Raw genomic sequence first — 55529 nt, 5'->3', positions numbered from 1 at the left:
TCCTCGCGGTCGGCGGGTACGATCCGAACACCGGCCGGAAGGGGGACAAACACCTGCAGGCACACGAGGCGCCCGTGGGGATCCGCCTGCTGGAGGAGTTCGGGAAGGGAATGGTGTTCGTCGAGGATGCCGTGGTCGAACACACCCTGTTCGAGTACCGCGGCGAATTCCCGTGGTTAGTGCAGCGATCGTTCTGGCAGGGCTACTCGAAGCGCGTGCTGGACCTGCTGTATCCGGATGCCCCCGACGACAAGGGTGACTACCTGCAGTGGCTGCTCACCGATCGCGTTCCGCGGCGGTTGGAGGGGCTCGTTCGATCGCCGTCCGTGGCAGCCGTCCTCCAGCTGGTAGCTATCGGCGTGTTTACCGGGGCCGTCGGGTTGGGATATTTATACGCGATCACAACGTCGGGAGTCGTGGAGAAGGCTAACGCGTAGGGGCCGGAATGTCGTCCCGCTTCTCGCCAAAGAGGAACTCGTAGTAGTAGCCGATCCCGCGGCACGCGAGCATCGCGATCGAGAGGAACAGAAAGGCGATGCGTGTACGTAGGGATTCGGAATCATCCACATTCTCGTTATCGCCCGAACCGCTCGGAGTCGGCGGGATACCGGGGCTTCCGTATCGCTCAGGGTAGTAGCGTTGTTTCTGACAGAACCCGCGGCCGACACGAACGTTCTTCTTTGCGAGTGATTCAAAGGACGTGCGAGCCGGATGGTAGACTGTCGCGTCCTCGGAGTACCCTTGGTCGTAGCCTGCCTCGTAGACTCGATCGCCGAACTCTCGATCGCCGCCGGAAATGAGTCTGGCGTCGAATAGGCCAACGTCCTCGAAGACTTCCCGGCGAACGAGGAGGGCACAGGTTGGGGCGTAATGTTCCTCTTCAAGATATTGTTTCACTGGGAAGCCAGTGTGTGTGTTGTACCTGCCAACAAGAGTGTCCTCGGAGAGCGTCAGTTCGACGTTGCAACCGAGATAGTCGACATCCTGCTCATCCATCACTTCCAGGGCTGTTTCGAGCCAGTCGTCATCAATGGTTTCGTCGGCATCAAGGAAGGCCACAACGTCGCCTTCTGCGTGTTGAATACCTTTGTTGCGGGCAGCGTAGGAGCCTTGGATATTGTCTTCGACAAGATGTTTTATGCTATTAAACTCGCTTGAAAGTGTTCGAATTACATCTGGAGTTTCGTCAGTTGACCCATTGTCGACAACATAGATCGTGGTTCCTACCATATCAATATCAAATATTAACTTTCTAACTGTTGTCTTGATTCCAGTAGGATCGTTGTACACAGGGATGATTACATCAAACATATTCGGAATCAATAATCCACCATTACGCATTAGATTTTTTATTTTTCTGGTTCTCCACTTTCCAGATCGAAATTTGGTATGTACCTTTCTCGTTTGTTCTATACGCGGATAGCGTATACACTAATTCTGTTCTGGCGGAATTATTGACTTTCCCGTAATCGTTGGAGTTCTCGCTTAATACAACATAGTCAATATGTTCTGTCTTGATCCGAGTAAGAAGATCAACATTCTTGGGTACCCCCAATAATTTGATACTACCATTTTCTGTATTGTAATCCCGAACTACTGATGCGTTCAGATAGCGGTAGTACTTCTCCGTGTACCTATCCCGTAAATACCACATCAGTTCGTGTCGACCATTCGCTACCACTACTATATCGCCCTCAGTTGAGGTCAGAAATCCTGCTATATCGTCGTATTGCGAATCCGCGGAAAGGGTTTGATCAACGAAAAGGAACGCGCTGGCTGGTGATATTGCTGCGACCAGTATCGCTACTGCAATTACCAGCTGAGGTACTCGATCAAACGGCAAGTCCTGTAAGATACGACAGCTGACCAAACTCGCGATAAGGACTGCTATCGGAAATATAGGAAGGGCGAAACGAGCGAATCCCTTTGGAAGTATGAGAGTGAAAATAAATATCGGCGGAAGAATCATAATTGCAGGTAACCACCACGGATCTAGACGCCAGCGTTCAGGGAGAATATAGGCTCCTATTGAAGCGATCACTCCAATTAATACAAACGGCCCACCATCAACAATCCACATAATAGTCGTGATTATCGAGGGGGAAGTACTCCCCTCGTGGCCTGCAAAGATATTAAAGTAAAACGATGAACCAAACGCGTAGGTCAATCCTCCGACGATTGGTAGGTCAAAAATGAAAGCGAGACCCATAGGTAATTCAACCCCACTGTAGTAATCTGGTGGAGTTGCAAGCATCAATGGAAGATAGACCAAAATAAATGAAATAGCCATAGAAATTCCAACTCTAATTAATGTATCTCCGATATTCCTGCTATTTTTACGCAAAAAAAGGTAGGATAGAGAAGGACCAAGAATATATATGAAACCATAGGACTTCGAAGCCGATGCTATGATAATTGAAAAACCAATAAGTACATCGCGCCACTTTGTCCCCGATACTTTCGCCTCTAATAGCGTAAGTCCACTAATTACGGTTACACCAGTGACGAGAGGGAGATCGAGCATTGCGGATGTTGCATGTGTTGCGAATAAAGGGATCGTGGAAAGTGAGATTACAGATAATATCCCTGCTTTCGGTCCTTGCAATTGTCTTGCTACGAAATAAAGTATAAAAAGGGATATAAGTGACATTAGAACAATGCCGGCTCTAGCACCAAATGATGTTGTTCCGAAAATCAACTGACTAATTCCAATTATGTACTTACCAAACGGCGCGAACATATGTACAATGTTCACGAAGGGATTTCCTGCAAGAATTGATGTGCCAGCCACAGCATATTGAGCTTCGTCTCCCCACAGAGCGCCTGTGCTAATGGACGAAGAGTACCATAGACAGATACCGGAAAGTAGAGGGATCATAAATAAATCCTCTAGTAAAAAAGCAGTTTTTAGACGTACTAAGATTGGTTCCCAAATTTGATTCCGGCTCATATAATCACTTTCCAGAACCCCCACTGTATAAACATTTATTAAGGGGCTTGGACGGTATTAGGAACGAGGCGGTTGAAGTTTCAAATCTCAGTACCTCACAAAGCATCGTCAACTAAACTGATCTGAGTCACCTGTTCCGGCGTAATGAGTTGTCGGTAGCGCTTAACCAAAGCTGATCGAACCCGGAGCCGTCGCTGTCGACGGCAGTCAGACGCCGACAGCGACAGCGTTGCCACTCACGAAACGGCGTACTCGGTCGGTGACCACCGGTAAAACCGGTCGTCTGTGGCTGAGTCGTGGGGACAGTCCGACGCACCACGAGGGCCGTCCACGCAGCCCGTCGAACCATATTGACGAATTCCTTATACGGCCACTACCAGAGGCGATGACCGCCTCGGCGGGGCGTCGCCACATATCGTAGTGGAGGTACCAACAGACGTTCTGTAACAGCAGACTCACCACGACGTACAGCATTCGTACCGTTGGATCTCGCGTTGTTGTCGTCGCCATTGCTTGCTGTAGTGGTATCGAGCGTCTCGCGGAGTCTCGATAACTGGCGCGTCAGCGGCGTAGCCGTGACGCGCCACGCCGTGGTCGTCATACTTCCCGTTCAGGTACGTACAGTCGAGTTTTCCCGTCAGATCATACTGAATGACGCGACTTTACCCTTCCGAGGGTTCTTGCTGAATCGTCTCAACCCACCGGATGATCGGAGTCACGTACGCGTAGTTATGCGCTTGAAGTAACGTGAAACACTTACTGTTGTAGAATCCGCGATCAAGATAGACGGCCTTGACCTCAGTGTCAAGGACGTCGAGCACTCCGGGGAACTCAGCGAGGACACTGCCGGCGGTATCGCCGTCTTCGAGACGGTGTACCGACAGCGTGTAGGGTTTGTTCTTCACACGCGCGTAGAGTGTCGCATAGGCGTGGAACGCGGTAGTTCCACGCTTTGCCACCGAGTGGATGAGTCCATTCGTGTCATCTTCATCACCGTAGTGGGGTCGCAGGGGAGGTCTGCACAGACCTCCACCTGCTCGGGAAGTAGTTCATCGAGATCCTTCCGAAGAAGCATGTTAGCAACTCGCTCGAGCCGTTCCGGCTCGAACTTCGTCCGCAGATGATAGAGGATCGTGTCGGCAGCGGGGCCGTTCTGACTCGACGCACAGAGCGTAGAGACAGAGGTTCTGTCGGCCCAAGCGCCGACGAAATACTCGTAGATGGCCTCAGTAGTGATTTGAGCATTGTTCGCTAAGGAGATCGGGACTCCCTCGTCAAGCTGGTTAACGAGAAATTCAAGAATCTGGTCTTCATAAATCTTACTGTCTGCTTGCTTGTTGGAGTGCACATCCTCACCAAGCAGACGTTCTAACTAACGAGCCTTGTGAAGTACTGAAATTTACTATATACTAATTGGAAAGGAATTGTTTCCATCGACCAAACTGCTGGAATAGTTTGAGTGTGTAATTAAACAAGTAGAAGCCGATCGATTCAATGAGAGAAGTGGTGTAACTGTTGCTCGTTAGTCGCGACTTCAATCGTTTTGGACTCGGTGGAGCATATGAGAGAGGCGAGAAGAGGCTCGGAAACGAATAACGGTCAGGGTATCGATTTCGGAGCTGTTCCATCCCAATTCCGATTCGGATCGCCTTCTGAATTTGTTCCCAGATTGTTGTTCGAGGAGGATGATAAACCTCGCAATCACTCACGGCTAGGTCGTAGCCCTTGTTATAAACCCGGTTCCCCAATTCCCGATCCTCACCAGACGTCAATTCCGGATCAAAATGATCGACCTCTCTAATTAATTCTCGAGTTAGTAATAATGCTGCAGTCGGAGCGAAATTGTAGTCCTCAACGTAGTGCTGTACCGGGATTGAAAGTGCTTGATCATAGCGTTCAACAAACCTTTCTCCGCCCTCATCTAAAGAGATCTTGACTTGACAAGCAAGATACTCAGCATCATTTTTCCGAAGATCGGTAACTGCACATTTCAACCAGTTCGGCTCCAACCAGATATCTGCGTCAACAAAGGCGATGATATCACCCCTTGTTTCAGCAATTCCTTCGTTCCTCGCCTTTGCCCGGCCAGTCTCAACAACTTTGACGATATGAACTATATCGGGGTATTTGGTCTTGAACTCTTCAGCTACCTCAAGAGTCTCTCCCGAAGTTGGAGTGATCGCTACAATTATTTCAAAATCGTTGTATGACTGGTCAATAGCACTTTTTAAAGTGGTTCGGAGACCCTCCGGATCCGAATAGGCTGGGATAACAATCGACACGAACTGATTAGAACATTCTTCACAACCAGTCATAGTTAGTGATTCACGGAAGGTCCATATCTGGGAGATCAGTGAGCACTGAAACTAGCGCAATCCGGGTGTTCTCGTCAACTCCTTCAATATCAAGAATATCAAAGACCGTGTCAGTTTCTAGACAGAGGTCGGACACTATTCGCTCCCGATGTTCCTCAATTGAAGTCCCCTCAAAGCGGTGCAGAATCTTCGCTATACTAATACCCTGTACTAAGCTTCCGTGTTTCGTATCGATACCCCTAATAAGGTCGTTCTCGTTGTCGCGAACAAAGTCAAGGGCTCGTGATAGTTTCTCACACCTCCAGAACTCGTGATTCGGAAAGATAGGTTTCAGCTTCGAAAGTGCATTTAGGTTCACCGTCTGATACCCTCGTTCTTTCTTCCGACGTTCATCAGAATACGAATAGTAGTGAAACGCGATCTCGTTGATGAGCATATCGTATCGACGCCGTGGCGCACAACTAATTGAACAGATTGTATCGATAAAACGGGGCCGAACGTAATGCTTTATGAGACCATTGGAGTGAAGCCGCATATTGGTTGAGAGATGATCTAAGAAATTCCCGATGCGTTCCTCAATAATGTTGACGGTGGGCGCGATCTCGGCGGCTGCCGCGGAGAATATAATCTGGTGGTTCAGCGTCCGATCGAACGACAGAGTACTCCCATCGGTTTCCACTCTCTCCCACAAGCCCAACTCTTCGCTGAATGGGTGTAATCGAAACACCTCTTCGGCTGTTTCCCTAGCATCTGATCGCTCAAAGACCTCACTCGTTCGTGCTAGCGCACGGATCGGCGCTGCTTGTCCTACCAGCCCGTTGCACTTGTCCTTCGATTCGACGTTCCGACAGTGGTATGTGAATCCTGATGGACGCACGTCGTCGGATAGAAGATAATCTATAGCGCTATTTGCTGCGTCTTCAAACACTGTCTCTCTGGATATTTTGTACGCCTTCGTTAGAACCAGCAACCAGTGGGAGGTTGTTCGCACCGGCGTTTCCGGCTCGTCGTAGGTGTAGTTCCGCCCTGGCGGGAATGACCCGTCATCACGTTGTAAATCCAGCCCATCCCTCGCACTTCGTTCAATAATATCATGTAACGTGACAATTCCGCTGTTCGATTCCATCTTTTTTCTCTCTAAGAAGGGGTACTAGTAAAAGTCTCTTGAAGAGATAGAGATGAAGTATTCTCCCGAATACGTGAGTATCTATCAGAACTAGGGTCCATAGATTCTACTTGCATCCACGTACGTAATTCGATGATTTCATACATATCCAAGGTCTTGGATTTTGGTTTTATTGTCTTCAACGTTCATATGATTTGTCGTCGGTTCGAACGCTTTCTTATCTACAGCATCGCTTTCCACCCAGGGAACCTTCTTCACGCACGGCAACAGCATCCCCTCGGGGTGTCCGTGAATCGTGTATTCGCCGAAAGGGTTACCGTGGTCTGCGGTGATGATGACGTCGGCGGCGTCGACGTTCTCCAAGAGTAGTTTAGTTTGGAGCATTGAGCCAGGAATCAAATGCTTGAAGCCAATTTTCGGCGGTTTGAGGCTCAACATGGCTGAAACAGTTTGGGAAGGACGACGTTCGGCGTTTGAGTTCTCGAAAGATTCGTTCGCTGGCATTCCGATTTCCATGGCGTTCTGTCTGAAATCAGAGCCCAGCTCTGGCAAGCGCAGTTTGGAGGTGTTGGGCGCCATCGGCGAGGAATACGGCGGATTCAATCTCGTGTTTCTGGCGAAGTTCTCGAAGAAAGATCTCGGTTACTGCGGTTGTTGTCGTGGAAAATAATCGGAAATGCAGCAGATCGTTCGTCTCAGGATCAGCTGCAGCGTACAGCCAGAATTGCTGATCATTGAGTCGAATCACGGTCTCGTCAATCGCAACGTGATTCGGGCTTCGACCGTCTGTGGGCTGTAGATCGGCCTTCTGTATCCAATCGTGGATTGCCTTGCGCGTCCGCCGACACCCTGATCCTCAAGAAGAGAGACGGTATTCGACAGCGAGAGCCCCGCTAACTGCAGTTGAATACCGATCTTCATCGCACGCTCGGGTGTCCGCTGTCGCTCCACAAAATCCAACTCAATCCAGTCCGTGCATCCGCTGAGGCGGGCGATTTCTGCCATAGACCAGCAAGAAATCACTCCCCTTCACTTCCGTAACTAAACACGACCGCACACGGACCCTACAAGGCGCCCGCGGAATATCAAACTGTCAATCCAACTGATATCCTACCAACTAATTGATAATATCCGATGAGGACCAAAAAGTCACCAGCGAGGACGTAATGTCAGCGTACGATGACTGTGTTCGATATTTATCTGATATCTACAGACAACAGCATGAGTTACTGACTGAGGATTTCGAGTGCGTTATAATACTAGCCGATCACTGGAAAGCATTCGGCGAGTACGGTATGTGGGGTCATACTGGTCTCGGTCCCGAAGTTACGAAGATCTCCCTCTCAATTCATACACCAAACGGAAGTAGTGAAATCGAAGCAACAGAACAACCAGTGAATCACACGACGTCTTTCATATATTATCTGTTCAATACTGTTCCACATCTATTACATTATGGGTGTTACCGTGAGTAATCCTGAAACTTTCTAAAGCTACAGACACCTCAACGATATCCGAGATCACGGAGATGTTCTTCGATATCAACACTAACTTCTTGATCCATCTCTAAATCTGGTTTCTGTGTTTGAAGATCTTCCGCCGTTGTTTCGACCCACGGGACTTTCTTCACGATCGGGTGTGGGAACCCTTCGGGATGACCATAGGCGTACATCTCCCCGAACGCCTCCCCGTGATCTGCAGTAATGGCAACCCGATCCGCATCCAGATTTTCGAGGAGAACTTCGACTTCGTCCAGTGCGAGTCTGAGAGTGTCCTTGTACAACTCGTATACGGCTTCTCGGGAGGCTTCACCCGATTCCAGTTTTTCGTACCCTTCCTGCTCGAACTCAGTCGGCGGTCGACCCTCCGGAAGCGACTGACCGATATACGGGAGGTGGGGCTGCATGTAGTGGACGATCATCCGATCGTCATCTCTCGCTCGCCCGGCATCGATCGCGTAATCAGTCATCGTACTCGGGAGAACAACGCGGTATGTTTCGTTATTGTAGTTCTCCCACACCGTATCGATGGATGCGAACGCATCGATATCGACGGTATCCCACTTGGAGAACTCGATCGGCGTCGTGTTGTGCATCGCCATCGGAGGCATTCTCCGCTCTTCGAGAACTCGAGTGGCGTGTGCATTTCCCGTAATGTACTGGGTTTGTTCGATCTCTGCCCGATACTCTTCGGAAAACGTCTGTGCGATCCACTCCGCGGAATGGCTTCCGATAGACCACACCTCATATACGCTCTCGATGAATTCGTATTCGTCTGAAACTTCTCGGAGAGTGTCTACTCGGCATGCATCAAGTACGATGAGTACGTCCCAGTCCCGCTCGTAGACGTTCGTTCCGATCGGGAATCGTGAAGTTATACCGAACCAGATTGCCAGATACCACGTAAAGACAACATATAGAGGCGCCCGAGTCGGAGTTTCGTGGAATCGCTCGCGCATCTCCGCGAGCCACGTCCGAATATTCGTCTCCATGTAGCTGTCGTAGGAAGGGCAGTAGTGATGAAACGACCGGTCTACTTCGGCGCGAAAAACGGAATCGGGAACGGCATGTTCTCACGCACCGTCGTTCGGAACTCCTGTGAGAGACCGAACAGCGCCACGAAGTAGACGCCTGCCCCGACTCCGACGAGAACGACGACGATCGGCAACGACTCACCGATCACGGCTCGTCCAAAGAAAACGATCCCGGCCATGGTCCCGGCAGCCAGACACTGCTTTCCGATCTCGGCGATTGGAACGACGACGTCGACGACGTGGTTTGCGTAGTAGTAGCCGAGAAGTAGCCCAATGCCGGCAGACGCGGTCGTCGCCGCCGCGGCACCGTACCAGCCGAACTGCCACGTGAGTAGAACGTTCAACACGAGATTTACTACAACGAAGACGGCGTTGATCCGAAAGGTCAGATCCGGCCGATCGATCGCGTCGATCGTGGTCAGGAACTGGCCCATGTATCCGTAGAGCAATCGCGCAAAGGTGAGAATTAGCAGGATATAGTATCCGGTTTCGAATCCGGATCCATAGACCGTCAGGACGACGTCCCCGACGATCGCCGCGCCGACGAGTCCCGGAATGATGAACAGACCGGCGTACGCGAGGCTCACACGCAGCAAACCGGCTATCTCACCGTCCGAACTTCCCTCCGAAGAGAGCTTGCTCATCTCCGGGAAGAGCGTCTGTCTGATCGAATTGCCGAAGATCGCGAACAGCGATGCGAGGTTCCAGGCCACCTCGTAGACCGCGATGAGGCTATTCGAGACGAACACCGCAAGGATGATCGTATCCATCGACATGAACGTCCGTCCCTTGATCGACCCGAGCCACGAGAACTGGGCGTACGATCTGAGTCGGAAGAAATCCCGACGCGACGGCTTCCTCCTCGGAATCTCCACGAAGTATGCGCCGATCGCGATCGCGACGATGGCACCCACGACGTATCCGGCGAACGCCCCGGCGATCCCGAACCCCGACAACACGAGAACGACCTGCACGATGCTTCGACTCGTCCACTCGACCGGAGAGAGGACGCTCGAAACGTGGACGAGAAGCTGTCCGTCAAGTATGGCACGGACGAAACCGATCCCGAGGCGGACGGAAAGCATCAGAATGAGGATCCACGTCGCCTCTATCTCCATGAACTCGTTCAGGTACGGTCGCGCGATCCAGAGGCAGACGGCCACGACCGCGAACAGCCCGAACTGCGCGAGAACGCCGGTGACGACGTAGTTCCCCTCGTCAGATTCGCTCACTCGTTTTCGGATCGCCTGCGGAAGCCCGAGCTCACCGGCGATCGCGACCCACGCCAGAACCGACAGGACGACGACGTAGGTCCCATATCGTTCCTGTCCGAGCGTCCGCGTGAGGGCGATCGTCGCGACGAAGCCCGAGACGGACATCACCACCCGCGACAGGAAGTTGATCATCGAGGTCCGACCGTATCTCATAGTTAGGGATCGCGATTACGGTCGAATTTCGACTGCCGACGTATCAATACCGTGCTTCTTCGATCGAGAGGGCGCCGTACGTCGCTCGACGGCCTAGCCTACATGTACCCCAGATCCCGCAGGCGCTCCATCAGGTCCTCTTTGTCCTGCGCCCGACCGGCACGCTCGGTCGTGTTTTCGAGGTCCTGCAGCCAGGCGGGTTCGGCGGTGGTCTTCTCGGTGGAGACCTCGCTGCCGAGCGACCGGAAGCCGGCGAAGTACTTCGGCGAGATCGGCACGTCGTCCTGGCTCACGCCCTCCGGGAGGTCCTCGGCCGACTCCGGCACGTAGCCGTCGTCGGGGAAGGCCGCGACGGTGTCGGGCACGACGTAGTACCAGAAGGCGTCCCAGACGTCGGCCTCTGCGAACTGGAGGATGGGCTGGATGCGGTCGTGGGGCGGGTAGATGTCGGGGTCGTGGCGCGGCGAGAAGAACGTCTCGTCGGCGCGCGCCTCCTGTTCGTCCCAGCGGACGCCGGAGATGACGCCGTCGATGCCGTGTTCCTCCAGGGCGTTGTTGAGCGCGACCGTCTTCAGCAGGTGGTTGCCGACGTAGGTGTCGAGCAGGAACGGGAAGGTGTCCTCCTGGTACTCGAGGATGTCGCGAACGTGATGCTGGTTCGGCTCGGAGAGCGCCTCGACGGGGACGTCGTCGCCGGGTTCGAGCCCGTGTTCGTCGACGTAGGCGCCGACGTCCTCGTTGCGGGCGTAGACGACGTCGATGTCCCACTCGTCGGCCCACCGCTCGACGAAGTCGGTGATCTCGTCGAAGTGCTGGTAGTGGTCGATGAAGACGGCGGTCGGCTTCTCGTAGCCGAACTGGTCGGCGACCTCGTTGATGAAGTAGAGCGTGAGCGTGGAGTCCTTCCCGCCGGTCCACATGACCGCGGGGTTGTCGTACTGTTCGAGCCCCCGCCGGGTCACCTCGATCGCCTTTTCGATCTTGTGTTGCAGCGACGGGTAGTCGTCGGGCGACTCGCCCTCGCCGTCGTCGTAGTCGACGTCGACGTACTCCGGGAACGCGCTCGACATACCGGATAGGTGCGAACGGGCACGTATGAGGCTTTCTACCTGATTCCCGCGGTCCGATATCCCAGACCATTTATACCGCGCTCGACGTCTGCCGGTATTTCGATCGCCCGAATACGGGCGCATTCTCGCCGGTTTGGGTCCGTTTCCGCCACGCTGGGGCATCGTGTCTGTTCAGTTCCGTCTCGATCCTAATACCGGCCGGCGAGAGCGTGATCGACGCGACCGCGGTCGGGGCAGTATTCGTCGGACATCCGAAGGGCTAACCGCGGCGAACACCGGATCCGGAACATGGGTCTGTTCGACAAGCTGCGCGGTGGCTCCGATGACCGGGTCGTCTTCTTGGGGATCGACGGCGTTCCCCACGACCTGGTCGAGGAGCATCCTGACGTCTTCGAGAACCTGCACGCGATCGCCGAGGAGGGAGCCGGCGGCCGGATCGAGAGCATCGTCCCGCCGGAATCGAGCGCGTGTTGGCCGGGACTCACCACCGGCCAGAATCCCGGAAAGACCGGCGTATACGGGTTTCAAGACCGCGAGAGCGACTCCTACGAGACGTACGTCCCGATGGGGAGCCACGTTCGAGCGACCAGGCTCTGGGACCTCGTCACCGAGGACGGCCGCGACGCGACCGTCCTCAACGTTCCCGTCACGTTCCCGCCCTCGAGCCGGATCCAGCGACAGGTCTCCGGATTCCTCTCGCCGTCGGTCGAGAAGGCCTCGAGCGACGACGAGGTGCGCCGGACGCTCGAGCGGTACGACTACGCGATCGACGCCGACGCGAAGCTCGGCCACGACGACGATAAGACCGACTTCATCGAGAACGCACACGATACCCTCGACGCGCGCACGGACGTCTTCCGTCACTACGTCGACGAGGACGACTGGGACCTGTTCTTCGGCGTGTACATGACCTCCGACCGCGTCAACCACTTCCTGTTCGGCGACTACGCGACGGACGGCGAGTACGCCGAGGAGTTCCTCGAGTTCTACCGCGAGCTCGACGCCGCGATCGGCGAGATCCGCGAGCGCCTGGACGACGACACCGAACTCGTGGTCGCCTCCGATCACGGCTTTACGCACCTCGAGTACGAGGTCGACCTCAACCGCTGGCTCGAGGAGGCGGGCTGGTTGACCTACGACGCGGCGGAATCGGGCGATGGCGGTGAGGACGGCGTCGCCGCCGCGGCCGACGACGACGGGAGTGACGACGACGCCCCCGACTCCCTCGAGGACATCGCCGACGACGCCCGGGCCTACTCGCTCATCCCCGGTCGTCTCTACCTCAACCTCGAGGGGCGCGAGCCCCGCGGCGGCGTCCCGGAGGACGACTACGAGTCGGTCCGCGAGGAGCTGATCGCCGACCTCGAGAGGCTCGAGGGCCCCGACGGCCGCTCCGTCTGCAAGCGGATCGTGAAGGGCGAGGACGCCTTCGCGGGCGACCACACGGAGATCGCTCCCGACCTCGTGGTCATCCCCGCCGACGGATTCGACCTGAAGGCCGGATTCGGCAGCGACAAGGACGTCTTCTCGGAGGGACCCCGAAACGGGATGCACAAGTTCGAGAACGCGTGTCTCTACACGACCGACTCCGACGTCGAGATCGGGGACGACGTGAACCTCTTCGACATCGCCCCGACGATCCTCGACCAGCTCGACGTCGATGCCGACCGGTCCGCGTTCGACGGCGACTCGCTCGTCGCCTCCGAGTGAAGACGACGGTGGGCGGACATCGAGCGCTCAACGAGCCGGTTTTCGACGCTTGACCGTCTACCAGGTGAGGCCCTCGTAGACGAGTCCCTCGCGGCGTTCGACGATCCGTCGACCGTCGATCACCACGGGCTCGGCCATCGCGTCGAACTCGGCGTCGAGCGCCGCGAACTCGTCCCAATCGGTCACGACGACCGCGGCCGCGGCTCCCTCGAGCGCCTCGGCGGCATCCGCGGCGTACTCGAGGTCGGGAAAGTGCTCGCGCATGGTCTCCGTCGCGACCGGGTCGTACCCGACGACATCGGCGCCGCGCTCGCGCAACCCCTCGATGACGGGGATCGCCCGGGAGTTGCGGACGTCGTCGGTGCCGGGCTTGAACGCGAGCCCGAGCACCGCGACGCGCTCGCCGTCGACGTCGACGTGTTCCTCGAGTAGCTCGAGCAGCCGCTCGGGTTGGCGGTCGTTGACCTCGACCGCGGCCTCGAGCAGCGCCGGATCGTAGCCCGCCTCGCGGGCCGCGGCGCGGATCGCATCGACGTCCTTGGGGAAGCAACTGCCACCCCATCCGACCCCCGATCGGAGGAAGCGTTCGGAGATGCGGTCGTCGAGTCCGATCGCGTCCATCACCTCGTAGGCGTCGAGGCCGAACTCCTTGCAGACGTTCCCGAGGTCGTTGACGAGGGAGATCTTCGCGGCGAGAAACGCGTTATTCGCGTACTTGATCATCATCGCGCTCTCCGGATCGGTTCGAACGACGGGGGCGTCGGTCTCCGCGATGAGGGGTTCATAGAGCTCCTCGAGGCGCTCGAGCGCCCGATCGGTCTCCGTGCCGAGGACGAGCTTGTCCGGATCGCGGAAGTCGGCGACGGCGGTCCCCTCCCGGAGGAACTCCGGGTTGGTCGCGAGCTCGACGCCCCACCGCGAGAGTACGTCCGCGCTCGAGTCGACTGCGTCCGTGTTCGCGTCCTCATCCGTGCCCGCACCCGTATCCAGATCCGTATCCGAATTCGCGTCCGCGTCCGGGCGCTCCCCGTCGAGACCTCTCGCGAGCGCCTCCCGAAGCTCCGCGAGCGCGGGGGGCGCGACCGTGCTCTTCACCACGACGAGGTGGCGATCCGGGCCGGAAGCTCCGTTCGTGGCGTCGCCGGACGTCTCACCTTCGGCGTCCGCAATCGCCCCGTCGTTGGCGTCGGCGATCGCCTCGCCGGTCATCTCCGTCGCGGCGGCGAGCGCCGTGAGATCGAGCGAGCCGTCCGGGTTCGACGGCGTGCCGATGGCCAGGACGGTGAGATCGGAGTCGGGTATCGCGGCGTAGGAGGTCGTGGCTGTCAGGCGGTCGCCGGCGTGTTCGGCGACGAGTTCGTCGAGGCCGGGCTCGTGGATGGGCGCCGAGCCGGCGTTCAGCCTCTCCACGATCGCCTCGTCGATGTCGATCGCCGTGACCCGGTGGCCCATGTCGGCCAGCGAGGCCGAAAGCGTCGTGCCGACGTAGCCGCTGCCGACGACGGTGACGTGCATACCGATTCTGGCGACCGTCGGCTCAAGAGTCTTCCGTCGGGAGGCTTCGTCGTGAGGGGTCGCGCCGGGAGGAGTCCGGAATCGTCCGACACAAGGGATTTGTAGGCTGCTGTGTGAGTGTCGGGTATGTCCCGGCTGCTGCCCTCCACCCCCGACGTCTCCCTCGGCGACCAGGAGCCGCGGGTCGTCGACGTCTCCGAGGAGGACGCCGACGAGCTCTTTGCCGCGCTCTCCTCGGAGACGGCCCGCTCCGTCCTCGCAACGCTCCACGAGGAGCCGGCGACGACGTCCGAACTCGCCGACGCGCTCGACACCTCGCTCCAGAACGTCCAGTACCACCTCTCGAACCTCCGGGAGGCCGACCTGGTCCGGGTCGCCGACACGGTTTACTCCGAGAAGGGTCGCGAGATGAACGTCTACGCGCCCGCGAGCGAGCCACTCGTGCTGTTCGCCGGCGAGTCGACCCGCGGCGACGGGATCAAGACCGCACTGAAACGGCTTCTCGGCGGCTACGGGATCCTCGCGCTCGCGGCGCTCGCGGTCCAGTCACTTCTGTCGGTCTCCGTCCCGGAGGGCGGGGCCGGCGCCGACGGCTACTCGGTCAGCTCGAACGGCGACGCCGGTGGCGTCGACGACGGCAACGGGGGCTCGGGCGACGCCGTCGACGTGGAGTCGATGGACGAACCGACCGCGACGGAGATGGCGGAGACGACCCCGGCGGCCGACTCGGCCGGGGCCGGCACGACGGAGACGCCCATCGTCGAGGTGACCTTCGACGGCGCGGCCGCGGAGCGCGCCGAGGCCGCCGCCGAACACGCCGTCTCGCTGCTCGAACCCGGCATCGTCTTCTTCCTCGGGGCGGCCATCGTCTTCACGCTCGCGTGGGTCTACTGGCACTACAACCTCGGCTACTTCGCCGAGTCGTGACCCGTCCGCTCTCGGGAACCACGCTCTCGGAATTCGGCTCCATCGACCGGTGAAGTATTTACCCGTCGGCGCCTACGACGGGTAGATACATGGAACCGGCTCCGTCCACGATACGGGACGACTTCCCGATACTCGAACAAACCGTCGGGGACGCTCCGCTCGTCTACCTCGACAACGGCGCGACCACGCAGACCCCGAGGCAGGTCTATGAGATCTTCGAGGAGTTCTACACGGAGTACAACGCGAACGTCCACCGCGGAATGCACGAGTTGAGCCACCGCGCGTCCGTGGCCTACGAGCAGGCCCACGATCGGTTGGCGGAGTTCGTCGGGGCGAGCGGCGGCAGAAAGGAGATGGTGTTCACGAAGAACTCCACGGAGAGCATCAACCTCGTGGCCTACGGGCTCGGCATGTCCGAGCTGGGCCCCGGCGACGAGATCGTCACCACCGAGATGGAACACCACGCGATGATGGTGACCTGGCAGCAGGTGGCCAAACGGACCGGGGCGGAGGTGAAACACGTCCGGGTGACCGACGAGGGACGACTCGATCTCGACCATGCCGCCGAACTGATCGGCGACGACACGGCGATCGTCGCCGTCACGCACGTCTCGAACGTCCTCGGAACGGTGAACCCGGTCGGGGAGCTCGCCGACATGGCTCACGACCACGACGCGTACATCCTCGTCGACGGGGCGCAGTCGGTTCCGACCCGACCCGTCGACGTCGAGGCGCTCGACGTCGACTTCCTCGCCTTTTCGGGCCACAAGATGGCCGGACCGACCGGGATCGGCGGGCTCTACGGGAAGCGCCACCTGCTCGAGGAGATGGACCCGTTCCTCTTCGGCGGCGAGATGATCCAACACGTCACGCTCACGGACGCCTCCTGGAACGAGCTCCCCTGGAAGTTCGAGGCCGGCACGCCGCCGATCTGTGAGGGGATCGCGCTCGCGGCCGCGGCCGACTACCTCGACGACATCGGAATGGACGCGATCCGGAGACACGAAAACGAGCTCGCCCAGTACGCGCTGGAGCGTCTCGAGGCGCGCGAGAGCGTCGAGACCTACGGCCCGCCGTCGGGCGAGGAGCGCACCGGGCTCGTCTCGTTCAACGTCGACGGCATCCACGGCCACGACATGTCCTCGCTGCTCGACGACCGGGGCATCGCCGTCCGCGCCGGCAACCACTGCACGCAGCCGCTTCACGACTGGCTCCGGATCCCCGGCTCCGTCCGCGCGTCGTTTTACGTCTACAACACCGAGGCGGAGGTCGACCGGCTCCTCGAGGCGGTCGACGCCGCCGCGGACGAACTCCCCCGCCATCTCGCCTCCGATCGATACCACGATCGGATCCTCGACCACCACCGGAACCCGAGAAACGCCGGCGGGCTCGCGGACCCGACGCTCGTCAAGTCCTCAAGGGAGACGACCTGTGGCGACGACGGCGAGTTCCACCTGGAGGTCGCCCCCGACGGCACGGTCGAGGCGATCGCCTTCGAGAGCGACAGCTGCGCCGTCAGCCAGGCCGTTGCGAGCATGCTCTCCGTCCACCTCGAGGGGCGACCGATCGAGGAGGTCGCGAACGTCGACGGGCTCGTCGTCGACCTCCTCGAGGACACCTTCCCCGAGCTCCGGCACGACTGCGTCGTCGGCCCGGAGATGGTCATCAAGGAGGCGGCGAGACAGTACCTCGAACGAACGGTCGAGTGAGGCCGGATTACAAAAACCGCGACGCGTTCCCGCGTCGCCGACGCTGTCGACGCTCCGCCGGAGCCGCCTCGGTTCCGACTACTCGACGTGTGAGACGCCGTACGAGCCCCGCCCGAGCGTCACGGACTTCGTCTCGCCGCGCTGTTCCTGTCGGACCTCCGCGTCCGCGACGGCGACGTTTCGCCCGACGCGGTCCACCTCGGCCTCGACGGTGAACGGCCCGCGTCGACCCGGTCGGAGATAGTCCGTCCGCAGGTCGATGGTCGGCACGCGGGCGTCGACGGACGAGAGTACGGCGTAGTGGCCCGCGATGTCGACGAGCGAGCTCAACACGCCGCCGTGGACGATCTCCTTGTCCTCGTTGACGAGAAACTCCTCGCGGAACGGACACTCGATGACGACGTGTCCCTCCTCGTACTCGGCGAAGGTGACGCCGAGGAACTGGTGAAACGGCGCGCTCTGTAGTATCGATTCTGCCTCCTCGCGGTCGATGTGGTCACTCATTGTGGTGTGGTCTGCTGGATCGGAGTTCGCCGCCCTCGATCCGCTCGCGGGCGGCGGCCTCCAGCGCGTCTCGGTCGATCTTCCCGGTGCTCGCAAGCGGCAGCTCGTCCTCGAGGAACACCCGCCTCGGGTGGGCGTACGCGGGCCCGTTCTCGAGGGTGTACTGCTTCAGCTCCTCCTCCGTGACGTCGTCGGCGACGACGAACGCGACCGGCGCCTCGCCCTTGACCGCGTGTGGAGCGCCGACGACCGCGACGTCTCGAACCCGCTCGTGTCGCTGGAGCAGGTTCTCGACCTCGGCCGGATAGACGTTCTCGCCGCCGACGATCAACATGTCGTCGAGCCGGCCGACGATGTAGTGGTACTCCTGTTCGTCCTGATAGGCCAGGTCGTCGGTGTGGAGGAAGCGTCGGCCGTCGCGTTCGAAGTACGCTTCCGCCTCCGTGTCCGGCCGTCGGTAGTACGACCCGTTGCTCGGGGCCGCGATCACGAGCTCGCCCGTCTCTCCGGCGGGCAACTCCTCGTTCGTCTCCGGGTCGACGATCCGGATGTCCGCGCCGGGCAACGCCAGCCCGGAGCTTCCGAGCTTGCGCGGCCCCCACCGCGGCGAGAGCGTGATCGGGCCGCCGGTCTCGGTCAGGCCGTAGGCCTCGCCCATGTCACAGGAGAAGACGTCGCGGACGTCCTCGATGAGCGAGTTGGGGAGGCTCGCGCTCCCGGAGACCGCCCAGTCGACGCTCTCGACGTCGTGGTCGGCGAGCGCCTCCGTGGCGTTCACGAGCATCTTGTACATCGCGGGAACGCCGCGGAGATACGTCACGTCGTGGGCGTCTATCGCCTCTATCACGTCGTGGGCGTCGAAGCCGTCCATGACGACCACGCTCCCGCCGATCGCGAGCATGGGCTTGATCGCGCCGACCATCGCGTTCTTGTGGTACAGCGGCCCGGCGACGATCGCCCGGTCGTCCTCGTCGAGGAAGTGCAGCCGATGGATGCAGGTGATCATCCACGCACAGCCGCCGTGGGTCAACACGACGCCCTTCGGGTCGCCGGTCGATCCGCTCGTGTACGGCTGCATCGCCGGATCGTCGGGGTCGACCGGTGCGGGCTCGAGGCTCGCGTCCGCCTCCGCGAGGAGCGTCGCGAAGTCGACGACGTCGACGCCGTCGATCCCCGGCGGCTCCGGCGCGGCGACCGCCACCGTCTCGATCGCGTCGATCGCGGTCGCCGCCGCACGTATCTCGGGGAGGATCGACTCGTCGTCGCTCGTGACGACGACCGCCGCGTCGCTGTCGTCGATCACGGAGCGCATCTTCGCCGAGGTCGCCTGAACGTTCACCGGCACCGGCACCGCGCCGAGGCGGGCCGCGCCGAAGAACGCGTAGACGAACGTGAGTTCGTTCGGGAACGAGAGCGCGACACGGTCGCCGCGCTCGACGCCGAGGTCGGCGAGCGCGTTGCCCGCCGCAGCGATGCGATCTTCGACCTCCCCGTAGGTCACCTCGTCGCCCGACTCCCCGTCGATGAGGGCGATGCGATCGGGATGGGCCGCGGCGGTCTCCTCGTGGAGCCGTCCGAGGTGGGGCTCGTCGTCCGGCCCCGGGGTGAAGTCCAGTCCGACGGTTCCGGCCATCTCACTGCGTGATGACGACCTTGCCGGTCAGATCGCGGTCCTCCATCGCCTCGACGCCCTCGATCGCCTCCTCGAGCGGGAGGGTTCGATCGATCGCGGGCTCGAACTCGCCGCGCCAGACGAGGTCGGCGACCGTCTCGAGCTCGTCGCGCTGCCAGCCGCGGCTCCCGAGGATCGTCTCCTCGCGGGTGAACAGATACCGGATGTCGGTCGTGGCCTTCGGCCCGGTCGTGGCGCCGCAGGTGACGATCCGGCCGCCGTTCGTGAGGCTCCGGATCGACCCCTCCCAGGTCGCCTCGCCGACGTGTTCGAAGACGATGTCGACGCCGCGTTTGTCCGTCGCGTTCCAGATCGCGCGGTCGAACTCCTCCTCCTCGTAGTTGATCACGTGGTCCGCGCCGCGCTCTCGGGCGCGTTCCGCCTTCTCCTCGGAGCTCGTGGCCGCGTACACCTCGGCTCCGAGATAATCGGCGATCTGCACGCCGGCCGTACCGAGGCCGCCGCTCGCGCCGAGCACGAGCGCCGTCTCGCCCGGATCGGCCTCCGCGCGCGAGACGAGCATCCGCCAGGCGGTCGCGTACGCGATGGGAAGCGCCGCGGTCTCGACGAAGCCGGCGCCGTCGGGCATGTGGATCGCGTTCCTCGCGGGGGCGGCGACGTACTCGGCCAATCCCCCCCAGTACTCCTCGCCGAGGTTGCCGTGAACGTCGTCCGAACAGCGGTTCGTCTCGCCCTTTCGACAGTACTCGCACTCGCCGCAGGTGATCCGCGGATCCACGAGCACGCGGTCGCCGGGCTCCACGTTGTCCACGCGGTCGCCGACCGCCTCGACGACGCCGGCGATGTCCCCTCCGGAGACGTGGGGCAACTCCAGGTGGGCGCCCGGGATTCCCTCTCGAACGAAGATGTCGAGGCGATTGAGCGCGCACGCCTTGACGTCGACTAGCATCTCCTCGGGTCCGATCTCCGGCACGTCGACGGTCGTGTGCTCGAGAACGTCCAACCCACCGTGCTCCTCGAAGACGACGGCGTCCATTTCGTCGGCCATGGACGATGGTCGTACTCCAGGGATACGGACCTTCCGCTTCTTGCAACTTCGGCCGGCTGTTTCCGGTCGGTGTGAGTCGCCGAGGGCTCAAAACACCGCGGCGCGCACCGGCGCGGCCTCGAGTCCCGGCAGCCGCAACGGGAGACAGCGGAACTCGACGGTCGTCTCCGCGAGGACGTCCTCGACGTTACAGAGGTACTCGACGATCGGAACCCCCTCGCCGAGGAGGGCGTGGTGGACCGGGCGCTCCTCGACCCGAATGGACTCCGTGAGGAAGTCGTTTCCGACGAGCTTCACGTCGCGCTCGAGGAGCCAGCGTGCGGCGTCGACGGTCAACACCGCGGCCTCCTCGAAGAAGTCGGGATCGTAAAATCGTGCGTCGACGTCGCCGGTCAAAAGCAGGACCCGATCGGCCGCGAGGTCGGGCGCCGCGGACTCGAGGACGTCCGCGGTGATCTCCTCGCCGCGGTGGGCCCGAAGGTCCACGACCCGCGCGGGTCCACACAGCAGTTCAAGCGACAGCTCGTCCACGGTGGCGCCGCCCTCGATGAAGTGGGCCGGGGCGTCGATGTGAGTCCCCTGGTGGGTGTTCATCGAGACGTGATGGGAGACCTTGCCGTCGGGATCGTAGTCCTGTAGCTGTGACGTCTCGTAGCCGGGATAGCCGGGGAAGCCGGGCATTCCCTCCTCGAGCGGAAGCGAGAGATCGATCGCCATGATGCGGGTCCGGGTCGGAGACGTATCAAGCGTTCCCCTGTCAGCGAATATCGCCTGAAGGTGGGACGGTCGAATTGAACCTCATCGCAGGGAGTCGAGAATGCGGGTCCGATACTCGTGGTGGCGCTCGGGATCCTCGTGGAGCCCCTCGGGAACGTCGATCCGGTCGATGATCTTCCCCGGGGACCGAGAGACCAGCACCCGGTCGCCGATCATGAGCGCCTCGTCGATGTCGTGGGTGATGAACATCGTCGTGGTTCGGCCCTCGCCGCCGTCGATGAGCGAGAGGAAGTCCTCTCTGAGCTTCGTCGCGGTCACCTCGTCGAGATGGCCGAACGCCTCGTCCAAAAGCAGGATCTCCGGGTCCGTCACGTAGGCGCGCGTGAGTCCGACCCGCTGTCGCATCCCGCCCGACAGCTCCTGGGGGTAGGCGTTCTCGTAGCCCGACAGCCCGAGCGTGTCGAACCACTCCTCGACGCGTCGCCGCCGTTCGTCCTCCGGCACGCCGAGCGCCTCGAGGCCGAACCCGGCGTTCTCGGCCGCGGTCCGCCACGGGAGGAGCCGGTCCTCCTGGAACACCGCCGCGATCTCGCCGCGGAAGGAGTAGAAGTCGTCGTAGGGCCGTCGGCCGTCCACGACGACCTCGCCGGAGGTGGGCGAGAGCACGCCGAGGATGATGCTCAGGATCGTCGACTTCCCACAGCCGGTCGGCCCGACCAGGGTGACGACCTCGCCGGCCTCGATGTCGAAGTCGAACTCCTCGATCGCGGTGACGGTTCCGTCGTCGGTCCGGAACTCCTTCGTGACCTCCTCGACGGCGATCGGAAGCCCCACGCTCACTCACCTCCCGCCTTGCGCCAGTTGAGTTGGGTGCGTTCGACGACGAGCAGGACCCCCTGTAGGGAGAGCATGATGGTGACCAGTACGAACGTCCACGCAAAGATGTCGACGATGTCGAACTGGCTCTGGGCGACGAGCAGCTCCCGGCCGATCCCGGCCGAGGCGCCGACCAGCTCCGCGACGACGACGACGCGTGCCGCGTAGCCGATGTTCGATTTCGAGATCGAGACGACGTCGGGGAGGATGTACGGAACGACGAGCTTGCGCGTGTACTCGCGCGTCGAGAACCGGAACGACCGGACCATGTCCTGGTAGTCGCGGGGGATCCCGCGAACCGCGTCCATCGTGCTCAAGGTGTACCACGGGAAGAGCACCATGAACAACACGAAGACGATCCGGACCTGCACGTTGCTGAACCACAGGACCGCGATCAACACCCACGACAGCCCCGGAATCCCGGTGAGGAACTTGACGAACGTCTCGCCGTACTCCCGTGCGGTCGTGTTGAGCCCCATCGCGACCCCCCCGGAGACGCCGACGACGAACGCCAAGGCGAGTCCCGCGATGATCCGGAGGAACGTCGAGGCGACGGCCCCGGGAGCCGACACCCACAACAGGGCGTACCGGGAGGCGATCTCGAGGACCGACGGCATGATGTACGGCGGAGTGACGAACGAGAACGCCTGCAGAACGACGAAGAAACCGAGTATGGGAACGATCGTCCGCACTATCGGCGGCAGATGCGACGCTCCGCGGGGACCGAACAGCCCCATCGTCGACCGGTCTACCATGCGGGGTTAGACCTCGTGGAAGAGCTCGTCGTCGGGGATCTCCTCGATGAGTCCGAGGTCGGCGAACGTCTCGAGTTGCGTGTTGATGTCGCTTTGGAGGTCGCCGAGCGGCTCCATCGCGAACTCGAGTCGACCGCTGTCGAATGCCTCGAGCAGCGGCTCGGGCTCGTTTTCGGTCTCCTCGGTGAGGATGTCGATCGTTCCCTCGAGGTCGTTCGCGTACATCTCCGCGACGTCCTGGCTCGCCTGGAACAGCCCGGAGACCGCGTCGGGATCGTTTTCGAGCAGCTCGTCTTTGACGGCCCAAAGCAGGTGGAACGAGTCGGCGTCGAACAGCTCCCGGTACTCGCCGCGAACGTCGATGATCGCCTCCAGCTCGTTGTCCTGGACGAGGAAGTTGCTGAGCGCCGGCTCCCACGAGAGGCCGATCGACGCGTTTCCGGTCACCACCTCGGGCGGCGAGCCGCCCGGTCCGGGCGCGTTGATCACGTTGTTCGCGAGCTCCTCTACTGACTGGCCGGTCTGCTCGCGAACCACGGCGTCGGCGACCGCGAACGAGCCGGAGCCGAGCGGGACGGCGATCGTCTCGCCCTCGAAGTCCTCGACGGACTCGATGTCGGGATCGTTCGTCACCCACGACATGCTCGAGTAGGTGAACCCGCCGATCACGCTGAGATCGACGCCCTCGTTGTACCGCGCCGCGGCCGACTCCACGCCGAACGGGAGCGTGTTGTACGTCCCGCCGACGAAGTCGCCGTAGTACGCCGAGATGGAGTCGCGAACCACGACCTCGAGCTCGAAGCCGTATTCCGCGTCGAGCTCCTCCGCGACGATCACCGGAGCGATGAGCGACGTCGCGCCGGTGGAGAGGCGCGCCGTCCCGATGGAGCCGCCGCCGTCGTCCCCTCCGAGACAGCCGGCCACCGAGAGGGCGCCGATCGATCCGATACCCGCGAGCGCGTCACGACGAGAATATTCTTGTGAAGTCATCTGGTGAACCCGGCAGTTGGTCCATGTTTTCCCCAGAAGCGTATTATCTGTTTGGAACGGGCGATTCTTAGCGGTGGCCCGGGCCACGAGAGGATTTTGCCGGCACCTATGACGCGATGCAATCCACGACTCGTCGGCCGTCGTCGGATCCGCGGGGAGTAGCTACAAGCCACCGGAGCGTGTACTGCCGGTATGGACCATCAGGCGGAGGTCGTCGCGATCGGCGCCGGACGCGGGCTCGACGGCGAGGAGGTACCGGCCGTCGTCCTCGCGGTTCGCGGCGAGGTGTTGCCCATCTTCGTCACCCCCGAGCAGGCGCGGTCGATCGGGATGACCCTCGAGGGCGAGCCCTTCGAGCGGCCGCTCACCCACGACCTGCTCGTCGGCGTGCTCACCGAGTTCGGCGGCGCCGTGGACCGCGTGCGCATCGACGACCTCAGCGACGGCACCTACTACGCGAAGGTCGACGTCGAGCGCTACGACGAGGGCGAGCCCGAGCGGTTCGTCTTCGACGCCCGGCCCTCGGACGCGCTCGCGCTCGCCGTGCGGGTGGAGTGTCCGATCGTGGTCTCGGACCCCGTGATCGACGAGGGGGGTCGCCCGCCGGAGTCGGTCGGGTTCGACGTCGAGGACGACCCCAACCCCGAGGACCTCCCGGAGCGATGGTCCGAGGGTCCCGACGACGAGTTCGAGGGGCGGGACGACGAGTTCGAGGGGCGGGACGACGAGTTCGAGGGGATCTAAGCCGCGGTCGATCCGAACGTTCATCCCGGCCGGTCGAGTTGACCGAAGCATGGCGGATCTGATGGACACCTACCTCGAGAATCGCTGGTTCGTCCAGCCGAACCAGGCGAACAACCTCGGTACCGCACACGGCGGAAACGTCCTCAAGTGGATGGACGAACTCGGCGCGATGTGTGCGATGCGGTTCTGCGGCGACACGTGCGTGACCGCCCACCTCGACGAGGTGAACTTTCGACGTCCCGTTCCGGTCGGCGGGATCGCCCTCGTGAAGGCGTACGTCTACGACACCGGCGAGACGAGCATTCGCATTCGAACGCGGGTGTTCCGCGAGGACCCCGAATCGGGCGACCAGGAACTCACCACGGAGTCCTACATGGTCTTCGTCGCGATCGACGACGACCGCAACCCGATCCCGGTCCCCGACCTCACCGTCTCGAGCGACGAGGGCGAGAAACTGCTCGAAGCCGCCCTTCGCGACGAGTCGTGACCAGCGCCGTCAGGGCTCCGTTTCCACCTCCGTAGCCTCGGCGTGTGCGTCCTCGACGTCGGCACGTATCGCCTCGACCGACTCCCGGCGGGCGAGGTGGCTCGAACACCCGCAGTCGGACGCGCCGAATCCGGGCGCGGGGCCGTCACCGAGCCGATTCGCGACGGCGCACTCGACGTCGCGACCGGCGGTCCGGACCACGTCCTCGATCGCGGTCGCGTGGTGGCCGAGGAGGTAGTCGACGTGCCAGTGGCGGGTCTCCCGCTCGCCGGCGGCCAGCTCGCGGTGTCTGTCCACCCTGGCGAACCCGCCGCTGCCGAGTGCGCTCCCGGTGTAGGCGTAGCCGCCGGCCGGAAACGCGACGTCGCCGAGCGCGCCGACCGCGATCGTCGTCGCCTCCGGCAGCGAGACGACGAGGGTGTAGGTCCCGCCGGCCGAAACACGATCAGTCATCGTCGCCGTTCTTCGAGGGCCGCGAGCCTAAACCCACGGCATTCGGAGACTGAGTGTTTCGACGAGCAATTCCTCGGTCACTCGATCTCCCACTCGCTTGCCACACTCCCACTCGCTCACCACTCCATCACACTCCCTCGCCCACTCCGTCATCCGTCGTGTGACTCGTCCGGGTTCGGCCGGCCCGCCGGCGGTTCCGGGATCAGCCACGCCGGAACCGCTCGAACGAGGACGACCATCCCGATCAGCTCGACGAGCGTCTGGGTCACGACGACGGCGGGCGCCAGCTCGTAGCCCGCCGGCAGCGCCAGCGCGAGCGGGAGCACGACGAGTGAGTTCCGGGTGACCGAAGTGAACACGAGCGCGCGCCCCTCGCCGGCGTCCATCCCGAACACCCCCGCCGCGAGCCGAGCGATCACGGGCATGACGAGGAGGAACGCGAGGTAGACCGGGACGACGGCGACGATCCGGCCGATGGACTCCTGCACGCGAGGGAGCTGGGAGGCGATGACGACGAACAGCGTCGCCCCCATCATCGGCACCGGCAGCCACCCCATCGCGGCCTGCCACGATCGCCCCCTCGACGACCGCGTCGCCCACGCCTCCGTGACCCACGCGAGCGCCAGCGGGAGCGCGATGAGGGTGAGGAACGCCTCGACGAACGGCTCGGCCTCGATGACCGCGGCGACGTCCGCGCCCATGAAGAGCCAGAGGTAGGCCGGCAACAACAGCAGCTGGAGGAGCATCAACGCGGGCGTCGTCGCGACGATCCGCTCGGAGTCGCCGCCCGCCAGTTCGGCGAAGGTGATGACGTAGTCGATACACGGCGTCAAAAGCACCATGAGGGCGCCGACGAGCACGACCGACTCCCGGGGGAGCACCCGGGTCAGCGTCCAGACGACGACGGGGACGACGAGGAAGTTCATCCCGAGCGCGGCCGCCACGAACCGGCCGCTCGTGAACGCCCGGCGGAGCCGAACGAACGGGATCTCCAGAAACGTCACGTACAGCAACACAGCCAGCACGGGCTCGATCAGCCGCTGGACGAATCCGGCCCTCTCCGGACGACCGACCCCGACGCCGACGGCCAGCCCGACCGCGACCGCGTAGGTCGCGACCTGGTGGCGTTGCAGCCAGCTTCGTGTCCCCATTCACACGCCGGTTCGAGACCGGGAGAGAAACCGTCTTTGGGTGAGAACCGCCACACCGAAACCGAACGGTCGTCGTCGCCAACACACATATGGTTCCGATGGTCATTGGCCCGAATTAACTCGAGTCGCTTAACGACGACTCGGAGAGTTCCGCCCCGATCGCTTCGCGAACGCATATACGGGGTCGACCACAAGACGGCGTATGACCAGCCACGATCCCGATGGAGCGGGATGGTTCACGGGGATCGATCCGGGTGACGTCGAGTCCGGGGCGACGGCGATCGCCGAGGGATCGGCCGAAGCACCTCGAGATTGGCCAACCAACGCGATCGACTCCGGCTTCGCGGACGACGAGGACGACTACTACGATCGACTCCACGGGGCCACGCTGCACGCCGCGCGCTCGGCCGTCGAGGAGCGGGAACGCGCCGACGACCAGCAGTTGAAACACGCCGTTCGCGCCATGGACGACTGCGAGCGGACCGCGAACGAGCTGTCCGAGCGCGCCGTCGAGTGGGGCGGCGGCCTGTTCGCGGACGTCGACGCCGGAATCGACGGGGCCCGTGAGGTCGCGACGCGCGACCCGGAGATCGAGGCCGAGCGGCGAGCGATCTCGCTCGCCGAGCGGGTGGTCGAGCTCGCCGACGAGGCCGAGGCGATCCGCGGGTTCATCGAGCGGACCGCCCCGAGCGTGGCGCCGAACCTCTCGGCGATGGCGGGGCCGGTGCTCGCGAGCCGGCTGATCGCCCTCGCGGGGGGACTCGAGCCGCTCGCGAAGAAGCCCTCGGGGACGGTCCAGGTGCTCGGCGCCGAGGACGCGCTGTTCGCCCACCTCGAGGGACACGCCCCCTCGCCGAAACACGGGATCATCTTCACCCACGAGTACGTCCGCGAGACGCGACCCGAGGACCGCGGGTCCGCCGCGCGGGCGTTCGCGGGGAAGCTGACCATCGCCGCGCGGATCGACCACTACGCGGGCGACTACCGCGAGGAGATCCACGAGGACCTGCGCGAGCGCATGGCGACGATCCGGGCTCGCGCGGACGAGGACGGTGCCGACACGAACGCCGTCGAAAACCCCGCGGAGGCCGACCGATGAGCGACGAACCGCTTCCGGCGGGCGTCGAGCGCCGGACGATCGGCGGCAGGGAGCGGCTGGCGACGCGCGGCGAGCCCGTCTACGGGGAGCCCACGGACGGCGAGTGGCGCGCGTGGGATCCCTCGCGATCGAAGCTCGGAGCGATGATCGACCTCGGGATGGACGTCGGCCTCGAGGGCGGCGAGCGCACGCTCTATCTCGGCGCGGCCGCGGGGACGACCGTCGGTCACGTCGCCGACTTCGCGGGTCCGACCTACGCGGTCGAGTTCGCGCCGCGCCCGATGCGGGAGCTCCTCGGGGTCGCCGCCGACCGCGACCGGCTCTTCCCGCTTTTGAAGGACGCGCGGCGTCCCGAGACGTACGCCCACGTGGTCGAATCGGACCTCGACCTCCTCGTCCAGGACGTCGCCACCCGCGGGCAGGCCGCGGTCGCGGTTCGGAACGCGCGGTTTCTCGGCGACGACGGTCGACTCCTGCTCGCGATCAAGGCCCGAAGCGAGGACGTGACGGCCGACCCCGAGGCCGTCTTCTCGGACGTCCGCTCGCGGCTGTCGGACGCCTACCGGATCCTCGAGGACCGCCGGCTCGAGCCGCATCACGACGATCACCTCGGGATCGTCGCGACGCCGCGGTAGCCGCTGCGAGCGATCGGCCGGCTTCCGACCATATATGGTCCCCCGCGAACAAGGGGGTCGTGATGGACCTCGGCTCGCGCGACGCCTTCGACCGGATGGGAACGCTCGGCATCGAGGAGGAGTTCTTCATCGTCGACGAGTCGGGGCGTCCCACCTCCGGTATCTCGGATCTCGTCTACGGGCCGGAACCGCCGGAGGCGATCGCGGGCGGGGTCGACCACGAACTGTTCGCGTGTACGATCGAGGTGCAGACGCCGGTCATCGAGGAGCCCTCGCGAGCGCGCGAGTATCTCCGGGAGGTTCGGAACGCCCTCGTCGACCACGCCGAGGACGGCGGCTACCGGATCGCCGGCGCCGGGCTGCACCCGGCGGCGCGGTGGCGCGAGCTCGATCACGCACGCAAGCCGCGGTATCGCTCCCAGCTCGAGCGCATCCAGTATCCCCAACACCGGAACACGACCTCCGGCGTCCACGTCCACGTCGGCGTCGACGACGCGGACAAGGCGGTGTGGATCGCGAACGAGCTACGGTGGTACGCGCCGGTCCTGCTCGCGCTGTCGGCAAACTCGCCGTTCTGGAACGGGTTCGACACGGGCCTCGCCTCCGCCCGGGCGAAGATCTTCGAGAACCTGCCCAACACGGGGATCCCCTCCCGATTCGAGGACTTCGAGGCGTTCCAGCGATACGAACGCCGGATGGTGGAGTACGGCTCGATCGAGGACCGCGGCGAGCTGTGGTTCGACGTCCGCCCGCACACCGGCCACGGCAGCGTCGAGGTGCGCGCTCCGGACGGCCAACGCGATCCCGAGGTGACGCTGGCCGTGGTCGAGTACGTCCACGCGCTCGTCGAGGACCTCGCCGAGCGATACGATCGGGCGGACCGCGGCGAGGGAACCAACGGCCCGGTCGACGCCGGAAACGAGACGCGACTGCGCCGGGAGCTGCTCGACGAGAACAAGTGGCGGGCGATGCGCCACGGGCACGACGCCTCGTTCATCGCCCGCGACGGCGGGGGTACGATCGCGCTCGAGGACGTCGTCGAACGCGAATGCGACCGGCTCGACGTCTCCGGGATCCGCGAGGTGCTCGACCGCGAGAGCGGCGCCGAGCGTCAACGTCGCCTCCTCCGGAACGAGGGCGTCGAGGCCCTCCGGCGGGACCTCCTGCTTCGCCGCTGGTGAGTCCCCGGCGGGACGCGACGGCTCGGGATCGATCCCCGAGGAATTCCGTCGGATGCGAGGCCACGAGAAACCCTTTTCCCCGCAGAGCGGTGAGTGATCGGTATCCATGAGCGACCACGACGATGACGGGCCCGACGAGGAGCCGAGTGGCGGACCGGACGAGAGAGCGGGAACGGATGAGGGAATAGGAACGGACGAGACGACGGCGGACGGTCCCCGCGAGGGGATCAGAAAGACCCGCGAGAAGCTCGGCGAGGAGGCTGACAAGGCGGTTCGAGAGTTCGACGAGGGCGTCGTCGACCTGTTGTCGTGGCTACTGGAGACGGAGACGCGCGCGCGTATCTACGTCTACCTGCGCGAGAACTCCCACAGCACGAGCGAGGAGATCGCCGACGGTACCGGCCTCTATCCGAGCACGGTCCGCGAGGCGCTCGCGGAGCTTCACGAGGAGGGGACCGTCGAGCGCGGGAAACGCCAGAGCGACGGCGCGGGCAACAACCCCTACGAGTACGAGGCGATCGCGCCGAGCGAGCTGGTCCGCGGCGTCGTCGGACAGGTCCAATCGGAGCTGAACACGGTGTTCAACCTCGACGAGCGGCTGGGCGGCGGACCGGGAGCCGACGCGGGGTCGACCTCCGAGCCGGTCCAGATATCCGTCGAGAGCGCCGATTCGGAGGACTCCGACGACGAGAGCGTGAGCGTCGGAGACGGGACGGACGAGACGGACGAGACGGACGAGTAGACGAGACGGACGACGAACGAGGCGGACGAGTAGACGAACTCCGGCGCGGTCGGTTCGCGACCTTTTAAGGTTCGCCCCCACGAGTGGCGGATATGGACGTCGCGTTAGGTGGCACCTTCGATCCGATCCACGACGGCCACCGCAAGCTGTTCGAGCGCGCCTTCGAGCTCGGGGACGTCACGGTCGGGTTGACCTCCGACGAGCTCGCCCCGCGAACCCGACACGTCGAGCGGTACGTCCGGGACTACGAGGAACGGAAACGGGACCTGGAGTCGGAACTGGAGCCGCTGGCGGCCGAACACGGTCGGGAGTTCGAGGTTCGAGAACTCACGGAGCCGACGGGCATCGCCACCGAGCCGCAGTTCGACGCGCTCGTGGTCTCCCCGGAGACGAAGGACGGCGGCGAGCGCATCAACGAGATCCGCCGCGAGCGCGGCCACGACCCCCTCGAGGTCGTGGTCGTCGACCACGTCCCGGCAGAGGACGGCGAGTGGATCTCCTCGACGCGGATCGTCCGCGGCGAGATCGACGAACACGGCAACCTCACCCCCGACCGCGAGGGCCGTGAGGCCACCCGGCCGCGATGACGGCGACCGGGTCGATTCGACGGCTCGCGATCGGCAGCGAGTCGCTCGAACGTCCCGTGTGGTGGGGCGTCGTCGGCGCGTTGATCGTCGGCTACGGTGCGGTCCCGATCGTGGGCGGCGGATTCGCGACCCCGCGGACCTACGTGCTGGCGATCGGCGTCCTCTCGGCGCTGGCCGCGATCGCACGTGGAGTCACAGCGGGCGGATTCCTGGCGTGCGTGGCGCTCGCGTTTGGCCCGCTCGGGGGCGCGCTGGTGGGAGTGAACGAGTGCGCGCCGGGACCGCAATCGGACGTTCTGGGCAGGGCGGTCCCGGTCGAGGCTCTCGGCGGGTCGATCCCGGCATCCATCGGAGTCGCGCTCGCTGCCGCGCTCGCGATCGGCGTCGCCGCGGTTCTTCTCGGCGAGTTGGGTCGGCTCCTTCGCGGCGATCGGTGAGTTCGCACGGCGTCGCCCTCACCAGGTCGGCGGTCGGAACCCGGCCTCGTCCATGACCGACTTCCAGTGGTTGTGGACGCTGAGTCGGGTGACGTCCATGGCGTCGGCGACGGCGGACTGGGACCGCTCGTCGCCCCGGATGAGCGCGGCGGCATAGAGGCTCGCGGCGGCGATCGTCCGCTTCGAGCGGTCTGACTCCGGGACGTTCGAGAGGAACAGGTCCGCGGCCGTGGTCGCGACCGAATCGCCGAGATCCAGGCGGTCGCAGGCCGTCTCGATCCGGTCGATCCAGGTCTCGTTCGCGACCCGATCGCTCGCCCGGTACATGGTTCCCGTATGCCGCGGACGTATATAAACGATCGTCGACGAGCGTGCGGAAGGTCGACCGGCGAAGGGTGGGGTGGCGGCCGTCGAAGGAGTGATCGTCCGGCGATCGCGAACCGGTCCGACAGGTTCTTTGGCGACCTTCGAGTACGTCCGCCCGCGCGTGGGTAGCCAAGCACGGAAACGGCGTAGCGCTTAGGACGCTATCCCGTAGGGGTCCGCCGGTTCAAATCCGGTCCCACGCACTGAGCGAACGAAGTGAGCGAGGGAGTCGGACCGGATTTGAGCCCAGAGGACGAGCAAAGCGAGTCCTCGCGGTTCAAATCCGGTCCCACGCTCCTGCTGCTCGCGGCGATGCTCGCAGCAACTGACTGTTGAGGATCTGAACCCGACGAGTCGCAACAGCCGAGCGGAGCGAGGCTGACCGTCTCGGCTCGGTTCAAATCCGGTCCCACGATCGATCGAATCCGGTCCCACGCTCCTGCTGCTCGCGCCGATACTCGCAGCAGGTGGTTGCGAAGTACTTTCGCCCCATCGCGAGCGTGAACCATCACCGACCGCCGGATCAGTCCTCGCCGCGGGCGGCCTCGAAGGCGGCGAGAGCCGTCTCGCGGCGCTCGGAATGGTCGACGATCGGCGCGGGGTACTCCGGGGCGACCTCCCGTCTTCGATCGTCGTCGAGCTCGTGCCATTCGTGGACCAGATCGGGGTCGACGCCCCGGAGTTCGGGGACGTACTCCGCGATGTACTCGGCGTCGGGATCGTAGCGTTCGCCCTGGGTCATCGGGTTGAAGATGCGGAAGTAGGGCTGTGCGTCGGTGCCCGTCGAGGCGGCCCACTGCCAGCCGCCGACGTCGTTCGCGGTGTCGTGGTCACACAGCCGCTCGCGGAAGTGGGCGTACCCCTCGCGCCAGTCGACGAGGAGGTCCTTCGTGAGGAACGAGGCGACGATCATCCGCACGCGGTTGTGCATGTACGCCTCCGCGCGGAGCTGGCGCATCCCGGCGTCGACGATGGGGTAGCCGGTCTCGCCGCGCTTCCAGGCCGCGAGCCCCTCGGGGTCATCGCGCCACTCGATCGGGTTCTCGTAGGTCTTGTAGTTCGCGGAGACGGTGTCGGGGTTGTACCGGAGGACCTGCATGTAGAACTCCCGCCAGGCGAGCTGGCGTTGGAACTCCTCGACGCTCGATTCCGGGTCGGCCTCCGCCGGCAGGTCGACCTCGTCGAGATCGCTCTCGCGTGCGCGGGCCATCGCGTCCTCGGTCGCGGCGTACGCCTCTCGGATCCCGATCGTGCCGAACGAGAGGTCCTGGGAGAGCTTCGATGTGGCTGCCTCGGCGGGGAGGTCCCGCTTCTCCTCGTACCGGAACACGTCGCCCTCACAGAACCCCTCCAGCCGGGATCGGGCCGCCTCGGTGCCCGCGGGCGGAAGCTCGGCGTCGGGCTCCTCGAACCCGAGGGCCGAGATGGCGGGAAGCGTTCCAACCGTGATCGACTCACCGGTTCCGAATTCGGCGGATTCGACGCTGTCGGTCACGGATCCGGATACGCCGGACTCGAGCCGCGATCGGATCCGATCGGCGTCGACGAGATCGTCCGGCTCCGGCGTGCGAGCGGGCGAATCGACCGCCCGGTCGTGCCACTTCCGCCAGTAGTAGGTGAACACGGAGTATGGCTCGCCGTCGTTCGTCCGGATCGATCCCGGTTTCTGGAGGACGGCGTCGTGGTGGGTCTCGTGGTCGATCGCCACCTCGGCGTCATCGAGGGCGGTCTCGACGCGGGCGTCGCGCTCCCTCGAGAGCCCCGAGTAGCCCTCGTTCCAGATGACGCGATCGGCGCCGAGCGCGTCGGCGACCTCCGGAATGACGCTCGCGGGGTCGCCGTGGGCGATCACGAGATCGCTTCCTCGGTCGCGGTAGTCTTCACGAAGCGCCGACAGGGAGTCGATCAGGTATCGAACGCGCGGCGCGCCGGCGTGTTCGAGGACGTCGTCGTCGAACACGAAACAGGGGACGACCGGACCGCGGTCCGCGGCGGCCGCGAGCCCGACGTTGTCCGAGAGCCGGACGTCACGGCGGTGCCAGAACAGCTCCATGGGCCCTGGTCGGACGGGGAGTCCCTGAAGGTGTCGGGCGGGACGCGACCGCTCTCGACCGACCGTTTCCGAGACCGGATCCGAGATGCGTCGATTTTAGTGGATCGGCCGCGCTTTTCCGGACGACTTCGATCCGGCGGCCGTCCACGACCGCCCGGTCGAGCCCGACACCCATGCAACAGTACCTCGATCTCGTCGACGAGACCCTCTCTCAGGGGGTCTACAAGCCGAACCGCACGGGCGTGGACACGATCGCGAGCTTCAGCGGCCAGTACACGGTCGACCTCTCCGAGGGGTTCCCGCTCTTGACGACGAAGCGGATGGACGGCTTCCGATGGAACTCGCTCATCCACGAGGTGCTGTGGTACCTCTCGGGTGAAGAACACGTTCGAACCCTCTCGGAACACACCGGCATCTGGGACGCCTGGGCCGACGAGGAGGGTCGCCTCGACACGGCTTACGGCCGGTTCTGGCGGCGCTACCCGATCCCGGAGGAGGGGCTCCCCGGCGAGAGCTGGCCGGACGACGCGCATCGATGGGTGACCGTCGAGACCGACGCGGACGGGACCGAGCGGCGGACCTTCGATCAGATCCGGTACGTCCTCGACACGCTGCGTGAGAGCCCGAACTCGCGGCGCATGGTCGTGAACGCCTGGCACCCCGCGAACGCCGCCGTCTCGACGCTGCCGCCGTGCCACTACACCTTCGTCGTGAACGTCCAGGGCGGCCGGTTGAACCTCCATCTCACCCAGCGCTCCGGCGACATCGCGCTCGGCGTTCCGTTCAACGTCGCGGCCTACTCGCTGCTCGCGACCGCCATCGCACAGCGGACGGACTTCGAACTCGGGCAGTTCGGACACACGATCGTCGACGCCCACGTCTACTGCGGGCAGGGCGACCGCGGCGAGTGGTACGGCGAGAACCTCGAACGCCTCCAGAACCGACTCAGCGACGTCGAACGCGCGGGGGACTACCGAGACGTTCGAGCCTGGCTCGAGGACGCGGCGCCGGCCGAGCGGGACGGCGAGGAGGGCTACGACCACGTACCGGGGCTGCTCGAGCAGCTCTCGCGGGAGCCGCGCGACCGCCCGAGGATCGAGATCGCCGACAAGCCCCTCGACGAGTTGACCTTCGAGGACGTCGAGCTTCGCGAGTACGACTCCGCGGACGGGATCGCCTTTTCGGTGGCGGAATGAACGGATCGGACGAGAGCGGACCGAACCGACCGGACGAGCGGGACCCGCCGGTTCCGGAGGACCTCACGATCTCGATGATCGCCGCGATCGCAGAGAACGGCGTGATCGGCGACTCCGGGGGGATGCCCTGGCACCATCCGGCGGACCTGCGACGGTTCAAGGAGACGACGACCGGCCATCCCGTGATCCTCGGCCGTCGGACCCACGAGAGCATCGTTTCGGACCTCGGCGAGCCGCTTCCGGGTCGGATCTCGATCGTGCTCTCGCGGTCGGATCTCGACCTCGCGGAGGGGGCCGTTCCGGCCGGCGGCGTCGACGAGGCCATCGATCGGGCGACGGAGGCGGCCGAGGAGCTCGGCGTCGACGTGGTCTACGTCGCCGGCGGAGCGACCGTCTACGAGGCGTTCCTGCCGATCGCGGACGAGCTCCTGATCACGGAGATCCACGAGCGCCACGAGGGGGACACGTCCTTCCCGTCGTGGGACCGCGACGAGTGGGAGCTTCTCGACCGCGAGGACCGCGAGGAGCTGTCCTTCTCGAGATATCGGCGTCGATCGCGGTGAGGGCCCGTGGGGGACGATCGCCTCCGCGACGAGCGCCCCGATAGGGAGGGTTTTTCCCGGACGAGCCGCTATCGACGGGTAATGACGCAGGACGCGACGGACACGTTCGGAGGGCCGCGACGATGAACAACGACCAGCAGGCCTACGACCGGGGAACCTCGCTTTTCTCCCCGGACGGACGCATCTATCAGGTCGAGTACGCCCGGGAGGCCGTCTCCCGCGGCGCGCCGAGCGTGGGGATCCGAACGGCGGACGGGATCGTCTTCGCGGCGATGAGCCGCGCCTCGTCACCGTTGATGGAGGCCGAAAGCATCGAGAAGCTCCACAAGCTCGACGACCACGTCGGAACCGCCTCGGCCGGCCACGTCGCCGACGCGCGCAAGCTCATCGACTTCGCGCGCCGGCGCGCGCAGATGAACCGCCTGCGCTACGGCGAGGCGATCGGCGTCGAGGCGTTGACGAAGGACGTGACGGACCACGTCCAGGAGAACACCCAGCTCGGCGGGACCCGACCCTACGGTGCCGCGTTGTTGCTCGGCGGCTTCGAGGACGGCGAGCCCCGGCTGTTCGGCGCCGACCCCTCCGGGACGCCCCACGAGTGGAAGGCGACGGTCATCGGAAACGGCAGGGAGGAGATCCAGGCGTTCCTCGAGGAGGAGTGGGAGCCCGACGCCACGGTCGAGGAGGGCGTCGAACTGGCCGTGCGGGCGCTCGCCGAGTACGAGGAGGACCTCGTGGCCGAGGACCTCTCGATCGCGACGATAACCGAGGCGGACGGGTACCACGTGTCCTCCGACGACGAGATCGCCGCGGCCTTCGAGGCGCTCGAGGACGACGCGGGGGCCGCCGACGAGGACGAAAACGGGGACGAGGAGACGTCCACGGACGGGTCCGACGAGGAGTGACGCCCTCGGGCAACCCGAGAGAGTGACGGTGCGCAAGCGCTTTTACGCGGCGGCGAGCGCGATCGAACGGATGAGGAGCACCTCCGTCCTCCGTGTTGCCATCTGCGTGCTCCTCGTCGGGGCGACGATGGCCGGCACCGCCGGCGTCGCGATCGCGGTCGAGAGCACTGACCCCGCGGAGGTCGCCACCCCAACGGGCGGCGTGTCCCCCGGTGAGGCCGCCGTATCCGTCGGGGACGTCTCCCCTGCCGCGGCGGTCCGGGCGCCGAACCGGGATTCGGATCCCGACGCCCGTCAGGTCGATTTCGCGGGGTTCGACCGGAGCGCGATCGAGATCACCGTCGACGAATCGGGGCGGGGGGACTGGACGTTACGGTACGAACGAACCCTCCGAAACGAGTCCGAACGCGACGACTTCCAGGCCTTCGCCGACCGGTTCAACGATGAGGAGACGGAGCTCTACCGGAACTTCCAGGCCGACGCGACGGGGCTCGCGGAGGAGGGCGAGAACGTGACCGACCGCGAGATGGCCGCTGCAAACTTCTCCCGTGAGGCGTTCGTCGACTCGGGGTTCGGATCCGACGTGGGAGTCATCGAGCTCTCGTTCGCCTGGCGGGGATTCGCCGCCGTGGACGGGGACGTCGTCACCGTCGGCGACGTCTTCGAGGGGGGATTCTACCTCGGACCCGACCAGGAGCTCGTCGTCCGTCCCGGCGGGGACCTCTCGTTCGTCTCGCGCGACCCCGAGGGGACCCCGTCGAACCCCGAGTCGCTCGCGGAGAGCGCATCGATCACCTGGCAGGGCGAACGACGGTTCACCGATCGACGCCCGCGGGTCGTGTTCGCGAGGAACGCGACGAACGGGACGGCCTCCGGATCGACGAGCGGGGGCGCAACCGACGCGGCGACGGCGCTTCAAACGGGAGCGGCCGACGACGCGAACACGTCGGGTTCGCCGACCGAGGCCTCCGGAACGGGCGGGAACGGCAGCGACCCGCTCTTGTGGGGCGTGTTGGGGGCCGCCGTGATTCTCGCCGCGGCGATCGCGATCCGGACGAGGTCGGGGACACGGCCCGCGTCTCGAAACGGCGATCGGTCCGATCCGGTTGGCGGAGGGTCGACGAACACGGTCGAGGAGACCTCTACCGGCGGATCCGGCGTCGACGAAACCACGGGCGGAGAAGACGCCGACGCCGCGACCGCGACCGCGATCACGGAGGCGGAGATGCTGTCGGACGAGGACCGGATCGAGTCGATCCTCCGCGAGCACGGCGGCCGGGTGAAACAGACACGGATCGTCGAGGAGACCGACTGGTCGAAATCCAAGGTGAGCGTGGTCCTCTCGAGGATGGCCGATGACGGAACCGTCTCGAAGCTTCGGATCGGCCGTGAGAACGTCATCACGCTCGAAGGGCCCGATGCCGACGACGTCGAGGGAACCGATACCGACGACGCCGACGGGACCGATTCCGGCGACGAGGGATCGACCCCGGAGAGGTGATGCCGGCGGGAACCGAGCCGAACCGAACCGAACGGAATCGAACGGAAGCGAACCGAAGCGAAGCGGTCGGCGTGCGGGGTTCGAGCCGGTCACCGACGCACGAAGTCCGAGAGCCGATCTCGAAGCGAGTCGCCTCCGAGCTTCAGGTAATAGGCGTCCCCGCCGTCCTCGTAGTAGCCGTCGATCCGCCGCTCGACGTCGAAGCCGAGGTGGCGATAGAATCCGAGCGCGTTCTCGTTGGTCGCACGGGCGTGGCAGGTCACGGAGCGGTTGTTTTCGGCGATCTCAGCGATGAGCCGCTCCCCGTAGCCGCGATCGCGCGCCTCGGGGGCGACCGCGAGGAACAGGACGTATCCGTCGCGTCGCACCGAGGCGAACGCGACAAGCTGATCGTCCTCGAAGAGGAGGTGCGTCCTCGACCGTCGGTACGCGTCGACGAAGAACCCTCGTCGCTGCCGGAGCACGCCGTCCCGCGAGCGGATCCGCTCTTTGAGCTCCCACGCCTCCTCGACGTGGTCCGCGTCCCCCGGACGATCGACCCGTTTCTCGACGGTAACGCTCACTGACGGGGAGTAACGCGCGGGCTCAATATAACTCCTCCGTCCGTCCGGACGATGATTCTCCTCCGTCCGGACGATGATTCACCCGTCCGAGCGAACCCCCGAAGCGTTTTGGTTCCCTCCGTCGTGGATCGGCGTGATGGAGTTATCGGACGCTCGGCCGGCGGCGATCCTGAAGAACGCCTTTCTGACCGGCGTCGCGGTCATCGTGCCGCTTTTGATCACGCTCATCGTCCTCGCGATCGCCTTCAACTACGTCTACGTCTACTTGGACCTCCTCTCCGATGCGGTGTTGCCGTTCTCGCCGCGAATCTCGATACCCGGATACGGCGTTCTCGGCCGCGAGCTCCTCGTCGAGGTCGCGACGCCGATCGTGTTGTTCGCGTTGATCCTCCTCGTCGGGTTGACCGCGAACTCCTCGCGATACGGGGAGTTGGCCGTCAGCTACTTCGATCGCGTCATCGAGCGCGTCCCGGGCGTCGGAGCCGTCTACGAGAGCTTCCGTCGGATGTCCGACGTGATGTTGGACTCCGACGGCGAACACTTCCAGGAGGTCGTCCTCGTCGAGTTCCCGACGGAGGGGGTCTACGCGCTCGCGTTCGTCACGAGCCGAACGCCGTCGTCGATCGCGGACCCGATAGAGGAGAGCGACCACCGTGAGGACGCGGGCGAGACGCGTACACTGTTTTTGCCCATGGCGCCAAACCCGGTCATGGGCGGTCACGTCGTCTTCGTGCCCGGCTCGCGGGTCGTCGAGGTCGACATGACCGTAGAGGAGGGGATCCGGGCGCTCGTGACGAGCGGGGTGGCGATCGAGGAGTCGATCGGCGAGGAGGGCGGCGTCTCACCGGCCGTCTCGCCCAACCCGCTTCGCGAGTTCTCGATGGTCGACCGGCTCGAGGAACGGCTCGATCGCGATGACCACCGTTCCCGCGACCGGGGGAACGTGGTGAACGCGGTTCTCGATCCCGACTCGGCGGTCGACGCGGACGACGGGGACGAAAGCGAGGATCGAACCGACACCGATAGGACGGAGCCGGACGAACCGTCGGAAACGTGACGTTCGAACTCCGCGATCACACCGCCGACGTCGCGGTCGAGGCGACCGCGGGCACGCTCGCCGACGTCCTCGCGGACGTGGCGAACGGGCTCGCCGCGGCGATGTGTGACGAGTGGCCGGAGACCGGCGACCGCTTCGCGATCGAGGTGACGGCGGAGTCCCGCGAGGCGCTCCTGTTCGATTACCTCGATCGCCTCATCTACGAGCGCGACGTTCGCGGCGTGCTCCCGGTCGACCATCGGTGTGAACTCGAGGGGTCGAACGATGAAACCGACCGGTCGAACGATGAAACCGACCGGTCAAACGATGAAACCGACCGGTCGAACGACGAAACCGACCGGTCGAACGACGAAACCGAATGGACCCTGGTCGCGAGCGCGCGCGGCGTCCCACTGGAGTCCGTCTCGGCCCGCGACGTCAAGGCCGTGACCTACTCGCAGATGCGCCTGGAACCCCGCGGCGACGGGTGGTACGCCTACGTCGTCTTCGACGTCTGAGTGTCTCCGCCGCCCGTTCAACCCACTTTGACCGTAGACTTTCGTCCACCTCGCGAGCCGAACGGGGGAAGATTCTTTGTCCGGGAGGTGTTTGGTAACGTATGTCACAGATGGATCGAACGCGAGCCTGGACGTCCGGAGCGATCGCGGGGCTCGTCGGCGGGGTCGGAATGGGTGTCGTCCTCCAGTTCGGCACCGACGTGATGGCGATCATCGGCGCGCTGGTCGGCGTCGAGAGCGCCCCCGCGGGATGGGCCGTCCACCTGGCCATCGCGACGGCCTTCGGCGTGTTGTTCGTCGCGGCCTTCGATCGGCCGTTCTTCGACGAGCTACGAACCACCGTCAGCGGGTGTCTATCGCTCGGGGTCGCACACTCCGCCGCGCTCGGGCTGCTCACCGGCGGTGTCGTGTTGCCGGCGTCGATCGCGTTCAGCGACGGCTCCTCGCTGCCGATCGCCGCCCTTCCGCTTCCCGGCGTCACCGCCGGCATCGAGGTCGGCGTCGTCATCGCCGTCTCACACCTCGTGTACGGGCTGGTTCTGGGCGGAACGTTCGCCCATCGCGTCGGCGCCACGGTCGACGTACGGTGGTGGCCGGCGGGGGCGGCCGAGGAGCCGGGGTCGTAACGCTATTTCCCCGGCGGCGCGTTGTTCCGGTATGACCACCCGCGAGTTCGACGGCGTCCGGCTGCGGAAGGTTCGAGAGCACGTCTGGGAGATCCCGAAGGAGGGCGAGATGAACGTCCCCGCCCGCGTGCTCGCCTCGGAGGACCTCCTGGAGGAGATCTCCGGGGACGACACGCTCACCCAGCTTCGAAACGCCACGCATCTCCCCGGCATCGCGGGACACGCGCTCTGCATGCCCGACGGTCACCAGGGATACGGCTTCCCGGTCGGCGGCGTGGGCGCGATCGACGCCGAGAGCGGCTGTATCTCGCCCGGAGCGATCGGGTATGACATCAACTGCCTGCCGGGGGATACCGACGTTCTGCTCTCGTTCGGTCGTCGCCGCCGGATCGAGGAGCTTCAGGATCGCTTCGAGGACGAGAAGGCGGTCGTCGCGGCCGACGACGGGCCCGTCGACTCGGACGTTCGACTGTTCACGCGTTCGAAGCCACGGACGGTGTACGAACTGGAGACGGACACCGGCGATACCGTGGCTGCGACGAGCGATCATCCGTTCCGAACGACGGACGGGATGTCCGAACTCGGCGACATCGACGTCGGCGACGAGGTGTTCGTACACCCGTTCGAGGGGCTCCCGGACGAGACCCCGCCGGAGTTCGTCGTCCTGGACGAATCGGACTTCGCGGACGAGGATCCACAGCTCGTTCGCGTGCTGAAAGAGCGGGACCTGCTCCCGCTGTACTCGACCGACGAGGCGTTCCATCGATTGCTCAAGCTGGCCGGATATCACACCGGGGACGGATCGTTCAGCGGTTCGCTGTCGTGGTTCTACGGGGATCCGGAGGATCTCGAGGCGATCCAGGAGGACATCGAGGCGCTCGGGTTCACTCCGTCCCGGATCTACGAACGCGAGCGTGACCACGAGATCGACGGACGGGAGTTCACCCGAACGGAGTACAGCGTTCGGTCGAACTCGAACGCGTTCACACAGCTCCTCGTTCGCCTCGGCGTTCCGGAGGGGCGCAAGGTCGAATCCGACTTCACCGTACCGGCGTATCTCGATCGCCTCGCGGACTGGCAGCGAGCGCTGTACCTGTCGGCGTTCTTCGGCGCCGAGATGAGTGCGCCCGACACGGTCTCACGGAAGAACTTCTATGCGCCGTCGGTCTCGCACAACCGCACCGTCGAAGTTCGTGAGGCTGGAGAACAGTTCCTCCGGGATCTCATGCGCCATCTCAACGAACTCGGAATCAGGACGAACGCGCTCGAGGAGGTCGAACGTACCGAGACGACCGTCGGAGAAACGGTCCGGTTCCGGTTCGGCGTCAGCTCCGAGGCCGAAAACCTGATCCGGTTTTTCACCCGGGTTGGATACAGATATGCCGAACGGAAGCGGCGCGACGCGCTCGTTGCTGCACAGTACCTCAAGCACAAGAAGCGAGTCATCGACGAGCGTGCGCGCATCGCGGCCGAGGCCAGCGCGCTCGCCGACGGGGGCGTGGAGATCGGCGAGATCAAATCACGCTTCGGCGAGGTCAACGGCCGGTTCATCGAGCGAAGCGTGTACGACGGGCGGAAGGGTCGTCCCCGCCCGCCCGCGGATTTCCCTGACTTCGCGGAGTTCCGCGAATCGATCACCGTTCGAGCGAACGGGACGATCGCGGCTGAGGTGGTCTCGATCGCCGAACGCGGACGCAGGGAGGTGTTCGACATCGGCGTCGACCACGACGCACACAACTTCCTGGCGAACGGGTTCGTCGTGTCGAACTGCGGCGTCCGGATGGTCCGGACGAGCCTCACCTACGACGACGTCCGCGGACGCGAGGAGGAGCTCGTCGACGTCCTCTTCGACCGGATCCCCTCCGGGCTCGGCGGCGGCGGGATCGTCGAGGGCGACCGCGACACGGTCGAGGCGGTCCTCGAGCGCGGCGTCGAGTGGGCGGTAGAGGAGGGGTACGGCGTCCCCGAGGACCTCGACCGCTGTGAGGACGAGGGGCGCAGGCCCGACGCACGCCCCGAATACGTTCCGAAGAAGGCCAAGGACCGGGGACGCAACCAGATCGGCTCGCTCGGCTCCGGAAACCACTTCCTCGAGGTACAGCGGGTCACGGACGTCTTCCGCGGGGACGTCGCCGACGTCTACGGGCTGCGGCCGGATCAGATCGTCGTGCTCATCCACTGCGGCTCGCGGGGGCTCGGCCACCAGACGTGCTCGGAGTACCTCAGGCGGATCGAGAAACGACACGGCGACCTCCTCGAGGCGCTCCCGGACAAGGAGCTCGCGGCCGCGCCCGCGGGCTCCGAACTCGCCCACGAGTACTACGGCGCGATGTGTGCCGCGATCAACTACGCCTGGGTCAACCGCCAGCTGATCACCCACCGGACTCGAAAGGTGTTCGGACACGTCTTCGAGGCCGACCCGATCGACGACCTCGGGATGGAGTTGCTCTACGACGTCGCCCACAACATCGCCAAACGCGAGACCCACGTGGTCGACGGCGAGGAACGCGATCTGTACGTCCACCGCAAGGGCGCAACGAGGGCGTTCCCGGCCGGTCGCGAGGAAGTCCCCGCGGCCTACCGCGAGGTCGGCCAGCCCGTCATCATTCCCGGAAGCATGGGCACGGGCTCGTACGTCCTGCGTGGCGGGGAGAACTCCCTCGAGGTCTCCTTCGGGTCGACCGCCCACGGCGCGGGCCGGCTCATGAGTCGGACGCAGGCCAAACAGGAGTTCTGGGGCGGCGACGTCCGCGACGACCTCGCCGAACAGGACCACGTCTACGTGAAGGCCCAAAGCGGGGCCACGATCGCCGAGGAGGCGCCCGGCGTCTACAAGGACGTCGACGAGGTCGTCCGCGTCAGCGACGAGCTCGGGATCGGCGACAAGGTCGCCCGAACGTTCCCGGTGTGCAACATCAAGGGGTGAGTTTTCGGCCCGGACCGAACCGGGGTCATCCCCGAAACCCGTCCCCGTCGGGCCCGCCCGGCCCGGACGGGCCACGCGGACTCGCCGGCTCCCGGCCGAGGGCGAGCCGGACGCGCTCTCCGGTCGAGTCGGAGCGGGGATCGACCTCGCGTCCGTTCTCGAACCGGACAAACGAGAGGTAGAAGGGCTCGCCACAGCCGATCTCACCGGGTTCATCGCGTCTCTCGCCCCCCGGTTCGTCCTCTTCATCGGCGGTTCCTGGAGAGGGGTCCCAGTCGACGCCGTCGCTCTTCCCGCAGACGAAGCGCACGCCGTCGGGAGCGTTCTCCGTCTCGGCGTCACCTCCCTCCCGATGAACGTCGAACTCCGCGGTCGGCTCGACGTAGGTCCACCCCTCGAGCGGATACGGGGTGACCGCCTTGTCGGCGAGGTAGCCCTCCCGCTCGATCGCGGCGAGCGTCCCACAGCGCGGACAGCGGTAGGTGACCGGATGACCCATGTTCGGTCCGACGGCGTCGAGGACCAAGTCGTCATCGCCGACTTCGGCATCGCTCCCGAACGCTATTGGACAGATCGCTCCCGAACGATACGGGATGGATCGATACCGAACGATACGGGACGGATCGGTCCGGTATATAGGTCTCTTAGCAACCTACTTTCGGCCTCCCGAGAGCGGATCGATCGATGGCCGCAGATTCCGACTCGCGGTTCGACGACCGGATCGTCTCGCGGACCGAGGACTATCTCGATCGGATCTCGGAATGCGTCGGGCTCCTGCCGCGGCTGCTCGAGACGTACCTCGCGGAGGGGACGGACGAGACCACGGCCGGAACCGACTCCGTCGCCGCCTCGATCGTGAACCTGGAGAGCGACTGTGACCGGCTCAAACGCGACATCTCCGGCCAGATAACGAACGCCGACGCCGCCGACGTCGGGCTGTTGAACGCCCGTATCCACCGCAACTCCTCGCAGGTGCTGGACCTCTATCAGCGGCTGGACGTGATCGCGAACGTGGCGGAACGGATCGCGGAGGAGCTCGTCACCGTTCGCCCCCCGCGGGATGCGGACTGCTTCGACCGCTACGTGGAGATGGCCGGCTTTGCGATCCGGGGGATGGACGCCCTTTCGGCGGCCGTCTCGCGATACGTCCGGCTGCTTCGGTCCCCCTCACGGTCAGGCACCATCGCGGACGAGATCGCGAGCGTTCGCGGGATCGAAAGCGCGGTCGACGAGCTCCGCAACGAGGTCGTCGAGACGGCCTTCGCGGACGACGGCGTCGATCGGCCGCTCGTCCACCGCGAGTTCGCGCTCCTGTTCGACGCGCTCTGTGACGCAATGGAGGACGTGACAGACACCCTGGTGCTCGTCTCGAGCACCGAGGCGTGGATCACGACCGAGTTCGACGATCGGGGGAGCGACCTCGAGTGAGCGGCACGCGGGCACAACCCTTATGGTCCGGATCCACGAGTGATCGTACCATGGAGTACACGACGCTCGGCGACACGGGCATGGAGGTCAGCCGGATCTGTCTCGGCTGTATGAGCTTCGGATCGAACGACTGGCGCGATTGGGTCCTCGAGGAGGAGGAGAGCCGGCCGATCATCGAGCGGGCGATCGACCTCGGAATCAACTTCTTCGATACGGCGAACGTCTACTCGAACGGCGAGTCGGAACGCGTCCTCGGGAACGCCCTCGAGGGGTACGACCGCGATCGACAGGTGGTGGCCACGAAGGTCTACGGCGAGATGGACGAGACGAACCCCAACGCCGCCGGACTCTCGCGCAAGGCGATCGAACAGGAGCTGTCGAACAGCCTCGACCGCCTCGGGATGGACACGATCGACCTCTATCAGACGCATCGGTGGGACTACGACGCGCCGATCGACGAGACTCTCCGGGCGCTCGACGACGCCGTCCGCCGGAATCAGGTCCGATATATCGGCACCTCCTCGCAGTGGGCCCACCAGTTCTCGGAGGCCTTACACACGAGCGACGACCTCGGGCTGGAGCGATTCCAGACGATGCAGAACCACTACAACCTCGCCTACCGCGAGGAGGAACGAGAGATGCTCCCGCTTTGTGATCGCGAGGGGATCGGGGTCGTTCCGTGGAGCCCGCTCGCGCGGGGGTACCTCACCCGTCCCCACGAGGAGTTCCTCGATACGGTTCGCGGCGAGTACATGAACGACAGCGAGTTCGCCGAACGGATCGCCACCTACCGCGCCAACGGCGGCGACGAGATCAACGAACGCGTCGCGGAACTCGCCGCGGACAAGGGCGTCACGATGGCGCAGATCGCGCTCGCGTGGCTCCTCCACCAGGAGACGGTTGACGCGCCCATCATCGGGACGACGAGCGTCGAACACCTGGAGGACGCGGTCGAGGCGCTCGACATCGATCTCTCGGAGAGCGACCTCGCGTACCTCGAGGAGCCGTACGGACCGGTCGGGGTGAACGGACACGAGTGACGTCCCAGTCCTGATCGCCGTCCCGGACGACACCGGTCCACCGCTCGAACGACACCGTCCACTGCCCGAACGAGGCTATCACACGAGCGCGAGTATCACCGACGCCACCGTCTCGACGACGGTGTCCCAGACGGAGACCCCCGTCAGCATGGCCTGAAGGGTGTCGACGCCGAAGAAGCCGAAGGCGGCGGCCGCGACGAAGTGCGCCTTTCGGAGGTCGAAACGGTGTGCGAACCGGAAGAAGACGAAGGCGTTGAGCAGGCTCACCGGGATGATCGCGGCCATCTCGCCCGCCCAGATGGCGGTCGGGAACGCCGGGTACTGCGCGGCGAGGCCGATCGTCACGAGCTGGGTCTTGTCGCCGAACTCGCCGAAGGCCATCAGCGCGAAGATGGGCAAAAAGCCGCCCATGACGTTCGGCACCCGCCAGCCGAGATACGGCACGCGAACGTCGAGATCGCCGTCGAGAACCGCGGCCAGCCCGCCGTCGGGCTGTGCGTCGACGTCGCCGCTCGAGGGCGCAGAACGGAACAACGCGACCGCGAAGAACAGGAACAGGATCCCGGTCAACAGATCGAGGTAGACGCCGGGGAGCACCGTCTGGAGGTAGCTTCCGAAGCGGATCTCGAGCACCGTCCATCCGGCGAAGGCGCTCCCGGCCGCGGCGACGACCACGAGCGGATTGTATCGCGTCGAGAGCGCCGCGATGATGAACTGAACCTTCTCGCCCGGCAACACCGCGAGCTGGGCGAGAAACGCGATCGTCGCGACCTCGATCCAGGTCGTCATCAGTGATCGCCCGGCGATCGGCGGCTCGTTCGACGTCCGCTTCGGCTGCCCGGGGGCTCGGTCGAGAGGGCATCCACGGCAGCGCATCGACGAGTGCTGGCTCGTCGAGTGGTTCGGTCGATAGTCATCGGTCCGGCTGGATTAGACGTGTCTAACTGTGGAGTCGTCCTCACCAATACGATCTTCGATCGCATCGAACGGAAGACGTCGAACAATGCCGGGAGGGACGGACGACGCCGGAATCGAGCGAGCGACGCCGGTATCCGTCGAACGATGCGAAAAACGGACCGACGAGGCTGAAGAGCGGCTCGTTTGCGCCTACTGGAAGGCGCCGCCGGGGACGGCCTCGGCGTCCGTCTCGACCTCGGAGCGCTCGAACTGCTGTTCGATCTCCGCATAGCGCTCGCGGGTCTCGGCGGTGACGCTCGGGTTGACCTCCTCGAGGGCGTCCTCGAAGTGGTCCATCGTCACCCGGACGTTTCCGACCGACTCGCCGACCTCCTCGGGGTCGACGCTGGCGATGAACTCCCGGGAGGCGTTCATCGATGCCTCGCGGGCGACCGCCTCGATGTCGGCGCCGACGTAGCCCTCGGTCTTCCGGGCGAGGACGTCCAGGTCGACGTCGTCGGCCAGGGGCTTTTCACGCGTGTGGACCTCGAAGATCCGGCGGCGAGCCTCCTCGTCGGGGACCGGCACGTGCACGTGGCGGTCGAGCCGACCGGGGCGCAACAGCGCGGAGTCGATGAGGTCCGGGCGGTTCGTCGTGGCGATCACCACGACGTCCTCCAGCGACTCGAGGCCGTCGAGCTCGGTCAGCAGCTGGGAGACGACGCGCTCGCCGACGCCGGAGTCGCCGGTGTTCTGTCCGCGCTCGGTCGCGATCGAGTCGATCTCGTCGAAGAACACGATCGTCGGCGCGTTCTCGCGGGCCTTCGAGAAGACCTCGCGGACGCCCTTTTCGGACTCCCCGACGAACTTGTTCAACAGCTCTGGACCCTTGATCGAGATGAAGTTCGACTCGGACTCGTTGGCGACGGCCTTGGCGAGCAGCGTCTTGCCGGTGCCCGGCGGGCCGTACATCAACACGCCCTTTGCGGCCTGCATGTCGAGCTGGTCGAAGACCTCGGGGTACTCGAGCGGCCACTGGATCGTCTCGCGGAGCCGCTCTTTGGTGTCCTCGAGGCCGCCGACGTCGTTCCAGGTGACGTCGGGAACCTCGACGAAGACCTCGCGGAGGGCGGACGGCTCGATGCCCTTGAGCGCCTCCTTGAGGTCGCGTTCGGTGACCTGGATCGACTGCAGGACGTCCGCGTCGATCTCGTCGGATTCGAGGTCGAGCTGCGGGCGGATGCGACGCAGCGCGTGCATCGCCGACTCCTTGGCCAGGCTCTCGAGGTCCGCGCCGACGAAGCCGTGGGTGTTCTCGGCGTACTCGTCGAGGTCGATCCCGTCGACGAGCGGCATGTTTCGGGTGTGGACCTGGAGGATCTCCTTGCGACCGTCGCGGTCGGGGACGCCGATCTCGATCTCGCGGTCGAAGCGACCGCCGCGGCGAAGCGCGGGGTCGATCGCGTCCACGCGGTTCGTCGCGCCGATCACGACGACCTGGCCGCGCTCCTCGAGGCCGTCCATGAGCGAGAGCAGCTGGGCGACGACCCGCCGTTCGACGTCGCCGCCGGCCTCCTCGCGTTTGGGGGCGATCGAGTCGAGCTCGTCCATGAAGATGATGGCCGGCGCGTCCTCGGAGGCCTCCTCGAAGACGTCGCGCAGCTGCTCTTCGGACTCGCCGTAGTACTTCGACATGATCTCGGGGCCCGAGACCGTATGGAAGCTGGCGTCGATCTCGTTGGCGACGGCCTTCGCGATCAGCGTCTTGCCGGTGCCCGGCGGGCCGTGAAGCAGGACGCCCTTGGGCGGGTCGATCCCGAGGCGCTTGAACAGCTCGGGATGCCGCATCGGCAGCTCGATCATCTCACGGACCTGCTCGAGCTCGTCGTCGAGGCCGCCGATGTCCTCGTAGGCGACGTCCGGGGTCGCGTCCCCGCCGGCGCCGCTCTCGGCGGCGGGACCCTCGATGATCTCCTCGGCGGGCTTTTCGGCGATCTCGATCTCCGTCTCGTCCGTGACCACGACCGTTCCCGAGGGCGTCGTCGAGGCGATCTTCAGGGGGACCGCCTGCGACTGGCCGCCCATGAAGCCGAAGCCCAGCGGCAGCTGGACGTTCTGTCCGGGCGTGATGGGCTGGCCGCCGATCTCACGGCGGATCAACGCGTCGATGTTGCCGCGAATCCCGAGCCGCTGGGGCAACGCGATCGTGATGCGTTCCGCGGGCTTAACCTCGACCTTCTCGACGGTCACGTGGTCGTCGATGCCGACGTCGGCCTGCTGGCGCATCCGGCCGTCGATCCGAACGACGCCGGTGCCGTCATCCTCGGGGTAGCCGGGCCAGACGCGCGCGATCGCGCCTCCGGTCGACCCCTCGATGCGGACGAAATCGCCGCCCGAGAGGTCGAGCTCCTCGGCCGCCACGCGGTCGATGGCCGCCAGCCGGCGGCCGGCGTCCTTCTGTTTCAGCGGCTTGACGGTGAGCTTCATCGCTCCACCTCGATCGTCAACACGCCGTTTCGAACCGCGACGTCCGCGGCCGGTCCGGGGAGGTCGAACTCCGTTTCGGCCTCCGTCCCGTTCCGGTCGATGACGACGATCGCCGTGTCACCGACGGTGTCGACGGTGACCTGATCGTCGGCGACGCCGAGATCGGCCGCGAGGACCCATCGGTCCGGATACTCGTAGCGGCGAACCTGCGCGTCGCCGTCGGTGAATTGGGTCTGTCTCATTCTAATCCTAACTCCAAGTTAGGCGAGTAACTATATAAACCTTTCGTCGATATACCGCAGGAAGGCGTCGAGTCAACCATCGAGAGATTGTTTGCAGTTCGAGACATCGAATCCGCTCCGGTCGACTTCTATCGACCCGGACGTACTCGGGTGTTCCCCTCCGCTATGAGCGATCGCTTGCGCGGGACCGCTTTTTGTACCTCGCGATCCAAGCGACCGCATGGAACGGGTCACCCACCACGGCCGCGAGACGGCCTATCGCGTTCTCGCCGACGGAGACGACGGTCCGACGACGCTTTGCATCCACGGAAGCGGGGGTACACACGCCGTCTGGAGGGCGCAGGCGCGTCTGCGGGAGCGCTCGATCGTCGCCCTCGATCTGTCGGGCCACGGCGAAAGCGCGGACGTCGAGGCCGCTCCCGGCGTTGAGACCCTCGACGCCTATGCAGCCGACGTGCTCGCCGTCGCGAACGAGACGGGCGCGAGCGTCCTCTGTGGCAACTCGCTCGGCGGCGCCGTCGCCCAGTGGATCGCGATCGAACGCGCCGACGAGACGGATCTCGATGGGCTCGTTCTGCAGGGAACCGGCGCGAAACTCGCCGTCCTCCAGGACCTCCTCGGATGGCTCGCCGACGACTTCGAGCGGGCGATCGAGTTCCTCCACGCGGACGGCCGGCTGTTTCACGACGCACCCGAGGAGTACCGCGAGGAGTCACGGGCGGCGATGCGGGAGGTCGGGGGGGCGACCGTCGAGCGGGACTTTCGAACCTGCCACGAGTTCGACGTTCGCGACCGCCTGTCGGCGATCGACGCTCCCGTCCTCGCGGTCGTCGGAGAACACGACCGGCTCACGCCGCCGTCGTATCACGAGTTCCTCGCCGCTGAGATCCCGAACTGCGAACGGGCCCTCGTCGCGGACGCCGCCCACCTCGCGATGATCGAGCAGCCGGCGGCTTTCAACGCCGTCCTCGCGGAGTTCCTCGATCGGCTCTGAGACATTCGGCGTTCTTCGTGTTCGACCACGGCCGCGCAGCTCTCGGACGGGTCGAAACGAGATCGTGGAGAAACGGCGGTCGCTGTCGTCGGGTCGGTCGTTCGCGGTCAGTTGTCGCCGGACTTCGACTGCCAGGCGTACTCGCGACGCTTGGCCGACTTGCCGAATCCACACGAGGAGCAGCGCTCCTTCTTGAGGTGGTAGGACTTCTCGCCGCAACGTCGACACTTCACGTGGACCGTCTTGTTCTTTTTCCCTTGAGAGGGCGTACCGGCTCCAGTCATGCGTTGATCGTGACGACGTTATCGCCGCGTATAATCGTTGTGTCTTCGACCGCGACGGCGAAGTCCTCCTCGTCGGGGACCCGGTCCGCCTCCGCCGTCTCCGGGTCGATCACGAGGTTCATGTGCTGATCGTATCCGGCCAACAGCCCGTAGTACGTGGTTCCGTCCTTGAGGTGGACGGTTACGGGATCGTCGAGCGACGATTCGAGGACGTCGAGGGGTCGGCCACTCATGTCCTATGCGCCTCCCGTCGAGGTATTAAAAATACCGGGACCGGACGGGGGCGAGAACGTCCGACACGCCCGACATCATCTCGCTCCGTTCACCACCATCCCCACAGAGGGCCACCTCCTCCACTGCCCATCCCCTCGGGTTCACTCCTCCCGTGTCTCTCGTGCACGTTCCAGGACCCAGCGGAGTTCGGACTCGTCGGGGTCGTAGCCGTCCGGAAGCCGTACTTCGGGAAGCACGTCGCGAACCGCTCGGAGGACGTCGTCGGGACGCGTCGCCGCGAGCCGGTCCCCGTCGAAGCCGGCGACCGCGAGCAGTCGAGCCGTGTCAGGTCTCACGCCGAGACACATCAACTCGGCGGTCCGAACGATCCGGGAGGACCGCCGCGATCCGGCGTCTATCACCTCCGCGAGCCGGTCGGCCGGAACCTCGGCGAGCGAGGGAACGTCACGTATCCCGCCCTCCCTGAGTCGCTCCCCGTAGGTGTCGCCGACGCCGGGAACCGCCTCGAGGGGCGTGTCGGCGTCGACCTCGAAGTCGGATTCCCATCCCGTCCCCGGCCCGTTTCCGCCGTCGGAACCGGGGGCGGATTCCCCCTCGTCGACGTCCGGCGGATCGATCAACGTCGGGTGGGTTCCGGCGAGGACCGATCCCGCCATCCCGCCCCGTTCCGGTCCTTGGACGTCCCGGTCGCCGCTCTCGCTCCCGCGGTCCATCCCGTCGGGGAACCACGAGGGGGGCATCCGATCGGCGATCAGCGGGTCCATCGACCGGAGCGCGTCGGGCGTGCCGTCGGCGGATCCCTCCGCTTTCCGATCGGCCGACCGAGTTCGTCGACGTCGCGCGCTCGGCGCGAACCGAACCGAGAAGGTGCCGCCCGCCGCGCCGGGGCGAACGTCGAGGTCGGCGGTCGGGCGTCTCTCCCCCTTCTCCGTTCTTTCCCCATCCCCCTCCGCGGCCGACTCATCCCCGGGCGACTCCGTCGGAGAGGCCTCCTTCGCGAGCGATCCTCTCTCGAGGGCCTCCTCCGCTGAAGGCTCACCGTCGCTCGTCTCCTCGGAGACCCCGAAGGGAATGTCGAGTTCGACCGACGCCACCTCGACGTTCGGGCCCTCCCGGTCGGCGGCGTCGGACTCGACCTCGATCGCGTCGATGCCTCGTTGGATCTCGTTTCGAACCTCGATCAACAGATCGCCGAGTCGTACCATGGTCACGGTCACCTGAAGTGCATTCGCGCCGAGAGGCTGCAGACGGCCTGCGATTCGACGCCGGTCGCCGCCCGTGCGTCTATCGCCCTCGCGTCGAGGTCCTCGTCGATCGCGAGCTTGACGTCCATTTCGACGTCCTCGACGACCGGCTCGGGGATCCCGGATTCGGCGACGGTCCGGATCGCATCGCGTCGTCGGGTTCCGATCGCGTTCGCGGCGGCGTCCCGGATCCGGCCGACCGCCTCCGGCGTCAAGAACGGGAGATCCCCGCGGCGTTCCAGCGGGAGGTCCGCCGGATCGAGCCCGGGTAGTCGTTCGAGCCCCTCGAAGCGACGTTGGCCGTCCTCGCCGACGTCGGCCGGGTGGAGGAAAACCTCGTAGGGGCGAATCGCCGTCTCGCCGGGCTGCCAGCTCTCGAGGTAGCGATCGCGGACGGCCGGGTGGAGCGCCTTCGTGAGGTGGTCGATCGGCGGCTCCTCCGGGGGCGGGAAGCGTTCCCGGAGGAAGGCGTCGATCTCGGACTCCTCGACGAACGACTCCGGCGGGTCCGAGAGGCGGTCCTCCAGGTCCGAACGGTCGAGCGCCGCGACCCGCTCGCCGGCGGTCGCGCCTGCGGCCGCGTCCCGAACGAGCGAGGAGACGACGGTGGATAACGACGGCACCGTCGGAGGATCAGGCGGGGCCTCCGCCCCCGCCTCCGCCGCCTTCTCCCTCGCCTCCGCCCTCGGGGCGGAGCGCCTGATAGTCGCCGCGGACGTTGATCGTCACGCCGCCCATGATCTCGACGCTGGCCCGGCTGCTCGAACGCTCGCGTTCGGTCATCGTCGAGACGGAGGTCGTCTGCCGGCTGCCGTACCCGCCGATGGAGAACGACCCGAGGGTCAGGCCCGCTCGCCCGCCGTACTGGCTTCGGGTCCGTTCGCTCTCGTACGTGCTCGAGGTGTCGTACTCCGAGGCGACCGTCTCGAAGATCACGCGCGTCTCGATCGTTCCGTCGTCGACGACGACCCTGACGATCCCCTGGGAGACGAGGTCCTGGAGGGCCTCGAGACGGGGGCGAGCGATCTTCCGTCGCGCCGCGTCACGGATGTTCCCGACGTCGTCCTCGGTGAGGTCGTAGGTCGCCTCGTCGCCGTTTCCGCCCGAGGCGTCGCCCGGACCGGGGAGTTCGACGCCGATCTCCTCGACCTGGGAGGTGAGCTTGCGTTCGAGGATCTCCAGTTCCGTCTCCGAGAGCGTACCCGGATCGTCGAGGGTGCCGACGGTGGTCGTCCCGCGGGAGTCCCCCGGAAAGTTCCCGATGAGCCACTGGGTCACGTCGCGCGCGCTCACGGACTCCTGTTCGAAGTCCGCCACGGACTGTGAGACCTTCTCCAGCAGGTCGGCGTACGCCTCCTGCTGGCGGATCATCGAGGTGACGATCGCGTTGAACGTATCGGAGATCAGCTGGGAGGTGAACTCCGGAAACTCGATCTCCTCGAGTCGCGCCGCGTTTTCTATCGCTTCTCCGGCTTTTGGCATGATATCACCTACCATGAACGTTCAGCCGAGACACCTTAGTTATTTATCATATATATACCCACGCGTGACTCCGATCGGAACCGATAGCACGTGGTCCAGCCGTTCCCGGCAATTTGGAGCGTTTAAACCGACGACGATCGTACGCTCGCGACGTCGATCACCCCTCAACGTGGGGTCACCTTCCGACGTCACATCCTCCACGTCGAATCTCCGGCGTTGCATCCTCCACAGCACATCTCCGGCTTCGCATCTTCGGGTTCGAATCTCCGGCTTCGCTACCGCGACAAGCCGATCATCGTTGTCGTGGTCGGGTGCGTGTCCCCAGAATCGGAGATACTCGCCGACATCCGCGACAAACGAGTGGCCACCAGCAGCGTTAACCGTCGCGGGTCGAAATCGCGGACAGTGATCCGACGACCGCCGCCGAGTGAGGCGTTCGACGGGGCGCTTGCGACCCTCGATGGCGAACGTCTCTCCCGAGAGACGCCCGCCGTGTCCGCTCGCGAAAGCCGGATCGACGCCGACATCTCGAGGTGAATATGTCCGGTATCCGCCGTCTCGTGCCCGGACTCGCGCTGCTCGTCGTGTGCGGACTGATCGCCCGGTGGCTGGCGGAGTTCGTTCCGCTCGGCAGTCCCCTCGTCGTGGTCATCGGCGTGAGCGCCCTGATCGCGAACGCCGTCGGGATTCCCGAATCGGCCGAGCCGGGCGTCGACACCCACGGCCGCTGGCTGGAGGCGGGAATCGTCCTCATGGGGGCGAGCGTCGGCCTCGAGCGCCTGATCGAGGCGGGCGGACCGGTCCTCCTCGTCGTCGTCACCGCCGTCTGTGTGAGCATCGTCTCCGTCGAGGTGCTCGCGCGGTTCCTTCTGCCCGTGCCCGAGAAGCTCGGATCCCTGCTCGCGGCCGGGTCCAGCATCTGTGGCGTCTCCGCCGTCGCCGCGGTGGCCGCAAGCATCGATCCGGACCGCCGCCAGGTCGCCTACGCGGCGGGGACGATCCTGCTTTTCGATGCGGTCACCCTCGTGGTCTACCCGATCGTCGGTCGAACGCTCGGACTCTCCGATCTGGTCTTCGGCGTGTGGGCCGGCGCCACGATGTTCAGCACCGGCCCCGTGACCGCCGCCGGGTTCGCGTACTCACAGCCCGCGGGCGAGTGGGCCGTGATCGTCAAGCTCGCGCGAAACGCCCTGATCGGAGCGGTGGCGGTGGGGTACGCGACGTACTACTCCCGTGATGGCGGTTCCGAGGCGTTCACCGGAATGCGACTCCTTCGGATCTGGCGCACCGTTCCGGCGTTCATCGTCGGGTTCCTCGCCCTCGTGGTCCTTGCGACCCTCGGCGCGTTCTCGAGCGCGCAGATCGCCGCGATGGATCGGGTCTCGAGCTGGCTGTTCCTCGTCGCCTTCGCCGGGCTGGGGTTTCGCATCGACGTCAGGGAGTTTTTCGACGTCGGGATGCGTCCGGCGGCCGTCGTGCTCGCGGGGCTGTTCGTGGTGAGCACGTCGGTCCTCCTCGTCCTCCGAGCGGTCTTTTGATCGAACGCCGCGGTTTCGCAGGTCAACCCACACAGTTTTTAAGAGGCGCACGTGTACGTCCAGCTACCACCATCCCGCGGGACAC

55 protein-coding genes, 1 tRNA gene and 3 pseudogenes (1 of these 59 only partly in view) are annotated in these 55529 nt (G+C 64.7%); 27 read left to right on the top strand and 32 right to left on the bottom strand.

The window, feature by feature from the left end:
- Positions 1 to 437: the 3' end of a glucosyl-dolichyl phosphate glucuronosyltransferase gene (gene aglG / locus ACZ5YD_RS14450; protein ID WP_379740745.1), read on the top strand. It extends 502 nt beyond the left edge of the window; the window shows 437 of its 939 coding nt (coding positions 503–939); its start codon lies off the left edge, out of view; the stop codon is at positions 435 to 437.
- Here aglG and ACZ5YD_RS14445 read toward each other — a convergent pair.
- From ACZ5YD_RS14445 to ACZ5YD_RS14400, 10 genes and pseudogenes are all read right to left on the bottom strand, one after another.
- Complete coding sequence (locus ACZ5YD_RS14445; protein ID WP_379740748.1) at positions 427 to 1311, bottom strand: glycosyltransferase family 2 protein; 885 nt, start codon at positions 1309 to 1311, stop codon at positions 427 to 429. The two genes, aglG and ACZ5YD_RS14445, sit on opposite strands and share 11 nt — an antisense overlap.
- A 22-nt stretch (positions 1312 to 1333) precedes the next feature.
- The gene (locus ACZ5YD_RS14440; protein WP_379740751.1) at positions 1334 to 2950 is read right to left on the bottom strand and encodes an ArnT family glycosyltransferase; all 1617 of its coding nucleotides are present in this window, start codon (positions 2948 to 2950) and stop codon (positions 1334 to 1336) included.
- Positions 2951 to 3186: 236 nt separating this feature from the next.
- A pseudogene (locus ACZ5YD_RS14435) lies at positions 3187 to 4298 on the bottom strand (ISH3 family transposase).
- 61 nt (positions 4299 to 4359) lie between these two features.
- Positions 4360 to 5265: a glycosyltransferase family 2 protein gene (locus ACZ5YD_RS14430; RefSeq protein ID WP_379740754.1), complete on the bottom strand. Its 906-nt coding sequence runs from the start codon at positions 5263 to 5265 to the stop codon at positions 4360 to 4362.
- Between the two features lie 10 nt (positions 5266 to 5275).
- Entirely contained in the window at positions 5276 to 6391 is a 1116-nt protein-coding gene (locus tag ACZ5YD_RS14425; protein WP_379740756.1) for a hypothetical protein, read from the bottom strand.
- A 138-nt stretch (positions 6392 to 6529) separates the two neighbouring features.
- Positions 6530 to 6775: a hypothetical protein gene (locus ACZ5YD_RS14420; RefSeq protein WP_379740759.1), complete on the bottom strand. Its 246-nt coding sequence runs from the start codon at positions 6773 to 6775 to the stop codon at positions 6530 to 6532.
- Positions 6762 to 7396: pseudogene (locus ACZ5YD_RS14415) on the bottom strand (IS6 family transposase). Before ACZ5YD_RS14415 ends, ACZ5YD_RS14420 begins: the two are co-directional and overlap by 14 nt.
- A gap of 499 nt (positions 7397 to 7895) precedes the next feature.
- Positions 7896 to 8882 carry a hypothetical protein gene (locus tag ACZ5YD_RS14410; protein ID WP_379740762.1) on the bottom strand — a complete coding sequence of 329 codons (987 nt, stop codon included), beginning with the start codon at positions 8880 to 8882 and terminating at the stop codon, positions 7896 to 7898.
- Between the two features lie 41 nt (positions 8883 to 8923).
- Complete coding sequence (locus ACZ5YD_RS14405; protein ID WP_379740765.1) at positions 8924 to 10330, bottom strand: oligosaccharide flippase family protein; 1407 nt, start codon at positions 10328 to 10330, stop codon at positions 8924 to 8926.
- 119 nt (positions 10331 to 10449) lie between these two features.
- Entirely contained in the window at positions 10450 to 11421 is a 972-nt protein-coding gene (locus ACZ5YD_RS14400) for a phosphoadenosine phosphosulfate reductase family protein (RefSeq protein WP_379740768.1), read from the bottom strand.
- A gap of 288 nt (positions 11422 to 11709) precedes the next feature.
- On the opposite strand from ACZ5YD_RS14400, the gene ACZ5YD_RS14395 reads away from it, so the two are divergent.
- The gene (locus tag ACZ5YD_RS14395; protein WP_379740771.1) at positions 11710 to 13131 is read left to right on the top strand and encodes an alkaline phosphatase family protein; all 1422 of its coding nucleotides are present in this window, start codon (positions 11710 to 11712) and stop codon (positions 13129 to 13131) included.
- 57 nt (positions 13132 to 13188) lie between these two features.
- On the opposite strand, the gene ACZ5YD_RS14390 is transcribed toward ACZ5YD_RS14395, so the two are convergent.
- The gene (locus ACZ5YD_RS14390; protein ID WP_379740774.1) at positions 13189 to 14646 is read right to left on the bottom strand and encodes a nucleotide sugar dehydrogenase; all 1458 of its coding nucleotides are present in this window, start codon (positions 14644 to 14646) and stop codon (positions 13189 to 13191) included.
- 126 nt (positions 14647 to 14772) lie between these two features.
- On the opposite strand from ACZ5YD_RS14390, the gene ACZ5YD_RS14385 reads away from it, so the two are divergent.
- Entirely contained in the window at positions 14773 to 15573 is an 801-nt protein-coding gene (locus ACZ5YD_RS14385) for an ArsR/SmtB family transcription factor (RefSeq protein WP_379740777.1), read from the top strand.
- Between the two features lie 89 nt (positions 15574 to 15662).
- Positions 15663 to 17282, top strand: coding sequence for a SufS family cysteine desulfurase (locus ACZ5YD_RS14380; protein ID WP_379740780.1), 1620 nt, complete (start codon positions 15663 to 15665; stop codon positions 17280 to 17282).
- A gap of 78 nt (positions 17283 to 17360) precedes the next feature.
- Here the strand turns inward: ACZ5YD_RS14380 and ACZ5YD_RS14375 are convergent, their stop codons facing one another.
- The 7 genes from ACZ5YD_RS14375 to ACZ5YD_RS14345 all read right to left on the bottom strand — a co-directional run bounded on the left by ACZ5YD_RS14375 (position 17361) and on the right by ACZ5YD_RS14345 (position 23805).
- Positions 17361 to 17786, bottom strand: a complete 426-nt coding sequence (locus tag ACZ5YD_RS14375) for a PaaI family thioesterase (RefSeq protein WP_379740783.1) — start codon at positions 17784 to 17786, stop codon at positions 17361 to 17363.
- Entirely contained in the window at positions 17779 to 19419 is a 1641-nt protein-coding gene (locus ACZ5YD_RS14370) for a class I adenylate-forming enzyme family protein (protein ID WP_379740786.1), read from the bottom strand. Before ACZ5YD_RS14370 ends, ACZ5YD_RS14375 begins: the two co-directional genes overlap by 8 nt.
- A 1-nt stretch (position 19420) precedes the next feature.
- The gene (locus ACZ5YD_RS14365) at positions 19421 to 20467 is read right to left on the bottom strand and encodes a zinc-binding dehydrogenase (RefSeq protein WP_379740788.1); all 1047 of its coding nucleotides are present in this window, start codon (positions 20465 to 20467) and stop codon (positions 19421 to 19423) included.
- 87 nt (positions 20468 to 20554) lie between these two features.
- A complete protein-coding gene (locus ACZ5YD_RS14360) occupies positions 20555 to 21184 on the bottom strand; it encodes a cyclase family protein (protein WP_379740791.1) in 630 nt (209 codons plus the stop codon).
- An 81-nt stretch (positions 21185 to 21265) separates the two neighbouring features.
- Positions 21266 to 22018: an ABC transporter ATP-binding protein gene (locus ACZ5YD_RS14355; protein WP_379740794.1), complete on the bottom strand. Its 753-nt coding sequence runs from the start codon at positions 22016 to 22018 to the stop codon at positions 21266 to 21268.
- A 2-nt stretch (positions 22019 to 22020) separates the two neighbouring features.
- Entirely contained in the window at positions 22021 to 22815 is a 795-nt protein-coding gene (locus ACZ5YD_RS14350; RefSeq protein ID WP_379740797.1) for an ABC transporter permease, read from the bottom strand.
- A gap of 6 nt (positions 22816 to 22821) precedes the next feature.
- Entirely contained in the window at positions 22822 to 23805 is a 984-nt protein-coding gene (locus ACZ5YD_RS14345) for an ABC transporter substrate-binding protein (protein WP_379740800.1), read from the bottom strand.
- Positions 23806 to 23997: 192 nt separating this feature from the next.
- On the opposite strand from ACZ5YD_RS14345, the gene ACZ5YD_RS14340 reads away from it, so the two are divergent.
- Both ACZ5YD_RS14340 and ACZ5YD_RS14335 read left to right on the top strand, forming a co-directional pair.
- Positions 23998 to 24549, top strand: a complete 552-nt coding sequence (locus ACZ5YD_RS14340; RefSeq protein ID WP_379740803.1) for a bifunctional nuclease family protein — start codon at positions 23998 to 24000, stop codon at positions 24547 to 24549.
- A 49-nt stretch (positions 24550 to 24598) separates the two neighbouring features.
- Positions 24599 to 25036: an acyl-CoA thioesterase gene (locus ACZ5YD_RS14335; protein ID WP_379740806.1), complete on the top strand. Its 438-nt coding sequence runs from the start codon at positions 24599 to 24601 to the stop codon at positions 25034 to 25036.
- Between the two features lie 9 nt (positions 25037 to 25045).
- Here ACZ5YD_RS14335 and ACZ5YD_RS14330 read toward each other — a convergent pair whose 3' ends face one another.
- Positions 25046 to 25489 (bottom strand): GIY-YIG nuclease family protein, encoded by a 444-nt coding sequence (locus ACZ5YD_RS14330; protein ID WP_379740809.1) that lies wholly within the window; start codon positions 25487 to 25489, stop codon positions 25046 to 25048.
- 149 nt (positions 25490 to 25638) lie between these two features.
- The gene (locus ACZ5YD_RS14325) at positions 25639 to 26640 is read right to left on the bottom strand and encodes an arsenic resistance protein (protein WP_379740812.1); all 1002 of its coding nucleotides are present in this window, start codon (positions 26638 to 26640) and stop codon (positions 25639 to 25641) included.
- Positions 26641 to 26842: 202 nt separating this feature from the next.
- Between ACZ5YD_RS14325 and ACZ5YD_RS14320 the strand changes: the two genes are divergently transcribed.
- The 6 genes from ACZ5YD_RS14320 (at position 26843) to ACZ5YD_RS14295 (ending at position 31321) form a co-directional block, all read left to right on the top strand.
- Positions 26843 to 27739 carry an NOP5/NOP56 family protein gene (locus ACZ5YD_RS14320; protein WP_379740815.1) on the top strand — a complete coding sequence of 299 codons (897 nt, stop codon included), beginning with the start codon at positions 26843 to 26845 and terminating at the stop codon, positions 27737 to 27739.
- Positions 27736 to 28374, top strand: coding sequence for a fibrillarin-like rRNA/tRNA 2'-O-methyltransferase (locus ACZ5YD_RS14315; protein WP_379740818.1), 639 nt, complete (start codon positions 27736 to 27738; stop codon positions 28372 to 28374). Before ACZ5YD_RS14320 ends, ACZ5YD_RS14315 begins: the two co-directional genes overlap by 4 nt.
- A gap of 62 nt (positions 28375 to 28436) precedes the next feature.
- Positions 28437 to 29555, top strand: a complete 1119-nt coding sequence (locus tag ACZ5YD_RS14310) for a glutamate--cysteine ligase (RefSeq protein ID WP_379740821.1) — start codon at positions 28437 to 28439, stop codon at positions 29553 to 29555.
- Positions 29556 to 29661: 106 nt separating this feature from the next.
- Positions 29662 to 30297, top strand: coding sequence for a helix-turn-helix domain-containing protein (locus tag ACZ5YD_RS14305; RefSeq protein ID WP_379740824.1), 636 nt, complete (start codon positions 29662 to 29664; stop codon positions 30295 to 30297).
- Between the two features lie 92 nt (positions 30298 to 30389).
- The gene (locus ACZ5YD_RS14300) at positions 30390 to 30884 is read left to right on the top strand and encodes a phosphopantetheine adenylyltransferase (protein ID WP_379740827.1); all 495 of its coding nucleotides are present in this window, start codon (positions 30390 to 30392) and stop codon (positions 30882 to 30884) included.
- Entirely contained in the window at positions 30881 to 31321 is a 441-nt protein-coding gene (locus ACZ5YD_RS14295) for a hypothetical protein (protein WP_379740830.1), read from the top strand. The genes ACZ5YD_RS14300 and ACZ5YD_RS14295 overlap by 4 nt, the downstream gene beginning before the upstream one ends.
- A gap of 18 nt (positions 31322 to 31339) precedes the next feature.
- Here the strand turns inward: ACZ5YD_RS14295 and ACZ5YD_RS14290 are convergent, their stop codons facing one another.
- Positions 31340 to 31648 carry a transcription initiation factor IIB family protein gene (locus ACZ5YD_RS14290; RefSeq protein WP_379740833.1) on the bottom strand — a complete coding sequence of 103 codons (309 nt, stop codon included), beginning with the start codon at positions 31646 to 31648 and terminating at the stop codon, positions 31340 to 31342.
- A 158-nt stretch (positions 31649 to 31806) separates the two neighbouring features.
- Between ACZ5YD_RS14290 and ACZ5YD_RS14285 the strand changes: the two genes are divergently transcribed.
- A tRNA-Leu gene (locus ACZ5YD_RS14285) sits at positions 31807 to 31890 on the top strand.
- A 320-nt stretch (positions 31891 to 32210) separates the two neighbouring features.
- Here ACZ5YD_RS14285 and ACZ5YD_RS14280 read toward each other — a convergent pair.
- On the bottom strand, positions 32211 to 33740 hold the full coding sequence (locus tag ACZ5YD_RS14280) for a cryptochrome/photolyase family protein (RefSeq protein WP_379740836.1): 1530 nt from the start codon (positions 33738 to 33740) through the stop codon (positions 32211 to 32213).
- 173 nt (positions 33741 to 33913) lie between these two features.
- Here ACZ5YD_RS14280 and thyA point away from each other — a divergent pair, with 173 nt between their 5' ends.
- The 4 genes from thyA to ACZ5YD_RS14260 all read left to right on the top strand — a co-directional run bounded on the left by thyA (position 33914) and on the right by ACZ5YD_RS14260 (position 37905).
- Positions 33914 to 34936: a thymidylate synthase gene (gene thyA, locus ACZ5YD_RS14275; RefSeq protein ID WP_379740839.1), complete on the top strand. Its 1023-nt coding sequence runs from the start codon at positions 33914 to 33916 to the stop codon at positions 34934 to 34936.
- Positions 34933 to 35499 carry a dihydrofolate reductase gene (locus ACZ5YD_RS14270; RefSeq protein WP_379740841.1) on the top strand — a complete coding sequence of 189 codons (567 nt, stop codon included), beginning with the start codon at positions 34933 to 34935 and terminating at the stop codon, positions 35497 to 35499. Before thyA ends, ACZ5YD_RS14270 begins: the two co-directional genes overlap by 4 nt.
- A gap of 122 nt (positions 35500 to 35621) precedes the next feature.
- Complete coding sequence (gene psmA / locus ACZ5YD_RS14265; protein ID WP_379740844.1) at positions 35622 to 36404, top strand: archaeal proteasome endopeptidase complex subunit alpha; 783 nt, start codon at positions 35622 to 35624, stop codon at positions 36402 to 36404.
- A 70-nt stretch (positions 36405 to 36474) separates the two neighbouring features.
- Complete coding sequence (locus tag ACZ5YD_RS14260; protein ID WP_379740847.1) at positions 36475 to 37905, top strand: helix-turn-helix transcriptional regulator; 1431 nt, start codon at positions 36475 to 36477, stop codon at positions 37903 to 37905.
- Between the two features lie 89 nt (positions 37906 to 37994).
- Here ACZ5YD_RS14260 and ACZ5YD_RS14255 read toward each other — a convergent pair whose 3' ends face one another.
- A complete protein-coding gene (locus ACZ5YD_RS14255) occupies positions 37995 to 38468 on the bottom strand; it encodes a GNAT family N-acetyltransferase (RefSeq protein WP_379740850.1) in 474 nt (157 codons plus the stop codon).
- Positions 38469 to 38604: 136 nt separating this feature from the next.
- On the opposite strand from ACZ5YD_RS14255, the gene ACZ5YD_RS14250 reads away from it, so the two are divergent.
- From ACZ5YD_RS14250 to ACZ5YD_RS14230, 5 genes and pseudogenes are all read left to right on the top strand, one after another.
- Entirely contained in the window at positions 38605 to 39525 is a 921-nt protein-coding gene (locus ACZ5YD_RS14250; protein WP_379740853.1) for a DUF502 domain-containing protein, read from the top strand.
- On the top strand, positions 39522 to 40022 hold the full coding sequence (locus ACZ5YD_RS14245) for an archease (protein WP_379740856.1): 501 nt from the start codon (positions 39522 to 39524) through the stop codon (positions 40020 to 40022). Before ACZ5YD_RS14250 ends, ACZ5YD_RS14245 begins: the two co-directional genes overlap by 4 nt.
- Positions 40023 to 40123: 101 nt before the next feature.
- Entirely contained in the window at positions 40124 to 40648 is a 525-nt protein-coding gene (locus tag ACZ5YD_RS14240) for a hypothetical protein (RefSeq protein ID WP_379740859.1), read from the top strand.
- A 31-nt stretch (positions 40649 to 40679) separates the two neighbouring features.
- Positions 40680 to 40988, top strand: a pseudogene (locus tag ACZ5YD_RS14235) (RtcB family protein); the annotation flags it as partial.
- Complete coding sequence (locus ACZ5YD_RS14230) at positions 40968 to 43574, top strand: RtcB family protein (RefSeq protein WP_379801202.1); 2607 nt, start codon at positions 40968 to 40970, stop codon at positions 43572 to 43574. The pseudogene ACZ5YD_RS14235 and the gene ACZ5YD_RS14230, both read left to right, overlap by 21 nt.
- A 25-nt stretch (positions 43575 to 43599) precedes the next feature.
- On the opposite strand, the gene ACZ5YD_RS14225 is transcribed toward ACZ5YD_RS14230, so the two are convergent.
- A complete protein-coding gene (locus tag ACZ5YD_RS14225) occupies positions 43600 to 44073 on the bottom strand; it encodes a hypothetical protein (RefSeq protein WP_379741341.1) in 474 nt (157 codons plus the stop codon).
- Between the two features lie 185 nt (positions 44074 to 44258).
- On the opposite strand from ACZ5YD_RS14225, the gene ACZ5YD_RS14220 reads away from it, so the two are divergent.
- Together ACZ5YD_RS14220 and ACZ5YD_RS14215 are read left to right on the top strand one after the other, a co-directional pair.
- Positions 44259 to 45002 carry a DUF47 domain-containing protein gene (locus ACZ5YD_RS14220; protein WP_379740862.1) on the top strand — a complete coding sequence of 248 codons (744 nt, stop codon included), beginning with the start codon at positions 44259 to 44261 and terminating at the stop codon, positions 45000 to 45002.
- A 50-nt stretch (positions 45003 to 45052) separates the two neighbouring features.
- Entirely contained in the window at positions 45053 to 46042 is a 990-nt protein-coding gene (locus tag ACZ5YD_RS14215) for an aldo/keto reductase (protein ID WP_379740865.1), read from the top strand.
- A 78-nt stretch (positions 46043 to 46120) separates the two neighbouring features.
- Here ACZ5YD_RS14215 and ACZ5YD_RS14210 read toward each other — a convergent pair whose 3' ends face one another.
- The 3 genes from ACZ5YD_RS14210 to ACZ5YD_RS14200 all read right to left on the bottom strand — a co-directional run bounded on the left by ACZ5YD_RS14210 (position 46121) and on the right by ACZ5YD_RS14200 (position 49668).
- Positions 46121 to 46831 (bottom strand): TMEM165/GDT1 family protein, encoded by a 711-nt coding sequence (locus ACZ5YD_RS14210; RefSeq protein WP_379740868.1) that lies wholly within the window; start codon positions 46829 to 46831, stop codon positions 46121 to 46123.
- A gap of 318 nt (positions 46832 to 47149) precedes the next feature.
- Positions 47150 to 49426, bottom strand: a complete 2277-nt coding sequence (locus tag ACZ5YD_RS14205) for a CDC48 family AAA ATPase (RefSeq protein ID WP_379740871.1) — start codon at positions 49424 to 49426, stop codon at positions 47150 to 47152.
- Positions 49423 to 49668, bottom strand: a complete 246-nt coding sequence (locus tag ACZ5YD_RS14200) for a DUF7127 family protein (protein ID WP_379740874.1) — start codon at positions 49666 to 49668, stop codon at positions 49423 to 49425. Before ACZ5YD_RS14200 ends, ACZ5YD_RS14205 begins: the two co-directional genes overlap by 4 nt.
- Before the next feature lie 220 nt (positions 49669 to 49888).
- On the opposite strand from ACZ5YD_RS14200, the gene ACZ5YD_RS14195 reads away from it, so the two are divergent.
- Positions 49889 to 50662 carry an alpha/beta fold hydrolase gene (locus ACZ5YD_RS14195; RefSeq protein WP_379740877.1) on the top strand — a complete coding sequence of 258 codons (774 nt, stop codon included), beginning with the start codon at positions 49889 to 49891 and terminating at the stop codon, positions 50660 to 50662.
- 107 nt (positions 50663 to 50769) lie between these two features.
- Here ACZ5YD_RS14195 and ACZ5YD_RS14190 read toward each other — a convergent pair whose 3' ends face one another.
- From ACZ5YD_RS14190 to ACZ5YD_RS14170, 5 genes are all read right to left on the bottom strand, one after another.
- Positions 50770 to 50946, bottom strand: a complete 177-nt coding sequence (locus ACZ5YD_RS14190; protein ID WP_021074254.1) for a 50S ribosomal protein L37e — start codon at positions 50944 to 50946, stop codon at positions 50770 to 50772.
- Positions 50943 to 51179, bottom strand: coding sequence for an LSM domain-containing protein (locus ACZ5YD_RS14185; protein WP_379740881.1), 237 nt, complete (start codon positions 51177 to 51179; stop codon positions 50943 to 50945). The genes ACZ5YD_RS14190 and ACZ5YD_RS14185 overlap by 4 nt, the downstream gene beginning before the upstream one ends.
- 141 nt (positions 51180 to 51320) lie before the next feature.
- Complete coding sequence (locus ACZ5YD_RS14180) at positions 51321 to 52391, bottom strand: helix-hairpin-helix domain-containing protein (protein ID WP_379740884.1); 1071 nt, start codon at positions 52389 to 52391, stop codon at positions 51321 to 51323.
- Between the two features lie 2 nt (positions 52392 to 52393).
- Positions 52394 to 53047, bottom strand: coding sequence for a hypothetical protein (locus tag ACZ5YD_RS14175; protein ID WP_379740886.1), 654 nt, complete (start codon positions 53045 to 53047; stop codon positions 52394 to 52396).
- A 10-nt stretch (positions 53048 to 53057) separates the two neighbouring features.
- Positions 53058 to 53906: a hypothetical protein gene (locus ACZ5YD_RS14170; RefSeq protein ID WP_379740889.1), complete on the bottom strand. Its 849-nt coding sequence runs from the start codon at positions 53904 to 53906 to the stop codon at positions 53058 to 53060.
- A gap of 405 nt (positions 53907 to 54311) precedes the next feature.
- On the opposite strand from ACZ5YD_RS14170, the gene ACZ5YD_RS14165 reads away from it, so the two are divergent.
- Both ACZ5YD_RS14165 and ACZ5YD_RS14160 read left to right on the top strand, forming a co-directional pair.
- A complete protein-coding gene (locus ACZ5YD_RS14165; protein WP_379740892.1) occupies positions 54312 to 54443 on the top strand; it encodes a hypothetical protein in 132 nt (43 codons plus the stop codon).
- 2 nt (positions 54444 to 54445) lie between these two features.
- Complete coding sequence (locus ACZ5YD_RS14160) at positions 54446 to 55444, top strand: YeiH family protein (RefSeq protein WP_379740895.1); 999 nt, start codon at positions 54446 to 54448, stop codon at positions 55442 to 55444.
- Positions 55445 to 55529 lie beyond the last annotated feature (85 nt).

The sequence above is a fragment of the Halopenitus salinus genome (assembly GCF_055397165.1).
This window is presented reverse-complemented; position numbering and strand designations above follow the sequence as displayed.

What these genes read in the sequence shown, in the direction of transcription:
- ACZ5YD_RS14445 (WP_379740748.1), bottom strand. Translation starts at nt 1,311, where the DNA reads ATGTTTGATGTAATCATCCCTGTGTACAACGATCCTACTGGAATCAAG.
- ACZ5YD_RS14440 (WP_379740751.1), bottom strand. Translation starts at nt 2,950, where the DNA reads ATGAGCCGGAATCAAATTTGGGAACCAATCTTAGTACGTCTAAAAACT.
- ACZ5YD_RS14430 (WP_379740754.1), bottom strand. Translation starts at nt 5,265, where the DNA reads ATGACTGGTTGTGAAGAATGTTCTAATCAGTTCGTGTCGATTGTTATC.
- ACZ5YD_RS14425 (WP_379740756.1), bottom strand. Translation starts at nt 6,391, where the DNA reads ATGGAATCGAACAGCGGAATTGTCACGTTACATGATATTATTGAACGA.
- ACZ5YD_RS14420 (WP_379740759.1), bottom strand. Translation starts at nt 6,775, where the DNA reads ATGCTCCAAACTAAACTACTCTTGGAGAACGTCGACGCCGCCGACGTC.
- ACZ5YD_RS14410 (WP_379740762.1), bottom strand. Translation starts at nt 8,882, where the DNA reads ATGGAGACGAATATTCGGACGTGGCTCGCGGAGATGCGCGAGCGATTC.
- ACZ5YD_RS14405 (WP_379740765.1), bottom strand. Translation starts at nt 10,330, where the DNA reads ATGATCAACTTCCTGTCGCGGGTGGTGATGTCCGTCTCGGGCTTCGTC.
- ACZ5YD_RS14400 (WP_379740768.1), bottom strand. Translation starts at nt 11,421, where the DNA reads ATGTCGAGCGCGTTCCCGGAGTACGTCGACGTCGACTACGACGACGGC.
- ACZ5YD_RS14395 (WP_379740771.1), top strand. Translation starts at nt 11,710, where the DNA reads ATGGGTCTGTTCGACAAGCTGCGCGGTGGCTCCGATGACCGGGTCGTC.
- ACZ5YD_RS14390 (WP_379740774.1), bottom strand. Translation starts at nt 14,646, where the DNA reads ATGCACGTCACCGTCGTCGGCAGCGGCTACGTCGGCACGACGCTTTCG.
- ACZ5YD_RS14385 (WP_379740777.1), top strand. Translation starts at nt 14,773, where the DNA reads ATGTCCCGGCTGCTGCCCTCCACCCCCGACGTCTCCCTCGGCGACCAG.
- ACZ5YD_RS14380 (WP_379740780.1), top strand. Translation starts at nt 15,663, where the DNA reads ATGGAACCGGCTCCGTCCACGATACGGGACGACTTCCCGATACTCGAA.
- ACZ5YD_RS14375 (WP_379740783.1), bottom strand. Translation starts at nt 17,786, where the DNA reads ATGAGTGACCACATCGACCGCGAGGAGGCAGAATCGATACTACAGAGC.
- ACZ5YD_RS14370 (WP_379740786.1), bottom strand. Translation starts at nt 19,419, where the DNA reads ATGGCCGGAACCGTCGGACTGGACTTCACCCCGGGGCCGGACGACGAG.
- ACZ5YD_RS14365 (WP_379740788.1), bottom strand. Translation starts at nt 20,467, where the DNA reads ATGGCCGACGAAATGGACGCCGTCGTCTTCGAGGAGCACGGTGGGTTG.
- ACZ5YD_RS14360 (WP_379740791.1), bottom strand. Translation starts at nt 21,184, where the DNA reads ATGGCGATCGATCTCTCGCTTCCGCTCGAGGAGGGAATGCCCGGCTTC.
- ACZ5YD_RS14350 (WP_379740797.1), bottom strand. Translation starts at nt 22,815, where the DNA reads ATGGTAGACCGGTCGACGATGGGGCTGTTCGGTCCCCGCGGAGCGTCG.
- ACZ5YD_RS14345 (WP_379740800.1), bottom strand. Translation starts at nt 23,805, where the DNA reads ATGACTTCACAAGAATATTCTCGTCGTGACGCGCTCGCGGGTATCGGA.
- ACZ5YD_RS14340 (WP_379740803.1), top strand. Translation starts at nt 23,998, where the DNA reads ATGGACCATCAGGCGGAGGTCGTCGCGATCGGCGCCGGACGCGGGCTC.
- ACZ5YD_RS14335 (WP_379740806.1), top strand. Translation starts at nt 24,599, where the DNA reads ATGGCGGATCTGATGGACACCTACCTCGAGAATCGCTGGTTCGTCCAG.
- ACZ5YD_RS14330 (WP_379740809.1), bottom strand. Translation starts at nt 25,489, where the DNA reads ATGACTGATCGTGTTTCGGCCGGCGGGACCTACACCCTCGTCGTCTCG.
- ACZ5YD_RS14325 (WP_379740812.1), bottom strand. Translation starts at nt 26,640, where the DNA reads ATGGGGACACGAAGCTGGCTGCAACGCCACCAGGTCGCGACCTACGCG.
- ACZ5YD_RS14320 (WP_379740815.1), top strand. Translation starts at nt 26,843, where the DNA reads ATGACCAGCCACGATCCCGATGGAGCGGGATGGTTCACGGGGATCGAT.
- ACZ5YD_RS14315 (WP_379740818.1), top strand. Translation starts at nt 27,736, where the DNA reads ATGAGCGACGAACCGCTTCCGGCGGGCGTCGAGCGCCGGACGATCGGC.
- ACZ5YD_RS14310 (WP_379740821.1), top strand. Translation starts at nt 28,437, where the DNA reads ATGGACCTCGGCTCGCGCGACGCCTTCGACCGGATGGGAACGCTCGGC.
- ACZ5YD_RS14305 (WP_379740824.1), top strand. Translation starts at nt 29,662, where the DNA reads ATGAGCGACCACGACGATGACGGGCCCGACGAGGAGCCGAGTGGCGGA.
- ACZ5YD_RS14300 (WP_379740827.1), top strand. Translation starts at nt 30,390, where the DNA reads ATGGACGTCGCGTTAGGTGGCACCTTCGATCCGATCCACGACGGCCAC.
- ACZ5YD_RS14295 (WP_379740830.1), top strand. Translation starts at nt 30,881, where the DNA reads ATGACGGCGACCGGGTCGATTCGACGGCTCGCGATCGGCAGCGAGTCG.
- ACZ5YD_RS14290 (WP_379740833.1), bottom strand. Translation starts at nt 31,648, where the DNA reads ATGTACCGGGCGAGCGATCGGGTCGCGAACGAGACCTGGATCGACCGG.
- ACZ5YD_RS14280 (WP_379740836.1), bottom strand. Translation starts at nt 33,740, where the DNA reads ATGGAGCTGTTCTGGCACCGCCGTGACGTCCGGCTCTCGGACAACGTC.
- thyA (WP_379740839.1), top strand. Translation starts at nt 33,914, where the DNA reads ATGCAACAGTACCTCGATCTCGTCGACGAGACCCTCTCTCAGGGGGTC.
- ACZ5YD_RS14270 (WP_379740841.1), top strand. Translation starts at nt 34,933, where the DNA reads ATGAACGGATCGGACGAGAGCGGACCGAACCGACCGGACGAGCGGGAC.
- psmA (WP_379740844.1), top strand. Translation starts at nt 35,622, where the DNA reads ATGAACAACGACCAGCAGGCCTACGACCGGGGAACCTCGCTTTTCTCC.
- ACZ5YD_RS14260 (WP_379740847.1), top strand. Translation starts at nt 36,475, where the DNA reads ATGAGGAGCACCTCCGTCCTCCGTGTTGCCATCTGCGTGCTCCTCGTC.
- ACZ5YD_RS14250 (WP_379740853.1), top strand. Translation starts at nt 38,605, where the DNA reads ATGGAGTTATCGGACGCTCGGCCGGCGGCGATCCTGAAGAACGCCTTT.
- ACZ5YD_RS14240 (WP_379740859.1), top strand. Translation starts at nt 40,124, where the DNA reads ATGTCACAGATGGATCGAACGCGAGCCTGGACGTCCGGAGCGATCGCG.
- ACZ5YD_RS14225 (WP_379741341.1), bottom strand. Translation starts at nt 44,073, where the DNA reads ATGGGTCATCCGGTCACCTACCGCTGTCCGCGCTGTGGGACGCTCGCC.
- ACZ5YD_RS14220 (WP_379740862.1), top strand. Translation starts at nt 44,259, where the DNA reads ATGGCCGCAGATTCCGACTCGCGGTTCGACGACCGGATCGTCTCGCGG.
- ACZ5YD_RS14215 (WP_379740865.1), top strand. Translation starts at nt 45,053, where the DNA reads ATGGAGTACACGACGCTCGGCGACACGGGCATGGAGGTCAGCCGGATC.
- ACZ5YD_RS14210 (WP_379740868.1), bottom strand. Translation starts at nt 46,831, where the DNA reads ATGACGACCTGGATCGAGGTCGCGACGATCGCGTTTCTCGCCCAGCTC.
- ACZ5YD_RS14205 (WP_379740871.1), bottom strand. Translation starts at nt 49,426, where the DNA reads ATGAAGCTCACCGTCAAGCCGCTGAAACAGAAGGACGCCGGCCGCCGG.
- ACZ5YD_RS14200 (WP_379740874.1), bottom strand. Translation starts at nt 49,668, where the DNA reads ATGAGACAGACCCAATTCACCGACGGCGACGCGCAGGTTCGCCGCTAC.
- ACZ5YD_RS14195 (WP_379740877.1), top strand. Translation starts at nt 49,889, where the DNA reads ATGGAACGGGTCACCCACCACGGCCGCGAGACGGCCTATCGCGTTCTC.
- ACZ5YD_RS14190 (WP_021074254.1), bottom strand. Translation starts at nt 50,946, where the DNA reads ATGACTGGAGCCGGTACGCCCTCTCAAGGGAAAAAGAACAAGACGGTC.
- ACZ5YD_RS14185 (WP_379740881.1), bottom strand. Translation starts at nt 51,179, where the DNA reads ATGAGTGGCCGACCCCTCGACGTCCTCGAATCGTCGCTCGACGATCCC.
- ACZ5YD_RS14170 (WP_379740889.1), bottom strand. Translation starts at nt 53,906, where the DNA reads ATGCCAAAAGCCGGAGAAGCGATAGAAAACGCGGCGCGACTCGAGGAG.
- ACZ5YD_RS14160 (WP_379740895.1), top strand. Translation starts at nt 54,446, where the DNA reads ATGTCCGGTATCCGCCGTCTCGTGCCCGGACTCGCGCTGCTCGTCGTG.